The organism is Spirosoma sp. (assembly GCF_026391055.1).
Lineage (GTDB): Bacteria > Bacteroidota > Bacteroidia > Cytophagales > Spirosomataceae > Spirosoma.
In genome coordinates this window covers 1-57,671 of the sequence record NZ_JAPLET010000016.1, presented here as the reverse complement: position 1 = coordinate 57,671, position 57,671 = coordinate 1, and the positions used below count along the sequence as shown (strand labels likewise).

The window sequence follows — 57,671 nt, the reverse complement described above, 5'->3', positions numbered from 1 at the left end:
TGGATTACCTGCTGAAGCCCATCGCGTTCGGGCGGTTTATGCAGGCGGCCAACAAAGCCTACGAACGCCTGTCGGGCGATTCAAAAAAGTCGCCCTTCGTTTTCGTAAAAGACGGCTATGACTGGGTACGGATCAACCTGGAGGAGTTACAGTATGTGGAATCGGAAGGTAATTATCTGACGTTTCAGGAAACGGGTAAAAAAGCCCTCACCCGCATGACCATCACAGAAGCCATCGATCTGCTTCCCGCCGATCAGTTTATGCGCGTTCACAAGTCCTACATCATGGCCCTCGACCGCATTGAGAAAATAGAGCGGCACCAGCTCACCATCGGCAAAGCGCAGATTCCGCTGGCTGGCTCATACCGCGATGAGCTGCTGGAACGGGTAAAATAAACGTCTGAGCCAAGCGCTGGCTTGGCCCAGACATTACTTTTCATTGTCTAGATTAAAATGTAATCCCCGATTCTCACGCCGGGCCATCGCCATTTTAATGACCAGATAGGCCACTTCGATCATGTTCCGAAGTTCGCAGATGGGCACCGATACTTTCGATTGGCGGTACAGTTCTTCGTGTTCCAGGTACAGTAGTTCAAGTCGGTCCATCGCCCGTTTCAGACGTCGGTTCGAGCGGACAATACCTACGTAGTTCGACATGATCGACTCCAGTTCTTTCTTCATCTCGGTCACCAATACCAGTTCTTCGGGGTGGGTAGTTCCGGCATCGTTCCAGTCGGGGATATTATCGGGAATAGCAGCCTGGCCGAGTAACTCGACCGTTTTTTCGAACGCCCGATGGCCAAAGACAACAGCTTCCAGCAGCGAGTTGGAAGCCAGACGATTGGCACCGTGCAACCCGGTGCAGGAGCATTCACCCACAGCGTACAGGAACTGAATGTTCGTTTGGCCCCATTCATTGACCCGGATGCCTCCGCAGAGGTAATGCTGTGCTGGAACAACCGGGATATAATCTTTCCGCAGATCGAGTCCCAGATGTTCGCGGCAATAGGCCGTTATGTTCGGGAAATGCTCGATAAACTTCTCATAATCGCAGTGGGTCACGTCGAGGTACACATGCGGGTCACCGGCTTTTTTCATTTCGGAGTCGATGGCGCGGGCCACAATATCGCGCGGGGCGAGGGATAGGCGCGGGTCGTAGTTCTCCATGAACGTTTCGCCTTTTCGGGTGCGGAGTATGCCGCCAAAGCCCCGCACAGCTTCCGAAATGAGGAAGTTGGGTTTTTTGCCCGGTTCATACAGTGCCGTGGGGTGGAACTGGATAAACTCCATATCCTTGCCAATACCCTTGGCGCGGTAGGCCATCGCAATACCATCGCCGGTGGCAATATTGGGATTGGTCGTATTCTGGTAAATGTTGCCGATGCCGCCGGTAGCCAGAAGCGTTGTTTTCGCCAGAAACACCTCGACCTGACCCGTCTGGGTGTTCAGGACGTAAGCCCCAAAGCATTTATTGTCTGTGTCGTACCGATGAACGGTTTCGCCAAGCTGGTGGCGCGTGATGAGTTCAACGGCGTAGAAATGCGTAAAAATCTCAATCGACTTCAGCGAGTTCGCTTTTTCGAGCAAGGCCCGCTCGATTTCGGCCCCGGTAATGTCTTTAAAGTGCAGAATCCGGTAGTCGGAGTGGCCGCCTTCTTTGGCGAGGTCATAATCCGTACCGCCATGCTCCTTGTCGAAGCGGGTGCCGTAGCTTATCAGTTCCTGAATGCGCCCCGGCCCTTCGTTGACGACGATCTCGACAATGTGGCGGTCGCTCAGGAAATCGCCTGCCACCATGGTATCTTCAATGTGCTTCTCGAACGAGTCATCCTCCGACCACACAGCCGCAATACCGCCCTGGGCGTATTTGGTGTTGGTTTCGTCGGCCTGCACTTTGGTAATGACGCCAATGCGCACATCCTGTTGCAGGTTGTCGAAGTGCATGGCCAGCTTGGTGGCGTAACTTAGGCCCGCAATCCCGGAGCCAATAACTAAGAAATCGAATTGATGGGGCATTGATTTTTTATTTGGCAGGTCTTATGCGGAGTTGTTCGTTGCTTAATACAGAGAAGCTATTCATTAGCTCATCCCCCTGTTTCATAATTACCTCCATAACCCGTTTTGACTTTTCTGCACTATTCATTTTTAAAAGTCTGACCAACAAAATTCCACAATGATTCATGCGGAGACGGTGGACCAGTTCACCAAAATCTTTATCCTCTGTGAGCAGAATAGCATTTCTGTCTACAGCAATTTGTAATACTTGTGTATCAGGTATACTGGAAAATGATTCGGCTATTGCAATGACAGAGAACCCGTTTTCTCATAGTTGTTTGACAACAGCAAAATCGAAATTTTCGTCGGCTACAAACGAACGCTCATCCTGCATGGGCGTAGACAACCTCGTTTTTTATCGTCTCCGAAGCGAACAGCAGACAGGCATAAAGTCCTTCTTCTGTAACATGTGGGTATGATGCTACTAACTGAGGTATTGTTTCACCGTTACCAAGTTTCTCCAAAACCAAATCCACTGGAATACGTGTACCCTTGATAACAGGCTTGCCGAACATAATGGCTGGGTCTGAAGCAATATAATCTCGCCAGTTCATAATTCTCTTGGTGTTTAAGGGTTTGTCAGATAACTAGTTACTCAACTCCAGCATCCGTGCCACCGACTCGTACGCTTTCAGTCGCACATCTTCCGGTACAATAATTTCCGGCTGTTCGTAGAGCATGGCGTTATAGACCTTCTCCATGGTGTTCATCTTCATGTACGGGCACTCCGAACAGGCGCAGGTGTTGTTCTGGCTGGCCGGGGCCGGAATGATCTTCTTATGCGGTGCGGCCTCCCGCATCTTGTGCAGAATCCCCGCTTCGGTACCCACAATAAACGTTTGCTCCGGGCTGTCGACTACGTATTTCAGCAGCGCCGTTGTTGAGCCTATATAATCGGCTTCACTCAGTATATGCTCCTGACATTCGGGGTGGGCAATGAACTTGGCTTCGGGGTAGTCAGCCCGAAGTTTATGCAGCTTCTCCAGCGAAATGTCGATGTGAACGATGCAGGCGCCATCCCATAGCACCATGTCGCGCCCGGTTTTCTTCGAGACGAAACGGCCGAGGTTGGCATCCGGTGCAAAGATGATCTTTTGATCTTTCGGCAAGCTCTCGACAATCTTCAGTGCGTTGGACGAGGTAACTATAATATCGGACAAGGCCTTAATTTCGGCCGAGCAGTTGATGTACGAGAGTACGATGTGGTCGGGGTATTGGGCTTTAAAAGCCGCAAATTTATCCGCAGGAGCCGAATCGGCGAGGGAGCAACCCGCGTTAAGGTCAGGGATAACGACTTTTTTCTCGGGTGATAAAACCTTGGCCGTTTCACCCATGAAATGGACGCCACAGAAGACGATCATATCAGCGGGGGTAGCGGCTGCCTGTTGGGAGAGGCCGAGGCTGTCGCCAATGTAGTCGGCAATATCCTGAATGGCTCCGTCTACATAATAGTGGGCCAGGATAACGGCATTTTTCTCTTTCTTGAGCCGGTTAATTTCGGCCACTAAATCTATGTCTTCCGCAACGGGTTTGTTGACGTACCCAACGCGCTGAACTTCTTCCAGGAGTGCTTCCATTAGTAAGATTAAAAGCGATTTTATAGTAAACACTGAATCAGGGTAAAATGTCACGCTTCAGTAACAACACCCTTATACGACGGTGACTCTTAACGATTGCTGTACCATAAACAGATGATGTCAGCAACGGGGCGAATTTCAGTAAATCAACCGGGCTTTCAAACATCCGCCCTCATTTGATTAGTTTTGGTATAAAGCAGACCTGTTCATGACCGACGATTTTCTTACGCTGCGGATCACGCGTATTCATTCAGAAGCATCAGACACCAAAAGCTACTTTCTGGAATCGGTCGATGGGCGGTCCGTTCCGCACCGGGCCGGACAGTTTCTGACATTAATTCTTATTCACAATGGGCATGAAGTCCGGCGGTCGTATTCACTTAGTTCGGCGGCCGATGAGCCACTTCGCCTGACCATCAAACGGGTAGAAAACGGCGAAATATCCCGGTATCTGCTTAATACGCTACAGGTTGGCGATGAACTGAAAAGTCTGCACCCCGCCGGGCGATTTACAGTTGATCAACAGACCGTGGGCGATTTAGTGCTTCTGGGTGCAGGGAGTGGTATAACGCCGTTGTTCGCCATTATAAAGGAGGTTTTGTGGACGGAACCGAGCCGCTGGGTCACCCTGCTATACAGTAGTCCCCGTGAGTCGAATATTATTTTTCGAACCGAGTTGGACGAGTTACAGACGCAATACCCCAATCGATTCCGGTTGATTTATTTGCTCAGCAACCCGTCTGACGACTGGAATGGCCTTCGCGGGCGGCTCAACAACGTCATGCTCGAACGATTGCTGCCCGACCTGGTCGGTACATCGGACCCACAGACGCTCCGGTTCTACATTTGTGGGCCGGGCGATTATATGCGGACGGTGCAGTTCACTATTATCTTTAGCGGGTTTCGATCCGACCAGATTCGGCGGGAAGATTTCGTCATTAAACCAGTTGTGTTGACGCCCCCGCCTGCTCTGGCGCAGGACCGAACGGTTTTGCTGCGTATCCGGCAACGAGAGGGAGAGCTTCGTGAAGTTGAGATCCAGGTTCCGGCCTATAAATCTGTTTTACAGGCAGCTCTTGATGAGGGAATTAAGTTGCCCTACAGTTGCCGGGGCGGACGCTGCTCCACCTGTGTAGCCCGTTGTACGTCGGGCAGCATCCACATGACTATCAATGATGTGTTGACCGAGCGCGACTTGAGCGAAGGCTGGGTGCTCACCTGCACCGGCTACCCGGAAAGTGATGGGGTGGTAATAGAAGTGTAGCGCGGGTAGAAACCCGCGCTACGTTATACTTTCGTTTTCAAAAATTCGATAACTACATTCAGTCCTTTCTGGTAATGGTTGTTATTGGGAATGACAATGTCGGCTTCGGCGCGGTAAGGCTTGATAAACTGCCGGTAGGTGGGTTTTACGTGGTATTTCCAGCGGTACATCACATCATCGAGGTCGTAGCCGCGCTCTTCGGCGTCGCGTTTAACCCGGCGTTCGAGTTTGATGCTGTTCTTGGCGTCGATGAATATTTTTAGATCCATCTGGTCGGCTAGTTCACGGAAGTGGAATACGAATATACCCTCGACCACGATGATGGGGGCCGGATGGAACGTCAACATTTTTGGGACGATGTTCGGGTTGTTGAACGTGTATTCCTTTTGTATGACGGTTTCACCATTACGCAGCTGACCGATGTGCTCGGCGTAGAGATGATGGTTGATCGTTTCGGGCAGATCGAAATTATGTATTCCCTGATCGTCGACCGGAATCATGTCGCGGCTCAGGTAGTAATTATCCTGTGAAATCAGGCAGATCTGGTCCTCTGTGAACGCACTGAGAACCCCTTTTAAAAAAGACGTTTTTCCCGAAGCACTGCCGCCGGTGATACCAACGATAAACGGTTTTTTGGTCATGGTTGTACCTGGAGTCGGTAACAAAGTAACTGGTAAATGATGAAGTGGCAATAAAAAAAGCGGTCCACCTGGTGTAAGTGAATCGCTTTTATGTCAAAAAGAGTAAATCCTCTAGGCAACTATGGCTTCGGCAAGTACAAGTACTCTATTCTGAAGTACTTCGACTACACCACCATCGACGGTAAAAGTTTGCTGACCTGAGGCCGTCTGCACAACAACCTGACCTTTGTCCAGCGTGCTCACCAGCGGAGCATGGTTATTCAGAACCTGAAATTGACCTTCGCTGCCCGGAAATGTAACAGCCGTAGCCTCGCCGGAGAAGACTTTACGATCGGGAGTAATGATATCTAGTGTCATGATAATGTACAATGAATAATGGCTAATGTATAATGAATCGATTGGTAGTATTATTCATTGTACATTATTCATTTTTTTATAAGGCTCCTTTTACAAAATTAAGTACGCTGCCGATCTGACTTTTGGCCGCGGGTTCGGCGGCTTTGGCTATCAGGCCACCCTGATTCAGCTTGCCAATGGTGGCCATAGCGGTTGATATCAGCGACTGACCGGTAGTAGCACTGCTACCACCCAACACCGACAAGGCACCCCCAATGTTTGATAAACCGCCGGTTAGCTGACTGCCTTTACCGATCAGAGATCCTGCTGTCAGAATGCCTTCAAGCTGATTGCCGCCAGAAGCCAGTTTAGCCAGACTAACGGCTTTAACTAACACACCACTTCCTAACGCACCGGTTGGAATGAGCGGGAGTAAAGCTTTTAATTTGCCAGCCTGAGCCATCAGCTTGTCTTTAAACGAAGTTGGTTGCTGCTGCGCTTCTGCTTCCAGTGCCGAAATCCCGGTCTGGAGTTCCTGCGTAGTAGTTGCTTTATCGCCCTTCCCAAGGGCAGCTACAGCATTGTCTAAATGAGCCGTGGCTGCATTGGCATTTTCCTGAACCATCGTTGCCGACGAACCAGGCGTAACGGCCGAATCCTTAATCGCTCCACCAACTGTTGGTGACGTTACGGGGGCAGTTGGCACCGTAATCTGGGCCGGGGCAATCGTTGCTGCTGTGAGACCAACGGACAAAAGGGTTAATCCCACCCTCAATCGAATCGTTTTCATAAAACAAGTGTGTTTGAATTATTTCACTAATTTGACTGGAGGAAGGATTGTACTCCGTGTACATTTACAGTAAGTTCCTTTAATGCAAACGTACACGGAGACAGGCAATTACTGGCCAGACTCTTTCAGCAGGCGCTCACCTTTAGCAACGGCATCTTCGATGGTGCCAACCAGGTTGAAAGCAGCTTCGGGCAGGTGGTCATACTTACCGTCGATGATTTCGTTGAAACCTTTGATGGTATCTTCGATCGGAACGAGTACCCCTTTCAGGCCGGTGAACTGCTCAGCTACGAAGAACGGCTGCGACAGGAAGCGTTGTACACGACGGGCACGGCTTACGATCAGTTTATCTTCTTCTGATAATTCTTCCAGACCCAGAATAGCGATGATATCCTGCAATTCTTTGTAGCGTTGCAGAATCTCTTTCACGCGCTGAGCCGTGTTGTAATGTTCGTCGCCAAGAATCTCGGCCGACAGAATCCGCGACGTAGAGTCGAGCGGGTCAACGGCAGGGTAGATACCTAACTCAGAGATTTTACGGCTCAATACGGTCGTAGCATCCAAGTGAGCAAAGGTTGTAGCCGGAGCCGGGTCGGTCAAGTCATCGGCAGGTACGTAAACGGCCTGTACCGAGGTGATTGAACCCCGTTTAGTCGACGTAATCCGCTCCTGCATGACACCCATTTCGGTAGCCAGCGTAGGCTGGTAACCCACGGCCGATGGCATACGACCCAGCAGAGCCGATACCTCCGAACCCGCCTGGGTGAACCGGAAAATGTTGTCAACGAAGAACAAGATGTCACGGCCTTCGCCTTCACCATCGCCATCGCGGAAGTGCTCGGCAATGGTCAGACCCGACAGGGCTACGCGGGCACGTGCTCCCGGTGGCTCGTTCATCTGGCCGAAAACGAAGGTAGCCTGGCTATTTGTCATTTCCTGAAGATCGACTTTCGTCAGATCCCAGCCACCTTCTTCCATTGAATGTTTAAAGGCATCGCCGTAGCGGATGATGCCGGCTTCGATCATTTCACGCAGCAGGTCATTTCCTTCACGGGTACGCTCACCAACACCTGCAAATACGGAGAGACCAGCGTACGCTTTAGCGATGTTGTTGATCAATTCCTGAATCAATACAGTTTTACCAACACCGGCACCACCGAAGAGACCAATTTTACCACCTTTGGCGTAAGGCTCCAGCAGGTCGATCACTTTAATACCGGTAAACAGTACTTCGGTCGATGTCGCCAGGTCTTCGAACTTAGGCGCCGAGCGGTGGATGGGCAGGCCAACACCGGTTGTGGTTGGTTGTGGAATACCGTCAATGGCTTCGCCAACAACGTTAAAAAGCCGACCCCGGATGCCTTCGCCCGTAGGCATCGTAATCTGATGGCCCAGGTCAATAACATCTATACCGCGGTATAGACCATCTGTTGAGTCCATCGCGATAGTCCGGACACGGTCTTCGCCTAGGTGTTGCTGAACTTCCAGAATGACCTGTTGTCCGTTGGCTTTAGTTACTTTGAGGGCGTCCAGGATGGCGGGAATTCGCGAGCCTTCGCCCTCGAAACTCACGTCCACGACCGGCCCGATTATTTGCGTAATCTTACCCGTATTGACTGCCGTTGCCGTAATCATTTGTATAGGATATACTGTTAATTAAAAGTTGCCCATTGTTTGGGACTGCAAAAGTAGGAGAAAAACCGCGTAAGGTCAAGGAAGAGTCCAGTCATTTTCTAGTTGATTAAGCTGGGAATGCATTTGGCAATAAGGTTTTTACGATAAAAACTGAACAAAAGCGGTCTGGAGCAGATTTGTACAAAAACAAGTCGGTAGCCGTTGGCGGTCAGTTAGTAGTCAAGCATAATCAGGCAATAGTTGACCTAAAACGGCTCGCAATCGACGGATACCTTTCGACTCAACGATTCTTTTTCATGCTTCAACAACGCTCAAGTGGTTTACTGCTTCATATTACTTCGTTACCCTCGGCGCATGGCGTCGGCGATTTAGGCCCCGAAGCGTACCGGTTCGCCGATTTCCTGGAAGCTTCCGGGCAAACCTACTGGCAGATTTTACCACTCACACCCGTTGATCCCGGTTCCGGATTCTCCCCGTACAGTAGTCCATCAGCCTTTGCCGGCAATATATTGATGATTAGTCTGGAGAAATTGGCCGACGAAAATTTATTAAGTGGCGACGATCTGGCGGTATTTAACGAACAACCTATTCAGAATGTACGTGTTTCCGAACCTTCGTCTGACGATGACAGGGATATGGAACCGGCGCTGAGCTTGTCGGTACCTTCTACGCTCCACGCGGCCTGGATTAAGAAACAACCCCTGTTGACCCAGGCGGCTAAAACATTTTTGCAGGATGCTACACCAGCCCAGCGTAGCGACTATGACCGCTTTTGCGCCTGGCAGGCTGATTGGCTAAATGATTACGCGCTCTTTACGGCTTTGCAGGAGTCAACGAAGGAACCTGTGTGGGTACGCTGGCCTACCGAAGTTGTGCGTCGTGAGCCGGACGCTCTGGCCCGGCAGGCCACCTTGTTACAGGATGAGATTGAGGTTATTAAGGTACTTCAGTATTTCTTTTTGCGGCAATGGAATGAACTGGCCGCTTATTGTTACACCCGGAAGATTCACCTGATTGGCGATATCCCGATTTACGTTCAGTTCAACAGCGCTGATGTATGGGCAAACCCGGAGCTGTTTAAGCTGGACGAAAATTTTCAGCCGTTATTTGTTGCCGGTGCCCCGCCGGATTATTTCAGTGAGGATGGACAGCGCTGGGGTAATCCCATTTATGATTGGGCTGAGCACGAACGCACTGGCTTTACCTGGTGGATGCGTCGGCTGCGGCATCAGATGTCGCTTTATAGCCTGACCCGACTCGACCATTTTCTGGGCTTCGCCGTGTATTGGGAAATCCCGGCCAGCGAACCAACGGCCAAAGTAGGTGAGTGGGTCAAAGCACCCATCGAGTCATTCATGCATGCCATGCACCGGCAGTTCGTTCAGCTCCCCATTATTGCTGAAGATCTCGGGGCGAAGGCCGCCGATATTCAGCCTTATCTCCGGCATTACGGTATACCGGGTATGCGGGTTGTTCAGTTTGGCTTTGGTGCCGATATGCCTACCTCGACGTATGCGGTACATAATCATGCAGAAAACTTTGTCGTCTATTCCGGCACGCATGACAACAACACAACCTTAGGCTGGTATCGGGAGCTTGACAAGCTTCATCGCCAGCGGATGAATGATTATCTGGGTATTAAAGTAACCGAGAAGAATGTAGTCGACCAAGTGTGCCGGCTTACGATGCAGTCAGTGGCTCGTTTGGCCATTATGCCCATTCAGGATGTGTTGAACCTCGATGAAACTCACCGGATGAACACGCCCGGCCTGGGCGGTCGAAGCTGGCAATGGCGGCTGCAACCCGATCAACTCACCGATGAGGTGGCGGCTAAACTGTTGCGGCTTACAAAGATGACCGGCAGAGGGTAGAAGACATGCCTTGATGTAAGCGGTTTGTCTACCAATAAAACGAGTTTGGCACTATAAATGCTGGGTTACTTATTGATGTTTTCTGACACTTAATTAATGTGTGTTAGAAAACATTGATTATGTATGGACTATTCTGTCCGCTCACTATTCTATGCTGTGCCTATGTTTCGGACTTTATCTACCTCACTATTAGGGCTGACCGGTTTTATTCTGCTGGTTTCAGCCTGTAAAACGTCTATTGATAGCCAGCCTGTAACAACGGGTAAGTCTATTGAGTCATTCGCCTTCACCAATGTAACGCCGACGGCTATAGGTGTTATCGACTCCGTTATTTATAGTATCAGAGCGACCGTACCGGCCGGGTCGGACTTAACCAAATTGGTACCCGGTATTACGCTGTCGCCTGGCGCAATTGTAGCACCAGCTTCGGCAGTAGCCCAAGATTTTAGCAAGCCAGTATCGTACACCGTTACAGGCATGGATGGGTTAATTCGCTCTTATACTGTTACAGCTAGTGTGGCCAGTACTATCGTCAATGGCGGCTCGCTGGTATACATTGGTAATGCAGTGGGCAACTTCTTTGCTATTGATGGGGGGACGGGCGCCATAAAGTGGCGGACGTCAACCGGCTCGTCTATCTCGTCGAGTGCCTATGTAGCGGCAGGCATGGCGTTTGTAGGTAGTGAAAACGGCAATGTTCACGCTTTTGACGCGCTGACAGGTGCTCAGAAATGGAAGATTAGTACGGGAAACAGCATTCTGTCGAGCCCGGTGGTTTCAGGTACTACGGTGTTTGTGGGTGGTGAAGACCAGAATCTGTATGCAATCAATCTGTTGACGGGTGTTCAACGCTGGAAATTCAGCACGGCGGGCGGGGTTACATCCAGCCCGGTTGTGGCCAATGGGCTGGTTTATGCAGGTAGCAAAGATCAGACGTTATATGCCCTCGATGCAGCTACGGGTTCGCAGCGGTGGAAATTCAGCGCAGGAGATAAAATTACATCCAGTCCGGCCGTGGTGGGGGGAGTCGTTTATATCGGTACCAACGATTACAACCTGTACGCTATTGATGCCGCTTCAGGAGCCCTCAAATGGAAATTCAGCACGGGTGGTCCTGTGACATCCAGCCCCACCGTTGCTAATGGAATCGTATACATCGGCAGTGATGATTACACCTTTTATGCGCTCGATGTAGCTACGGGTAAGCAACGCTGGAAATTTAGCGCGAGTGGCCGTATAAGCGCCAGCGCGACCGTTGCCGATGGGGCTGTTTATGTTGGTGTTGAAGACAAGACTTTTTATTCGCTGGATGCCGCCACCGGGATGTTGCGCTGGAAATTCGGTACAGGCGGTATCATCAGTTCAAGTGCTATCGTCTACAATGGGTTTGTTTATTTCGGTGGTCAGGATGCCAGTCTTTATTGCCTCAGTACTACATCGGGGGCTATGCGGTGGCGTGTTCCGCTAGATGCCAAAATTCTGGCAAGCCCCTGCCTGGCTACTACAAATCTGGTTCCTGTTGTGTCGGGTATCAGTGGCGGACAGCAGTAAGTGATTACCCAGTACGACTTGTAGGAGGTGACCGTAGGCACTAACCCGCCTTTAACTACGTTTCTCTTTCATGTCATCCTTATTTTTCTGGAAAGATTGGAGCCGGGGGTATCGGCTTGCCTATCTGATTTGCTTTATTGCCTTCATTGTCAGTATTGTTCTCTTTGCAGTTGCTTGGATAAGGGGGTTAAGCAACGTTGTTCGGTGGGATGTGCTGAGCGAACTCAACGAGCTTCCTATCATACAACATACGTTCTCCGATGGCCTGCTCGACTACTCCGTTAAAGGGAAAGCCTATGCGGTTTCCGAGCAGTTTATTGCGGGAGCAATGCAAACACACCCCGGCCTAGCTACGGCTTTTTTGAGTGCTATCTGTCTGGCATTCGTCCTGCTGCTGAGCGCCATAACCCGGTTCGACCGAATTCGCTACCTGGTCAGCATGGGGATTCTTATTCTCGGGCTGGCCTTTTTTCGCTGGGAAATGCTTGGTCTGCCGGGCCTTGGCGGTAATTATTTGTTTCTGCTGCTGACGTTCGTCTTTGGCTCGGTCAGTTATTACTTCCACGCTTTTCGGGCCGATCAGCTTATTCCTGTTCGGCTGGTTACCTTCGGGCTGTTAATGGCTGCCGTTGCGCTGGCAATTGGGGCTTTGTCGCCGGTTAAGTTCCCGGCTTTGGTGGTCGTGAGCTACGGAATGCCGGTACTGCTGGTGTTCAGTATTGGCTTTATCTTCTTTATTGCTACCGAAATCATTGCCGGGTTGGTCTGGCTTACATCGGCGGGACGTTCAGAAGGTGACGTGCCGGTTGGGCAACGGCGGGTGCTGGGGCTGAATAACTTTCTGTTTATTAGTGCGCTGTACCTTGTCAATCTGATTCTTATCTGGTTGAAAAATACGAAGTCCATTGATTGGGATGTGCTGGCGATCAGTCCCTTTATTCTATACCTGATTTCGGTAGTCCTTGGCGTCTGGGGTTTCCGTCGGTTGGTTCAGCAGCAGGATTCGATCTCCTTTCGCGATGCCGGGGCTTATCTCTACGCCGGTCTGGCCCTGATCACAACCCTCACGATCACCTACGCGTTTGCGACGGCCAACGACCCGCTGGTCGAGATGTTTGAAGATGTAATCGTGTATACCCACCTGGCGATGGGGGTGGTTTTTATCGCGTATATCCTGATCAATTTTCTGCCGATCTACACAGAAAATTTGCCCGTTTATCGAATACTGTACAAACCTAAACGGCTGGAATTAAGTCTGTTTCGAGTGGCGGGTGTTTTCGGTATTGCTGTTTTGCTGGCGTCGGGTGGCCTTATTACCTTCCGGCAGGGGGTAGCGGGCTATTACAATGGGCTGGGCGATGTGTATACCGCTACCGGCGAACCACAGTCGGCCAATGCGTTTTACCAACTTGCCTTGGAGCAGGAATTCCAAAACCATAAATCGAACTATGCGCTGGCCTCGCTGGCGGTAGCGCAGAACAACCAGACGGCAGCCGCTTTCTTTTATCAGCAGGCTTTGTTGAAGCAACCTCAACCGCAGGACTATGCTGGATTGAGCCAGACCTATTTGCAGACGAACTTGTTCTTCGAAGCCGTTAAAACCTTGCAGCGGGGGATTCGGGCGTTTCCGAAAAATGGTGAGTTGCAGAATAATCTGGGATACCTCTACGCACGAACCAGCGTGGCTGACTCGGCTTATTATTACCTGAAATCAGCCACGGGTCTTGCGGCTAAGAGCGAAGTGCCGGAAGCCAACCTTCTGTCATTTTACGTGCGAAATCCGAAGGTGCTGGCGGCCGATTCGAGCCTGATAAAGACTAGCCGGGATTTGTCGTACGAGTCCTATCAGTCGAATGTTCTTGCACTCCGCTTACTCACACAGGCCGACACCACGCAACCCCAGAAACCGAACTGGCTGGCTACTGAGCAGGTAGAAGCGGGGTTAAGTGTTGGTCGTTTTGCCAGTTTGTACAACTACACCTTAGCCACAAAACGTGCCGATACGTCGTTGACGAGTTTGCTTCTGCGCTTATCGGCTGACCCCGTCAATCAGGATTTTACGGACGATTTACTGCTTGCCCGCGCTGTGGCCGAATATACTAATCATAATCACCCGGCAGCCTTTAGCCTGATGAGTCAGCTGGCAGAGGGCGATGACAAAAATGGCCCTGCTTACCGCTCTCTGACCGGATTATGGCTTATGGAGCAGGGGCTGTACCGAAAAGCGGCCGAAACATTCGGGTACAATACCGATACGACCTCTATTTATTTCCATGCAATGGCGTTGACTAAAGCCAACGACCCAGCCCTGGCGCAGCCGCTCTGGGAAGCAGTCGCTAAAAGCGACCCGGCCGTAGCGGCTCTCAAGGAAGTATTATATCAGGAACGGAAACCGCAGACTGATCTGGAAAAAGCGTTTTACGCTACCTACCGGACCGACGATCCCAACCGGGGTGCTTACTGGGAAACCGTTCAGGAACCAAGCCTCAAAACCGTGGCGGGAGTAGCTCTTACGAACGATTTCCTCGATCAGCTACAGTGGCGTAATGCACAGCTGGTGCTGTCGGGTTTGCCGAATTCTAAGCAAGTCAGTCCTGTGGCAACTTCCCTGCGAAATGTAGTCGCCATTCGTTTATCGGCCTTCCGGCGAAGTGTTGGATCGGCAGAAACGATGGCCAGGGAATTTATTTTACCCCACTATCAGGCTGAACGGGATTACTGGCTGGGACAGACCTACGAACGTACCCGCCGGATCGCACAGGCCCGGCAAGCATACCGGCAGGCACTGGCACTGGCTCCCCTCAATGCCCGTATCGTTACGGCAGCTGCCCAGCTCGACCAGCAGCAGAAAAAGTTTCAGCCCGCTTATGAGTTGGTGTTGACGGCACTGCCCTTTAACGAAGATAATGCTGATCTGCTCAAAACCTACGTCATGCTCTGTCTGGAACTAAGCCTGCCCGACTATGCTGAAAATGGACTGGCCAAGCTGCAGTCGGCAACAACGCTCGCCGACTATCAGGCATTTGTATTAACTTATCAGGGAAAATTAGCGTCAATCGAAAAGAACAAGGAGAAGTTTCTGCAATAAAGTAGTTTTGTTTGTTCTCATCCGATACACTATGAGCCATAAATTAAGTTGGATCAAGGAAGCATTCAGCCGTCATGTGCAAATTATGCAGGATGGTCAACTCGTTGGCGAAATGGTGCGGGACATTTTCGGTAAGGATGTGACCGCTTCGCTGAATGGCATTCAGCTGCGCTTCGACGTGAATGGCTTTTTATTTCATTCCGTTAATGTTCATCGCGTTGATGCTGATAATCAGATTATTGGCCATATTGAGCTTAAGTTCGGCAAACGGGCTGAACTCAATTTAACATCGGGTGAAACGTACCTGTGGAAGCGCCATAATATGCTGATGCGGGAGTGGGACATGATTCTCGAAAACCCTGATGGCTCGCCCGAACGGGAAATTGTCAGTTACGATCTGACCCGTAGATTTTTTGAGGATGCCGGTGATATTACGGTGAGTGAAGACGGGCATACGCCCAATCTTGACGTCGTCATTTTAACGGGTCTGTTTATCCGTAATTACTTCCAGCGTCGACGTCGAACTGCGGCAGCTGCCAGCTGATAAGCCAACAAATTATGAATATTATTGAAACCCAAAGTATTGCCAAACGCTATGTGATGGGCACTGAGGTCGTAGAGGCTCTCAAGTCAATCACGATCAGCATTCATAAGGGAGAGTACGTTGCATTTATGGGTCCATCAGGTTCTGGTAAATCGACGCTCATGAACATTGTTGGCTGCCTCGACTCGCCCACGTCCGGGAAGTATATTCTAAACAGTCAGGACGTTAGCAGCATGGGGGAAAACGAACTGGCAGAAGTTCGGAACAAAGAGATTGGGTTCGTCTTCCAGACGTTCAACCTGCTCCCCCGGCAAACATCGCTCGAAAACGTGGCGTTACCGCTCATTTACGCCGGTTACAGCAAAGCCGATCGCACCGAAAAAGCGATGATGGCCCTCAAAAACGTTGGTCTGGAAAATCGGGCCGGGCACCGGCCCAACGAGTTATCGGGTGGACAACGGCAACGGGTGGCCGTAGCGCGGGCATTGGTCAACGACCCAAGCATTCTGCTGGCCGATGAGCCAACGGGTAACCTCGATACCAAAACCTCCTACGAAATCATGGACCTCTTCGACCAGATTCATAGCAAGGGAAATACCGTGATTATGGTTACGCACGAAGAAGATATTGCCGAGTACGCACACCGTATTATCCGGCTCCGCGACGGGTTGATTGAAACGGATCGTGCTAACACGAACATCCGCAAGGCCAAAGCCCTGATGCAGTCATTGGGCTAAGTGATAACAATTTATTTTTGCAACGTCTTTACCTGGAGACAATGGTGTCGGGTCTGAGGATCTGCGGAAGCTCTTTTCGATCGAAACAGTGGGTAAAGGGCAATTGTATTAAAATACGAACAGCAGTTTTTATATGGATTCTTCTATCAAAGAAAATTCTCTTTACATAATGTGAGTTATACAACAGCCTTAATTAAAGTACAATCTCTGACTGTTCTGATCAATGCCAGGGATTGTACTTTCCGAATTTGATGGAGTATCTCTATTTATAATTCAGTCGTGTCTTTGACAGCTTCAAATGAATTATCACCCGTGCTATAGGTTCTGGTAGATGGGTTTTTCTTTTTCAACGTACGACGAACTTCTTCCATACTGATCGTATCCGCCAAACTTTCTCCTTTTCCAAGCACATGGAGCACAGAATTGCCAGGGGGGCGAAGTGAATCTATCTGGGTAAATGACGGCTTTTCATTGAGGGTATTACTGGAGACTGTAGAAACAGATCGATGACAATTCAGTAATAGGAAATTCAAGCCAGTTACTATTAATAAGAGCTTCATTTTTATGAGATCTTTAGTAATTAATTGTAAGTGATTTATCGTGAAAATACAATTCTACCATTCAAGGAAAGTTTGTACAAAACTTTGACCTGTTTTATAACTAACTTTATGTTAGGTGATTTTTAAGGTGATGGCACAGATAAACAAATCTTCGTTTATAAATAAAATGAAATTTAGAGTAAACTATCAGTTGTCAAGAGGATTATTTATTTCAGCTTTGTTGTTTTCTGTATGCTTATTTTCTCCTTATTTTAATAGAGATGCTTATCATGGAAATCCTTTCCAAGCAACAATTGGTCTGTGTATGTTTTTCGGATGGTTCCCTCTACTGCTTTTGGCCTTATCGTTCTTTTCAACGAGACAGTATGCTATCTACGATGATCAGCTAACAACACATTATATGTTTGGTTTACTTCCACGCTCGTACGATTTAAGCCAATTAAACAGAATTGAAATTATAGATAAGAATATGCCAAATAGCATAGGAAATCTTCTTATTGTAGTGACTTTTAGCTCGAGATTTTATCGACTCAGGTGGATTAAAATTCACTTCGATAACAAAATCTTAAAAATTAATGGGAATACCATACATTCTAGTGACTATTCATTCTTCCTCAAAAGGTTGAAACATATTCAGAACTAATTCTACACCATGTTAAGAGTACTTGACGCAAAGGCATATGAGCATCTTTTCACACATATTAACAATGCGTATTTTGTTATATAAGTGGCATTATGTTAATTGACTTATAAAAGTACAATCAATTGCCAGGAAATTTCATATTATTTCTGCCGCAGACTAATAATGTTCTTGCAAGCAGTAATATCATTAAAACATATAATTTAGCTACTTGGAATTCTATCTTAATAGGGTAGCACTAAAAGAAGCTCACCCAGCCGACGATTTTGCGGTTCCGGGTGAGCTTCTTTTAATTAGAGTTATTAGGCTTTTTTTAAATTGATCTTCCGGCCGGTTTCGGCGGCCCGGTAGATGGCTTGCAACAGCGTCACATCGCGTAGCCCTTCGGCACCGGTTACGTGGTCGGGGAGTTGTTTGCCGTCGAGGAGGTCTTTGCAAACACCGTCCATGTGGGCGGCCTGGTGGTTCACAACGGGCATCTCAATGGGGCCTTTGCTGGTACGGCCTTTCAGCGGACCGTATCCGAATGCCGGAGAAAGTTCAAACCAGCCTTTTTCGCAGGAAGCGTAAAGTCGTTCAACACCCGCTGCATAGCTTGTTGTCGAGTTGGAAACGGCACCCCCTGGAAATTCAAACTGCCAGAACATCGTCTCTTCAACATCTTTAAATTTTACAGGATCTGTTTTTGGAGCAAACTGTGCCGATACCGTAATGGGTTCTTCTCCGGTTATATACCGAGTCCCCTGAATGGCATAAATACCTACGTCCATCAGGGGGCCGCCCCCGGCCATACTTTTTTTCAATCGCCATTGAGTAGGGTCGCCACTCCGGAACCCGTCGCTGCTTTCAATGAATTTAACGGCGCCAAATACCTTTTCCTGCCCCAGTCTCATCACTTCTTTGGTGAATGGCTCGTAGTGCAGCCGGTAACCGATGGCCAGTTGTTTGTTCGCCTTTTTACAGGCATCGATCATGGCCTGGCACTCCTTCGGGTAAATGGCCATGGGCTTCTCGCAGATGACGTGTTTACCAGCCTGGGCAGCTTTAATCACGTATTCGGCGTGCATCGAGTTGGGCAGCACGACGTAAATCACGTCGATGTCCTTGTTGTCGGCAATGCGGTCGAAGTTCTTGTAGTCGTAAACGTTCTCCTTCGGGATGTTGTATTTCTGCATCCACTCGGTGGCTTTGGCCGGGGTACCCGTTACGATACCCGCCAGTCGGCAGTATTGGGTTTGCTGCAGGGCGGGAGCCAGTTGGTTTTTGCTGTAGCTTCCCAACCCAACGAGCGCGATGCCTAACTTACGGCCCGGCTGCGAGGAGCGTATCGAATCTAGATTAGTTACCAGCGAATGAATACCTGTATGTTCATTCTGATATGTCAGGGTTTCGCCGAAACCGGCAAGGGGTAAGGATAAAGCCGAGGCACCCGCGCCGAGGTTACGTAAAAAGGTGCGACGGGAATTGTAGTCTTGATTTTTCATGAGCAGCCGTTTTGAGAGACTTCATAAAGCTACAGAAAAGTACCAGGCTTTAGAGTCCATAAAAAAAGCACTAAAGATGCATTTTCTACCAACATCGGCGCCTATGTTCTTTGAATGATAGCTGGTCTGGGCGAGTTCAATTTATAAAGCTCCAAGGCTTACTTATGGGTGTGTGCAGGTCTGGCTTCATTTACCACCTGCAACTGACGGACCTCACCCTGCTGCCAGGCGTTTGCTCCCGGCAGAATAGCAGGTGCCGGAATATCAGCCCGATTTTCCCTGTTTTTAGCGGTTGATACGTCAAAGCGTTTATCCCGATCGACTACCATGCTGGTGTCGACCTGGCCGTCTTTGGTGAATCCCATCATAATCATCGGGTGGCCAACAGGCAGGGTCAACTCACGGTCGGTGTGCCAGGTATGGAATGTCTTGCCATAGGTAGACACCAATTTCTCCATTAGTTCATGTTCGGCGATCTGTGGAATACCGGGAGCAATCAACTGACCTGATTTAACCTCGTGAACGTGGCTATGCCAAAGTTTCCTTTCTTCGGCGGGCAGGGTTTTGAATAGCTTTTCGGAGACGATATACTCGACGCCCATAATTTTGGCATTCGCTCCATTACCGTCGTAAATGATGCACTGGGTGAGGTCTTCGTTGATGTCGGAACAGTAATGGTGGGCTTCCATCTGGCCATCCATGTGTCCGTTGTAAAAATGGAAGCCATCCAGATACATATTCAGCTTGTTTAAAGGGGCCTTGTTTTGAAGAACATCCGCGCCTGCTTCAAGCGTTTTTGTTTTGGCCGTCTTTTCCGCCCCCGGCGACTGAACATTGGAGGAGGTATTTTTGCCGCCACAACTCAGCATACCCAGTAGTGTAAGGGCTATAAAGATTGACTGCGAGCTGAATGAGGTCATAAATAAGCTGTATGATTAAGCCTACTCAACGGCTTTTATTTACCATTGTTCAAGAGCACGAGTATATGTAAGGATTTGGCCGTGATAGCAAACAGGCAACTTTATTCAGCCGTCTGACAAAAAAACGGGCCAACACTGCTTCAGTGTCGGCCCGTTTAACTTTAGCTGTTGATGATTAGAAAATATACTTGTTCTCGGCAATCATGGCATCGGCAATCTGGCGACGGGCGTCTTTCAGGTTCATCGGTTCAATTTTGGTAAACCGTTTCAGACCCATCAGCATACCCCGCAGTTCATCACCTTCGGCAAATGAGGTGATGGCTGCCCGCCCTGCGTTGTTCACTTTCTCGACCGATTCGTGCAGATACACCAGTGCCATTTGTTTCTGAAGCGTAACCGCGTCTTCGCCCTGGATACCGATCAGTTTCTCAACGCGCAGTAGTACCGATTCCGCAACGTAGATCTCAATCGCCATATCGGCTACGTTCATCAGGATTTCCTGCTCGTTGGAGAGGTTCATCATGAACTTCTGAACGGCGGCACCCGCTACCATCAAGGCTGCTTTTTTCAGGTTACGGATGACTTTCTTCTCAGCAATGAACACGCCTTCTTCTTCCTCCGAATTGAAATCGGGGATCGACATGATTTCTTTGGCAACGGCCATAGCCGGTCCCATCAAGTCGAGTTCGCCCTTCATGGCCCGCTTCAGCAGCATGTCCACAACAAGCATCCGATTGATTTCGTTGGTGCCTTCAAAAATCCGGTTGATGCGGGCATCACGGTATGAACGGTCCATCGGAGCATCGGCCGAATAGCCCATGCCGCCGTACACCTGAACACCTTCGTCCACCACGTAATCCAGCACTTCGGAACCATGCACTTTCATAATGGCGCACTCGATCGAAAACTGTTCCAGCGCTTTCAGTTTAGCGGAGGCATCATCCATACCCTGTCCTTTAAGGTCTTCGATCAGGTCGTCGATGTTCTGACCGGCGCGATACGACGCCGTTTCAGATGCATATACTTTCAGCGCCATTTCGGCCAGTTTGTGCTTGATGGCACCAAATTGCGAGATAGCTGTTTTGAACTGCTTACGTTCGTTGGAATAACGAATAGCGTGATTAATCACTTCTTTCGAGCCGCCAACGGCTGCAATACCCAGTTTAATCCGGCCAATATTCAGAATGTTTACCGCGATTTTAAAGCCGTTCTCCCGTGCAGACAACAGATTTTCAACGGGCACTTTGCAATCGTTGAAGAAAATCTGGCGGGTGTCGGAGCCTTTAATGCCCATTTTGTGCTCCGGCTCATTCATTGTGATGCCTTCGTAGCCACGCTCAACAATAAACGCCGATAGATTCTTGTCCTCGTCAATTTTGGCGAATACGATGTATACATCGGCAAAACCACCGTTAGTAATCCACATTTTCTGACCATTCAGAATATAGTGTCTACCATCTTCAGTCAGCTTTGCTTTTGTTTTGCCGGAGTTTGCATCTGAACCCGAATCCGGCTCGGTGAGGCAATAGGCCGCTTTCCACTCGCCCGATGCCAGTTTAGGCAGGTAGTTAGCTTTTTGCTCTTCGTTACCATAGTATACGATAGGCAATGTACCGATCCCTGTGTGGGCCGAAAGTGCCACCGAGAATGAATGCCCGGCGCCGGTTACTTCGGCAACCAGCATAGATGTATTGAAGTTTGTTCCAAAGCCGCCGTATTCCTCAGGAACCGAAGTACCCAAAATACCTAACTCACCGGCTTTGTCCATCAGCGATGAGATCAGCTCCGGCGATTTGGCGTTATCAATTTCATTCAGACGCGGCCAGATTTCACGTTCGAGGAACTCGCGGCAGGTAGCCGCAATCATTTGCTGCTCTTCGGTAAATTCTTCAGGAATAAAAACCTGTGCTGCCTGCGTTTCTTTGATCAGAAATTCGCCACCCTTTAAGGAAGCTTTTGGTTCTGTCGCAATCATGTTGAAAAAAGAGTTTATTATGCTTGCATACTAATTCGTTAACAAATAAAGTCAATTCAAAAGTAGTATGCAAGCATACTAATAATATTTTTTGTTTAACTTTTTCCTTGTCAAGTCTAACATTGCCTGACTAACCGGTCTGGTTCGATAACAATAGCCACAGCGAGGTTTGCCGTGAAAAAAAAGGTATCTAACAGCCTTAAATTTAGTTATTTGCCTTTTGTTGGCTGACTATAAAATGACGCTGATCGCAATCGTCTATAAAACAATCTCTTTCCAGTACTTTATGAAAAAATCATTACTTGTTTGTCTGATTCTGGTGTCGTCTGTAGCCAGGGCTCAAGTGCCGTTACTGAGTTTGAAGATCAATCCGCAACGGATTCAGACTCGTTTGCTAGAGTTGTCTAAAATTGGCGAATTGCCTAATGGCGGAGTAGGACGAGTAGCGTATAGCAAAGCCGATCTGGAAGGGCGGGCTTACTTTATCGCCCTGATGAAAAAAGCCGGGCTTGACGTAACCATAGACTACGCGGGCAATATCATCGGTCGTCGAAAAGGCAAAAATTCTGCCCTAAAACCTATTGCTTTTGGCTCACACATTGATAGCGTACCCAATGGCGGTAATTACGACGGGCCTGTCGGGTCGATTAGCGGGCTGGAGTTGATCGAGACGCTCAACGAAAACAAGGTCGTTACGGAGCACCCGCTGGAGCTGATCATTTTTGCGAATGAAGAAGGAGGTACCGTTGGCAGTGGTGCCATGATTGGTAAAATCACTCCTACTGCCCTTAAGTCCATTAGCCAAAGCGGGCTAACCATTGCCGACGGTATCCGGACAATTGGTGGCAATCCGGACAGCCTGAGCAAAGTGGTCAGAAAGAAAGGCGATTTGACCGCCTTCATCGAACTGCACATCGAACAAGGCGGTATTCTGATGACTGAAAACCAGCAGATCGGTGTTGTTGAGGGTATTGTCGGGATTGAACACTGGGATGCCACGATTGAGGGCACACCCAACCATGCCGGTACTACACCCATGAATATCCGTCGCGATGCACTGTTGGCAGCCTCCAAGCTCGTTATTGCGCTGAATGAGGTTGTTACGAGTCATGAGGGCCGACAAGTGGGCACGGTTGGCAAAATGGCGGTTGAGCCGGGTGCGTACAACGTTATTCCGGGTAAAGTGGTGCTGGGTGTAGAAATCCGGGATTTGTCATACGATAAAATCTGGTCGCTGTTTCGCGAATTTGAGAGTAGGGCCAGCCAAATTGCCAAAGCCTCTGAAACGACCATTACCTTCACGCAGTCGGGTGTGCCCGTTATTCCTGCGCTAACGGCTAAAACAATCCAGGATAAGATCATCGTTGCTGCTAAATCGCTGGGACTTTCTTACCGGTACATGCAGAGTGGAGCCGGGCATGATTCGCAGGAAATAGCGCAAATCGCTCCAGTAGGCATGGTTTTCATTCCTAGTGTAGGCGGCATCAGCCATTCGCCCAAAGAATTTTCGAAAGGGGTCGATATTGGCAACGGTGCTACAGTGTTATTGCAGACGCTGCTGGCCATCGACCGGGAAAAATGAGAAATTCAGATACAGGCTACTGCCAATCAGGGCATTTTGTAGGCGTTAGGATAAGGTAATGAACGACCAGTTGAGTCAGTATATCAATGTCATGTCTTTCATTGGTTGATACGCTCCTGTTAATGCGAAGTTCCCTGTTGGTGCAATGCAGAGAGCTGGGTTCCGAACCTGATTAATCGGCTCGGAACCCAGCTCTTTTATATTTTTTCAGTGCGTATTAGTTCAGCCGCTCAAAGATGCCCGCTACGCCCTGCCCGCCACCAACGCAGGCCGACACCATGCCATATTTCTGATCACGACGACGCATTTCGTTTAATAATTGTACCGACAACCGCGCTCCCGTTGAACCCAGCGCGTGGCCCAACGCAATAGCTCCTCCGTTCGGATTGATCTTACTGGGATCTAGATCCAGTTCCTGAATAACGGCAAGCGACTGAGCGGCAAAGGCTTCATTCAGCTCAATAAGGTCGATATCGTCCTGTTGGAGGCCCGCTTTTTTAAGGGCGATAGGAATTGCGGCTACAGGTCCAATACCCATAATTTTAGGCTCTACACCAGCTGTTGCATACGATACCATGCGGGCAACGGGTTGTAAATTCAACTCGTTGACCAGCCGTTCCGACATCACCACCACAAAAGCGGCTCCGTCGGATGTCTGCGATGAGTTACCGGCCGTAACGGAGCCACCTGCGGCAAAAACAGGCTTCAGTTTTGCCAGACCTTCAGCACTAGTGTCTTTCCGGGGACCTTCATCCTGCGACACGGTCCACTCGCGCGTCTTTTTCTTGTTGCTCTCCGGGTCAAAATATGTTTCACTCACCTTGATAGGTACAATTTCATCCGTGAATTTGCCGTCTTTCTGCGCGGCCAGTGCCTTCACATGGGAAGCGTAGGCAAACTCGTCCTGTGCGTCGCGGCTAATGTTGAATTGCTGGGCAACCTGTTCGGCCGTAAGCCCCATTCCGATATAGTAGTCGGGGTGCGCTTTGGCAATTTCGTAATTCAAAGCTGTTTTCCAGCCCATTACGGGTACCATAGACATTGACTCCGTGCCACCGGCAATAATGCAGTCGGCCAGTCCGGCATGGATCTTTGCCGAAGCAATGGCAATAGCTTCCAGACCTGACCCGCAATAGCGGTTGATGGTCATGCCGGGAACGCTGTTGGGTAAAGAAAGTAAGGCTATATAACGGGCAATCTGCATACCCTGTTCGGCTTCGGGTACGGCATTCCCTACGATGAGGTCTTCCACACGAGCCGGGTCCAGTGCAGGAACCTGACTTAATAAATGCTTGATAACTTCGGCCGCCATATCATCGGGGCGGGTAAAGCGGAGACCGCCACGTGGTGCTTTGCCCACTGCTGTACGATATCCGGCGACAATGTATGCGTCCATAAAAATGCGATGTTGATTTACTGGTTAAGCAGGAAATTCAAGACAATAACTGAATTTTCAAACGAAAAATTACAGCGATTCGTCAAATTATTATGCAAGCATACTATTTTCTTTTGACAAGTGCAATTCAATACGTCTTCTTGAAGTGCTAAGCGTGTTGGTGGCCAAATCATAGTTACTGGTGAGGATAATTGAGTGCTGAATACCTTTCTATCTACGCGCCATTGATGGCTCGTTTTATTAATACCTAAGCCATGAAACAGAAAAGTACTGCCTTCTCTCTATTACTATCCAGCCTGCTGCTCATTACGGCTACTGGCTGGATAGCCTTACCTCCCGCTGGTTTGACGTGGAATGTCGGAACACCGGCACCTAAAGTGCAGCGGTATTTATACGTTGTAACGCCCGGTGTTCGTAATTATCTGGGTTATGGTGGGCACGGAATTCAGGTGTTCGATATTGATAATAATCATCGGTTTGTGAAGTTTATAAAAACCGGTGGCTTTAGTAAAGATGGTAAACCCTCTAATGTAAAAGGCGTTGATGTAAGTCTGGCAACGAATTGCCTTTATATCAGCACGCTGGAAGCGCTCCAATGTATTGATCTTACTACCGAAAAGATCTTATGGGAAAAGCAGTATGAAGGGGGCGTTGATCGTATTTCAATCTCGCCAGATGGGCAGACCATTTACATGCCTTCGCTGGAGAAAGAATTCTGGACGGTGGTGGATGCTAAAACCGGAACTGTCATCAAGAAAATTGTTACAAACTCCGGTGCTCATAACACCATTTATGGGCCCGACGGTAATTACGTTTATCTGGCAGGCCTCAAATCGACCATGCTCAATGTGGCCGATGCGAAAACGCACACGGTTATTAAAAAAGTTGGTCCGTTTGGCGCCGACATTCGGCCGTTTACGATTAACGGTGCTCAGACGCTGGTGTATGTGAATGTCAATGGTTTGCTTGGTTTTGAAGTTGGTAATCTGGTAAGTGGGAAGTTTCTGCACCGAGTGGTTGTAGAAGGGTTCAACATCGGCGAAGTGAAGCGGCATGGCTGCCCGAGCCACGGCATTGGTATGACTCCCGATGAAAAGGAAATCTGGCTATGCGACGGGGCTAACAATCGCCTTCATGTGTTCGATAATACCGTTATGCCGCCGGTACAAAAAACATCTATTTTGCTAAAAGATATGCCCGGCTGGATCACGTTTAGTCTGGATGGTAAATACGCCTATCCATCAACCGGCGATGTAATTGATGTGAAGACCCGGAAGATCATCGCCAGTCTGGAGGATCAGCAGCATAATGACGTTCAGAGCGAAAAAATGGTCGAGATTCATTTCGCTGGGAACCGTGCCGTAGCCGCAGGCGATCAGTTTGGGCTAGGGCAAGTGAAGCACTCAGCAAAGAATTGAGCATAAAAAAGCCGCTCATTTTTTCGTATGAGCGGCTTTTTAAATCAAAAAGACCAATTAAATGTAATACATCCTGGTCAGAAATGACGGTCACCTGCTTCGCGTTTACCGAGCATTACGGCACCAACCATAGCGACCAGGAAAAGGACCGATGCAAGTTCAAAAGGCAAAATGTAATCGCTGTAAAGCAACTGTCCCAAGTTTTCAACTAACCCTGTTTTCGCGCTAAAGGAGGTAGCGCTGACAGTAGGTACCTGTGCACTTTTGGCCCGGAAAATTGTGATAAGCATGATCATCAATAAGCCGCCAACAACCACCGACGCCATTTTGGTCAGGTTTGTTTTCGATTCTTCATCTTCTTTTCGAAGGTTCAGAAACATGATGGTGAACAGAAACAAGACCATGATGGCACCTGCGTAAACAATAATGTTGACAGCCGCCAGAAACTGAGCGTTCAGCAGCACGTAATGGCCCGATAAACAGAAGAACGTAGCAATTAAGGCCAGCACGCTGTAGATAGGATTACGCGCGGTAACAACGCCAATGGCACTAAACAAGGTAAGCACCGTCAGGAAAAGAAACAGATAGCCGGTTGGCGTCAGAGTCTTGAAAAAACTTAGAAATTCAGTCATTGTATAACTTTGTCGAATGAGCAACAATAGAAAAATGTCGGCTAGGTGGCGGCCCGTGTCAGGCTGGGCTCCGTTGGCGTAGCCTGCACTTCAGAATTAGCTACCCGGATATATCGGTCGTTCATGTTCTCGACCAGCCGATCTTTCCCGTAAATAACTTCGTCGCGCTCCTGGAAAACAGGAACCATCAGGTCGTGACGAAGATAAACGGCCTGTTTAGGGCAAGCCTCCTCGCACAGACCGCAGAAGATACAACGCAGCATGTTGATTTCGTAAACAGCGGCATACTTCTCTTCTCTATAGAGGTTTTCTTCTCCCTTTTTTCGCTCTGCCGCTACCATAGAGATAGCTTCTGCCGGGCAGGCCACGGCGCATAAGCCACAAGCGGTGCAACGCTCACGGCCCTGCTCATCCCGCTTCAGAATGTGATGCCCGCGATAAATAGGGCCAAGGTATTTTTTTACCTCAGGGTACTGAATCGTCGGCTTCTTCCGGAAAAAGTGGCTGATCGTGATGGCTAACCCGCCAACAATAGCGGGCAGGTACATCTTTTCGGCCAGCGTCATTTCCTTATTGCTGACTTGTTTAGATCGATTCGTTAGTTGCATTCTTTTCAGTATTCGGTTTATGATTTTCGGTTTCTGACTTCTCAGACTGTCTTTAGCTAATTCAAAGCCAAAAAACGAATACCCGTTAACTTAAACTTGCTGCGGAATAGCCTCCCGCTTCGGTGCCCGTGCACCCGAAACAATAACCATCAGAACCATAACAATAACAATGGCCCAGGTGGCATATTTAAAATTGTATAACAGGCCAGCGCCGGTTATCACAACGTTCAGAATTGACAATGGGATGAGGGTCTTCCAGCCCAGATTCATCAATTGGTCGTAACGGAAACGGGGAAGTGTCCACCGAACCCACATGAAGAAAAAGATGAAGAAGAAAATCTTGCCGAAGAACACGACAAAGCCAATGGCTGTCGCGATGTTGTGCCCGGTTATAGCACCCATTGACCGTTCGAGCGCGCTGCCTACTTCATTCATGAACGGGTAATGGAATCCGCCAAAATACAGCGCCGATACGAATGCCGACGACACAAACATGTTGATGTACTCCGCAAACAGGTAGAAACCCAGTTTCATTGAACTATACTCGGTGTGGTAGCCACCAACCAGCTCTGTTTCGCACTCCGGTAAGTCGAAGGGGGTACGATTACACTCCGCAAAGGCGCAGGTCAGGAAAATAACAAAGCCTAAAGGCTGCGTGAAAATATTCCACTCGAAAAAGCTGGCCTGCTGATCGACGATGGCCCGTACGGATAACGATCCGGTCATCATAAGAATGGCAATCATCGACAGTCCAAGCGCAATTTCGTAACTAATGTTCTGCGATGCCGCCCGGATAGCGCCCAGGAGTGAGAACTTATTGTTCGACGCCCATCCGCCAACCATGATGCCATACACACCCAGAGAAACAACACCAAAGATGTACAACACTCCAATGTTGATTTCAATACCCTGAACGGGAATCGAGTAGTTATCGAACCGGATACTGTCGCCAAATGGGATAACGGCACTCGACATCAGAGCCGTGAGCATGGCCAGACAAGGGCCCAGAATAAACAGCCATTTGCTTGCCTGAGATGGAATAAAATCTTCTTTGAAGAACATTTTACCGGCATCAGCAATGGGTTGTAGAAGCCCCCAGGGGCCTGCCCGATTTGGTCCCAGGCGATCTTGCAGGAAAGCCGCCACTTTCCGCTCGGCGTACGTGGAGTAAGTCGCAATCAGGAGCGTTATCCCGAAAATAACGAGGATAATGATCCCTTTAACGAGTAATACGGTTAAGTCCATTTTAATAGAGTTTTTTAGCGTTATATCGGGTTAGTAAGCCCGTGGCCATCTTAAGGTTCTGGATCTAGTGCGGCTGGTAACACGTGGGCAAATCGCTCGGCTGGTAACTGTTGAATGGACAGTTGCGATGTATCGCGCTTATCGTCGATAGGTTTGTAATCGGCAGCCGCCAGGCGCTCACCAAAACTGGGCTTAATTGTGTCGGCCCGGTATTTGTTCGCAGAAATGACTGAGCTGCGGGAGATTTTCGTTGGTTCTTCGATGGTCCAGTCGCTGGTCTTTTTCGTTTCAAAGCGGCAGGTATTACAAATGAACTCGGTTACCTCGTTCCATTCGTTTTTCCGGGCCGTTACTCGAATCACCTCATCGCCCCGGTACCAAAGTGTTACCTTGCCTGAACAGGTAGGGCAGTTGCGGTGGGCATCGACAGGCTTGGTGAACCAAACCCGGTTTTTAAACCGATACGTTTTATCCGTGAGTGCCCCAACCGGACACACATCAATGACGTTACCAGAAAAGTCATTGTCGATGGCCTTCTCAATATATGTGCTAATTTCCGACGCATCGCCCCGATTCATAACACCATGTACACGCTTGTTCGTAATCTGATCGGCGGTATACACACACCGGTAGCATAGAATACAGCGCGTCATGTGCAACTGAATATTCGGCCCGATATCCCGTTTCTCAAATGTCCGACGATCTTCCTCGTACCGGGTAGTTGCTTTACCATGATCGAAGGCAAAGTTTTGAAGATCGCACTCACCGGCCTGGTCGCAAACAGGGCAATCGAGTGGGTGGTTGAGCAGCAGAAATTCAACGACACCATTACGAGCATCAATGACTTGCGGGCTGGTTTCGTTTTCGACGATCATGCCATCCTGCACAGCCGTTAGACATGAAGCGACCAGCTTTGGCATCGGCCGCGGGTCTTTTGCTGATCCGGCCGCAACGCGTACCAGACAGGCCCGGCATTTACCCCCGCTTCCTTTCAGAGGTTGGTAATAGCACATGGCCGGAGGAGCTACTGCCGGACCTATTTTGCGGGCAGCCTGCAAAATAGTTGTTCCCGGTTCTACTTCTACTTCAATTCCGTCAATAGTGACTTTTAAGAGTTGAGGCTTTATTTCCTGTTCAGCCATGATGTTTAGCTAAGTTGATTAACAACGATTTTCGGCGGGATACTATATGTGCTTGTAAATATGGTATCCGCTAATTTCCTTTTCCAGCTTATACTCCTGCGGATTGAACGAATAGTCAAAGGCATAGAAGTACAACGGCTGATTGTTGGGCATGATGACAAACTTCACCCCGCCCTGTTTTACTAACGAGTCAAATTGACTAAAATCATACGCTTTATTGTCATACAAAAAACGCATAATATCGTCGGTATACGCTAACTGATGGCGAAACAGCATTTGCTGAAGCAACCATCCCTCATACCCATGGCCAAACGAGACAACGATGTTATCTCGTTCCGATAACTGCGGCTCAACAAATTTTTTGACTAGTAACTCATCCCGATACATGAGCGCATAATGGTTATAGTCTGCGTTCAGGTGTTTCTCTATCTGTTTACCCGCAAAAAATAGCATTGTTAGGCTCACTAACGAAGGAAACAAGTACCTACCCAACCGACTCGTTTGTACCATCTGTTTTTCACCACAAAAATACCAAAATATTACCAGCAAGCCTGTATAGGCAAATTCGTGATAATAGCCTACTGCTGCACCATGTTTAAATGCTGTTACCGTAGCAAATCCAAAAAACATAAACGTTGCCAGCGCAAGAAACCGTTGCCGGTTATCTGAAGCTGTAAACAGCCATTTCAGGCTAATTAGAAACGACACAGCAATTAATAGACTGGCTGCCGGAATCAAGTGTTGATACGTGTAATCATAGAACCAGGCTGGCGAAAGTGGTAATGTCAGACTGATAAACAGATTCTGGAAAAACACCTGATAGTTTCCTTCATCCAGTAATAAGGTTAACCCTACGAACGCAATGGCCATCAATCCCACTGTGCGGATCAGGACACGCCAGTGTCCAAAGAGAATTAAATAGGCGAGCAGAACGGCTATGTGTATCATAGCACTCTGCTTTATAAAAAAGGCAACAATTGCCAGTAAGGCAGCTACCTGAAAGTAACGGTTCCATACATTCGTCTGACTTAGTCCGCGCACGGTACAATACAGATAGATTGTCGTACATAAAAAAAGCAAACTATCGGCTCGTGAGTTAGTCAAATGCCAATGTTGGAGAATGCCAAACACAACGCAGCAAAACAGGATTGTGTGCATCGGGGTCAGTCGCAGAAGTTTATGGCTCGTTAAAAACGCTACTCCCATAGACAGTAAGACTAATGCAAATGACACCACACGGCTCACTAATTGAATTCTGTATATATCTGCCGGGTCCCAGCCTATGAGCCTGTAAATACCTCCAACGAAATGAAAGTAGATAGGCGCATACTGTGTAACCCAGAAAGGGGGTTCTTCCGGATTATAGTACAACGGCCTCCCATCGGCTATTAACTGAATACAGTACGTGGTACTACGTTCAGAGCCAGATATATCAGGTACGTAACTAATTGTTAGCTTTATCTTTACGAACAGGATTACTGCTACGCAGACCAAGCAAAAGATTAAACTTAAAAACAAAGCCCTCTTTTTGATGGTATTGTAACAAATTAGTACCAGGCGCTGCATGGAGGCTATTTTACGTGATTATGTGCTTTTCATGTTTATGGTTTATCATAACTAGTTGAATGTGAGGTATTTATTGGTGTTGGATTTTGTCTGTTTGCGTAAAAGCCTATGGGCTAGTTCACACTAACGCCATATCGCCCCGGTAAACAGCACCGGGCTGTGTGGCTTCGGCAGGATTGTCAATATGCCATTGGAACTCATCCCGGAAATGACGAATGGCACTGGCAACGGGCCACGCAGCAGCATCTCCAAGCGGACAAATTGTATTGCCTTCGATCTTTCTGGCTACATCGACCAGCAGGTCAATATCTTGCTGATGCCCATGCCCGTGTTCGATCCGGTGCAGGACTTTTTCCATCCAGCCGGTTCCTTCGCGGCAGGGACTGCACTGCCCACAGGACTCGTGGTGGTAGAAACGGGAGAAATTCCACGTATTTCGTACAATACATGAGGTCTCGTCGAATACAATAAAACCTCCCGAGCCCAGCATAGTACCCGTTGCAAAGCCACCGTCAGATAACGACTCATAGCTCATCAGGCGTTTTTCGCCGTTGGCTAACGTTAGCGCCAGATTAGCTGGCAGAATCGGGACGGATGAGCCACCGGCAACGAGTGCTTTGAATTTGTGCCCCGGTCGAATGCCGCCACACCATTCATCGGCATAAATGAAATCCTCTACCGGAACACCGAGTTCTATTTCATAAACGCCGGGTTTATTGATATGACCCGATGCCGAAATTAATTTCGTACCAGTACTGCGGCCAATGCCTACACCCGCATACGCATCTCCACCGTTGTTGACAATCCAAGGTGTCGTAGCGATGGATTCAACGTTGTTGACTACAGTTGGGGATTGGTAAAGGCCTTTTACGGCTGGGAAAGGCGGTTTATTCCGTGGGTTACCACGCTTACCTTCCAATGATTCGAGCAAGGCCGTTTCTTCACCGCAGATGTAAGCACCACCGCCGGGCTGAACAACAAGCTCCAGATCGTAGCCGCTGCCCAAGATATTTTTCCCTAAGAAACCTTTTGCCGTTGCTTCGGCAATTGCTTTCTCAAGGATATGAATAACGTACATTAACTCGCCCCGTACGTAAATGAATGATTTATTGGCACCTAGGGCAAACGATGAAATAATCATTCCCTCAATCAGTAAGTGAGGAATGTTCTTCATCAGGTAATGGTCTTTAAAGGTACCCGGTTCCGACTCATCGGCATTGCAGACAAGGTAACGGGGAACACCTTCCGGTTTTGCCAGGAAGCTCCACTTCATGCCCATCGGGAATCCTGCACCGCCCCGGCCGCGAACGCCTGCTTTCTTTACCTCTTCAACAATGGCTTCGGGCGTCATTGTCTTTATCGCCTTTTCTACGGCTGTGTAGCCGCCCTGCTTCCGGTATACATCGAACGTTTCAATGCCGGGAACGTTGATATGCTCAGTTAATATTTTGGTAGCCATGTGTGCGGTTATTTCGACAGTTCATCAATGATCTCATCCACACGTTCGTTGGTGAGGTGCATGTAATATTTTTCCCGAATCTGAAACACCGGGCCCATACCGCAAGCTGCCAGACACTCCACTTCCTTGAGTGTAAACTGACCATCTACGGTTGTCTGGCCAGTATCAATGCCAAGCCGTTGCTTAAGGTGAGCATACACATCCTCTCCGCCCATCAGGCAGCAGGGGCCCGTCCGACAGTATTCGATAACGTGCTTACCAACCGGGTTAAGGTGGTACATGGTATAGAATGACGCTACTTCGTATACTTCGATGGGTTGAATGTCGAGCATCCGGGCAACATAATCCATACCCTCAGGGCTGGTCCAGCCTTCCTGTTCCTGCAATAAATGCAACAAGGGTAACAAAGCTGATTTTTGCTTGCCTTCCGGATACCGGGCTATAATCTCCTGCGCTTTGGTGAGCCGTTCCGGGGTAAATGTTACAGTATTGTTGGTTTCAGTTGTCATAGTAAATGGCAAATTTATGCATCCAGCTCGCCGGCAATGACGTTCATGCTACTCATGATAACAATGGCATCAGACAGCGTTAAGCCCTTGCACATTTCGGGGTAAGCCTGATAGTAGATAAAGCACGGACGTCGGAAGTGCAGCCGGTAGGGAGTACGTCCACCGTCACTGATCAGGTAGAAACCCAGCTCACCATTACCGCCTTCAACCGCGTGATAGACTTCGCCAACGGGAGCTTCTATTTCACCCATCACAATTTTGAAGTGATAAATGAGAGCTTCCATGTTTTTGTATACTTCCTGTTTTGGGGGCAGGTAGTACTGAGGAGCATCGGCAAAGTAAGAACCTTCGGGCAGGTTGTTTATAGCTTGCTGAATGATGCGCAGGCTCTGCTTCATTTCCTCGTTCCGAACCATGAAGCGGTCGTAGGTGTCGCCACTCTGACCAACTGGAATATCGAACTCAAAGTCCTCGTACGATGAGTATGGGTTCATCACCCGAACATCATAGTCAACCCCCGCAGCCCTGAGGTTAGGGCCGGTGAAGCCATAGCTCAATGCCCGCTCCGCCGAGATGCCACCCACGTTCACCACACGGTCCATGAAAATACGGTTGCGGTTGAAGAGGTTTTCGAACTCGTTCAACACTTTTGGAAAGCGAACGAGCAGTTCTTTTATCTTACGAATAGCAGTAGGAGAGAGGTCGCGCTCCATACCGCCAATCCGACCCATGTTAGTAGTGAGCCGGGCTCCGCAAACTTCTTCGTAAATTTCGTAGATATGTTCCCGCTCCTGATAGATGTACAGGAACCCCGTAAAAGCACCCGTATCAACGCCCAGAATACCGTTACAGATGAGGTGATCGGCCAGACGGGCCAGTTCCATCATGATAACCCGGATGTACTGTGCCCGTTTGGGAACTTCTACACCCAGCAATTTCTCTACTGTCATGTGCCAGCCCATGTTATTGATGGGCGACGAACAGTAGTTCATGCGATCGGTGAGGGTTGTGATCTGGTAAAATGGCCTACGCTCGGCAATCTTCTCAAATGCCCGGTGAATGTAGCCAATGGTCTGCTCGCCCGACACGATTTTCTCACCATCCATTTGCAGGACGTTCTGAAAAATTCCGTGCGTAGCCGGGTGAGTGGGACCGAGGTTCAGGGTTGTCAGTTCATTGACATATTGAACCGGACCCTGCTCGGCAGGTAAGTTTTTATTCGCAATATCGAGTTCTTCGGAAACCATATTTAAAGAGCGAAAGCGCGAAAGCGCGAACGAGTGATAAACAGCCGGTAGTACCGCTCTTTCACTCGTTCGCTTTTCGCTGGTTTTTATCGTCCAAACAGTGCATCAATTTTGTCTTCCCGGGTGGCATCTTCCAGTGGATATTCCTTGCGCATCGGGTGGTAGTCCATTTCTTCCATGTTCAGAATCCGGCGCAGGTCGGGGTGGCCATCGAAGAGAATACCGAACAGGTCGAAGGTTTCGCGTTCCATCCAGTTGGCACTGGCAAAGAGCGGAATTAACGTCGGGATGTGCAGATCATCCGTGGTCAGATATACTTTGATCCGTATCCGAAAGTTCTTGGTCAGGCTGTGCAGGTGATACACAACGCAGAACTCTTTACCAGCCGAATCGGGATAATGAATCGCCGTAATGTCGGTAAGAAAGCCTATTTGTAGCGTTGGATGTTCTTTCAAAAACTTGACCAGCGAAACAATCTGGTCCCGGCTGGTCGAACAGGTCAGGAGGTCATATGGATCATCGAAATCCGTGACCGTTTCACCAAACTGATTTAGTATAATCTGCGCAACTTCTTCGTTGGTCAGCATTGTCAATGTATAAAGGAGTGAATGGACAAGTTCGTGAAAAGATGCCGTAGCCTTGGGCCGGTTATCCGTTCACGAACTTGTTCTTTATTGAATGTTGTATGAATTCAGCAGCTTCGTATACTCATCTGTATTACGACGGCGCAGTGATTCATTTTTGGCTAATTCCTGTACCTGCATAACCCCTTCCAGAATTTGCTCGGGGCGGGGTGGGCAGCCGGGAACATAGACATCGACCGGAATAATGCGGTCAATTCCCTGTAGTACGCTATAAGTATCGAAAATACCACCGCTCGATGCGCAGGCACCAATAGCAATAACCCAACGAGGTTCGGCCATCTGCAGGTAAACCTGTTTCACAATAGGCCCCATCTTTTTGGCAATGGTACCGGCTACAAGCAGCATATCCGCCTGACGGGGTGAAAAGCTGGGCCGTTCCGAGCCGAAACGTGCCAGGTCATAGTGTGATGCCATGGTCGACATAAACTCAATACCACAGCAGGACGTTGCGAAAGGCAATGGCCAGAGCGAATTAGCCCGGGCAAGTCCAATTATTTTATCGAATGACGTAGCCGAAAAGCCCGGCCCATCATAACTCGCGGGGGCTTCAGCCAGCTTGATATCAGTTGCCATAAAACGTTGTGTTGATTACCTTAACAACGAATAAATATGTTCGAAAATTCATTTAAAAGCTTATTCCCACTTTAGAACACCCTTGCGAATGACGTAGTAGAAACCGGCCAGCAACAAGCCCATAAACAGCACCATTTCAATGAAGCCGGTCATACCAAGTCCTTTGAAATTTACAGCCCAAGGGTACAAAAAGATAACCTCTACATCAAACAGTACGAAGAGGATGGCAATCAGGAAATATTTAATGGAAATAGGCGTCCGTGCGTCGCCCTGAACGGGTATACCACACTCAAAAGGATCGTCCTTTTTCTGGCTGTTTCGTTTCGGGCCAATAGAGTGGGTAACGATCATTGTTGTTACAATGAATCCAAGCGCCAGACCTAATTGAATAAGTACCGGTATGTAATCAGCCGGTAGGTAAGTTGCGTTCATATAATTAGTTGACAGTACCTATGCAAAGGTAGCGATAAAACCAATAGGCCCATTTATTTAGGTCTATACGTTCTGGCTAATAGCTCTCAAATTTAAACTACAAGCGTTGGTTTACCAATCTATGGGCTGCCGTGGGAGGGTAGTAAACAGCAACAGCCCCTTCTACAGAAGGGGCTGTTGCTGACAAGGGGTATAAGTAAGACCTATCGGTTTATAATAATACGTCTGGAGACATCAAAACCGGCTGAACGTACCCGCACTAAATAAACGCCTTGCGACAGGCCTGTCAAGTCAATTGCCTTTCGTTCGTTAAACGAAGGAACTTGGGATGAAAACAGCTTCTGCCCACCCAGCGAAAAGACGTCGACGCTGGCATTAACCAAATCCTCAATGGTTTCTATGGTGACCATACCATTGGATGATGGATTCGGGTATATACTTACACCTCCATTAGATCGGTCGAATGTAAAGGCTTTGGGCGTACTAAAGTCAGAAAAGCACGTTAAGGCAGACCCGCTATTAAGGGTGAACGTTGTTTTAGTACGTGCCGAGTAGTTCTCTGAAACGATTACCTTCACCACCGCACCGGTTTGGGGTATCACCTCACCCGCAGCACGTCGCCAGTCGAATAAGTCAGACTGGCCTCCTGTTGGTTTTGGTAATACGGCTTGCAGGCTGTAAGCACCAATCTGCTCAATGGTGGGCGTTGGTACCTTAGGGCGAACCGTTAAATTGACCGTTGCGGGTTGTGCGGATTTACAGCCATAAACGTTCATGGCCTGAAGGGTATATGAACCCGATGTGTTTAATTTGATGGCCTTGGCAACGGACGTTATGGTACTATAACTCCATACTCCTGTGCTGTTAGCTGATGTATTAGCCAGCAATGACAGTGTTGAGTCTGCACAAACCTGCTGTTGCAAATCGACTACTTTACCAGGTTGACTAGCCAGCGAAATGGTTGGTGTTGCCGGTTGGATCGGCCCTTGTAGGTCAAGTGATGGCGATAGGAATGTGTTCCCGTTCGCATCCTTTAAAGTAGCCCGGTAAACCCCTGGTTGTGTAACGGTAATGCTCTGGGTGGCCTGTCCTGAACTCCATGAATACGATTTAAATAAACTGGGTAGGCTCAAGGTCACACTATTTGCCGATGGTGAACACGCTACTGAGATGGTTGGCTGAGGTAACGGAGGCAGTGGACGTGAGCTTGAAAAGAAGATCGCGTTGAGGCTCTCAAACCAGGCTTGCCCCAGATCATTAAGGCCTTTATCGCCCGGGTTGTTCGTGGCTCTATTACCAAAGTGAACAGCATCAAAGCGCGGAATTTGAATATTATCGGTAAAAGGGCCGGCAAAAACGTTATTGTTGTACGTGTTGATTACGTCATTCTGAGCTTGGATAACGTTTTCACTTACGGTGCCGTTGCTATATGAAGATCTGGCTAGTACCCAGGCCGGATATCTGTCAGTGTCCGCACGGGTTTTATTGACCAAAAACTGCATGTTATCGGCATAGTCTTTTCGTGACGATTTTAACGGGAAGTTATCATACTCTCCCTGTTGCCATAACACGGCTCTCAAGCCTTGAAGTGAGCAGTAATATCGTAGGGCAATAACCAGATTCGAGTAAGGCATGCCTGCCGGAAAATTCTCATCAGGTGTTCCAAGGGCAAACAAGTTCTTCGTGACCAGACCAAGTGAACTTTCGCGCCAGTTCTGAAGGCTGGTTCCCTCCCAGGCCGTATTGATAAACAAGACAGGCACATTGTACTGTTTTACCAGCAAATCGCCCAGATATCCCCAGCACCATGCACTCTTTCCCCGCGGCCCGATCAGTGAGGTGGCGGTTAATTGCTGAAAAGAAGGAGCCGGGGGGTCGCTCAATGAGTTAGCTGTAGTATTATCGTAAGCAACGCAGTTTACCCGATCATCTACGGCGCCTAGCGCTCCGTAATTCTGGAAACCCTGCGCATTCGACTGGCCTGTTATAATGAATACCTCGCCGATACCAACCTTACGGACAACATCACTTGCGGTGGCAACACCGCCGACGAACGCCTGTACTTCAAGTCTGTACCAACCTCCTCTGGCTCGTATTGACCCCTGAAAAATTCCGCCCTGTGGATTCCGCTGAATGGTAACCCAGTTTGTGTTGAGGCCCTGCCCAGCAACTTCTACCTGCAGGCGAGCCTGAATACTGTCGACGGGTTGATATAAACTTCCCGATAAGTAGATAGTACTGGTGTTATCATTTTCGCGTTGAAAAATTGCCCGGCTTTCAGGATAGGTAATTTTTAAGACCTGATTCGTTGTCTGTGCTGACAGGCGTGTACCAGTAGCTAGCAAGCTAATGACAAGTAAATGCTTTAATAAGTAACAATTCTTCATTTTTTGTCTTTCAATAACTTCATTTTTTTCAGTTACCTAGTGTGGAGACAGTCTTGAAACGAGATGAGTAGTCCGATCGGTTTATTGCCCCGGACGCATGTAGCTGAGAGTCAATGTGGTTTCCCGGTAAAATACAAATTTAACGCTAATATCTATGATTAAACGGTCTATGCAGAATTATATTACAATCCGAGTATAATTCGCTTTGAAACGTCAAAATCGGCCGATTGTACGCGTAAAATGTAAGAGCCTGACATCAAACTGGTTAAAACCAATTGTTTTCGCTCATCCAGGGAGGGAACTGGTGCGGTAAAGACTACTTGACCACTGAGCGTATAAATGGTGATAACGGCATTTGTCAGGTTGTCAAGTGTTTCTATTGTGATAATTTTAGCCGGATTGGGATTTGGGTAAACACTTAATCCTTTATTGCTCACATCAACCGTAAAAACGAATGGGGCCGATGGTAACGAGAAGCAGGTTAGTGCCTGCGAGTAAACGATTGACGCTCGCGCCGTATAGGAACCAGATTGATTCGCTTTAATAATGGCCGTCTGTGCCGCCAGCGAATCAGTTCCCACCCGCCAGCGGAATACGGTGCCATTCGTTGAGCTTATTGCCTGAAGGGTGTAGGTGCCAATGACGTTAATGGTAGGAGAAGGGGGAAGTGGCCTTAGTTCAACCGTTATGGCTCCTGCCTGGGCCGAAACACAGCCATTAACATCCCGAACTTTGGCGGTGTAATTGCCCGCTGAACCGGTCACAATGCGCTGGGTAGAATCGCCGGTGCTCCAAAAAACGGTGTAAGGGCCATCAACTCGTAAGGTGGCTCTATCTCCTTCACAAATAATAGGAGAAGGAGCCGCGAGTATGGTTGGGGTTGCAGGCAGAGGGTTTACTTTTACGGCTATCACCGGTGAAAAAGGCGATAAACAGCCATTTTGGTCAAGTGCCTGAACGGTAAAGTTTCCAGACGTATTTACAGTAATGCTGTTGCTGCGCTGGCCACTCGACCATACAATCGTGTTGTTACTGCTTGCATTTAACGTAACACGATTGCCTTCGCAAAACGTTGTTGCACCGCCAACTGTAACAGATGGGGTTTGTGGCAGAGGATTTACCCGAATCGTCAGCACATCTGACTGCTCAGATGTACATCCGAACTGGTTGCTGGTTTTAACCGCAAAATTACCGGACTGGCTAAGGGTGATGGTCTGGGTTGTCTGACCACTCGTCCACTGATAGGCAACATTCTGAGGAGCAGTTAAGGTAATTGTTCTGTCTGCGCAGAAGGTGGTTGGGCCATTTGTGGCGATGGTAGGTTTAGCGGGTACGGGGTTCGCAGTAACTGCAATTGTATTTGACCGCGCTGATGTACAACCATTCTGATCCGTTACCGTCAGGAAGTAAGAACCCGAGTTACCAACGTTCACCACCTTATTCTTTTGGCCATCGCTCCAGTTGTACTGGATGTTGTCAGCATTGGCACGAAGCGTCGTGTTATCCCCCTGGCAGAATACCGTTGGTTTGTCGTTAGTAATTGTAGGCGTGTCGGGTAATGGATTTACCGATACGTTCAACACATTCGATGTAAATTCACAGCCGCTCACATCCCGATAGCGAACGTAGTATGCACCGGCCGAAACAGTCGAGAAGTTGCGTGACGTTGCTACTGTTGTGTTATTCTGCTGGTTCAGCCACGTTACATTGTCATAATTCGTTGTAAGTGCCAGGCTACTGCCTATACAGACGGAAGGGGGCCTATTGTCAAGTGTTGCCGCTATTGGCGCATCGGATACCCGCACCTGGTTGGTGAAAAGCGTATTCCCTCGCGAATCTTTGACCTTGGCCCGGTACACACCCGCTCCCTTCGTTATACTATTGCCTGATTCTCCCGACTCCCATTGAACACTCGCGTAGCTACCATTTACGGTAAGAGAAAGATTATTATTAGAAGCACAAGCGATAGAGATTGTTGGCGAGGCAACTGGTGATATAGGTGTGGAACGCTGAAAGAAGGAATCGTTCAAACTTGCATTCCAGGCGTTTGCCAACTCAACAAGGCCATTATAATCGAAGTGAACACCCTCCGGGTCATTGCGCGGTGGCCGTTGACGCGGTATTTGGACCACATCTGTATTAGGTCCCGCAAATACGTTGGAGGTTGTACTGATCACCTGGTTTTGGGCCTCAATAATAGCTGGGTCAACTCCACCGGTAAAGTCGCCGTAACTCACACGGGCCACTACCCAAGACGTGTTACTGTTGTATTCCTGCCGAGACTGGTTGATAACGTACTGAAGATCGCTAACGTACTGATCTTTCGGTGTGTTGTAAAGGTTATCGGATTCACCCTGTTGCCAAAGTACAGCGCGCATGCCGAGCGAATTAGCGTAAAACTGAAGAGCAAGTTTTAAGTTAATGTACGGCTGACGGGCCGGGTAGGCACCGCCAGGGCCATAGGCAACCCCACCTTCGGGCGCACTATCGCGCCAGTTACGTACAAATGTTCCTGTAAAAGCTGCATTAAAAAACAGAATAGGAACACGCAACCTTTTTGCCAGAATATCGCCTAACTGCCCCCAGGCCCAGCTTCCCATTCCTCTGGGCGCTATGGTGAAACCCGATGAATTATCGAGTTGGGTAAACACGGGCGTGGGCGGTTCGTTCGGGAAGCCCTGGTCTGGGTACCGGTAATTAACGCAGTTTACCAAGTCATTGAGTGGATTGGGTGCATCCTGATGAACACCCTGTGCATTGGATTGCCCGGCTACGACAAATACTTCACCAATGCCAACGCGCTCCACAACTGTCGAATTGCCTACTTGCTGGTCGCCGTTCATACCCCGTACTTCGAGATTGTACCAGCCACCTGTGCCTGTTATATCACCGCTGAACACCCCTCCCGATGGATTATTTTGGAGTGTCGCCCAATCGGTTGAGGAACCGATACCATCTCGTGCCTGCAAACGGGCTTCAATACGCCCAACTGTTGCTGTATAATACCCGGTTATACGAATAGTTGCCTGGTTTGAGTTATTTCGCTGCAAAACCGCCCGTGTCGTCGGAAAAGACACCTGAACCTGAGCTAGAGCAAAAACGGGAAGCAATAAAATAAATGCCGCACCAATGGCTACGGAAAAGTATCTCATACGTGTGAATACGCAACAACCCAGGCAGGTTACTTGCAGATAAATTGATGTGGGTACTACTCAGACCGGCTCACTATTTGTCAGGTTTTGCCAGATTATATCTTTTAATTCATCCAGACCTTGTTGACTAACGGCCGAAATATAGGCTACGGGTATCTTTTTGGGTAAATCGCCCTGTAGTTTCTGCCGGGTTTCATCATCAACAAGATCCATTTTCGTAATAGCCAGCATCCGGGTCTTATCCATAAGTTCTGGATTAAACTCGCGTAACTCATTCAGCAGGGTATTATACTCCTGGCGAATGTTCTCGCTAGTGGCCGGAATCAGGAACAGTAGAATGGAGTTACGTTCAATGTGTCGTAAAAAACGTAATCCAAGTCCTTTCCCCTGCGAAGCCCCTTCAATGATGCCCGGAATATCGGCCATCACAAACGATTTGTAATCTCTATAAGCTACGACCCCTAAATTAGGGACAAGGGTTGTAAAAGGGTAATCTGCAATTTCAGGCCGGGCAGCCGACAACACTGATAAGAGTGTTGATTTACCCGCATTAGGAAAGCCAACCAGCCCCACGTCGGCTAATAATTTCAATTCGAGAACTACCCATTCTTCAAGACCTGGTTCGCCAGGCTGAGCATATTCGGGCGCTTGCTGGGTCGCTGACTTGAAATGGTCGTTGCCCATACCACCGCGTCCGCCAGCAAACAGAATAATCTCCTGTCCGTCTTCGGTAATTTCAGCTAATTGTTGGCTCGTCTCAGGGTCTCTTGCTATGGTACCAAGTGGTACATCCAGAATAACATCTTCGCCCTGAGCACCACTTCGCCGACCACCTTCGCCCGCCACACCGTTGCCCGCTTTAACATGCTTGCGGTATTTTAAATGCAAAAGCGTCCAGAGTTGGGCGTTTCCCCGGAGAATAATATGCCCTCCGCGTCCTCCATCGCCCCCGTCTGGTCCACCTTTAGGCGTATGCTTTTCCCGACGGAAGTGAACCGATCCTGCACCGCCCGCTCCGGAGCGGCAATTTATTTTTACGTAATCAATAAAGTTTGAGGAAGCCATAGCAAATAGTTACCGCTCGACTGCCTCATCAATTTGATGACAGATTTCTTTGAAAATCGTGTCTATCTCACCAATGCCGTCAATCGCAGCGAATTTCCCCTGTTGACTATAATAGTCAGCAACAGGAGCGGTCTTATCATTATATTCTTTTACGCGTCGCCGGATCAATTCCTCGTTCTGGTCATCAGGCCGACCGGAGGTTTGACCACGAAGTAGCAAACGTCGTGTTAGTTCTTCGCTATCCACAACGAGTGCGATCATAATCGTGATCTTCGTATTATGTGTACCTAATAGCTGATCTAAAGCAACAGCTTGCGGGACCGTTCTTGGAAAGCCATCAAAAATAAACCCACCTGTCAAACTAGCATCGCTTTGTGTAGCAGGCGTCTGGTTTTCATGAAGCTTACTTTCAATCATACCAATGACAACTTCATCTGGCACTAATATGCCCTGATCCATAAGTTGCTTTGCCCGCAAACCTAATTCGGTACCGGCAGCAATCTGAGAGCGCAGTAAATCGCCGGTAGATAAGTGAACCAGGTTATATTTTTTAATCAAATATTCGCTTTGGGTTCCTTTTCCGGCACCCGGCGGGCCAAACAGTACAAGGTTAAGCATACGGATTTGTAAGGTAGTGTCAGTATAGGTCTGTCAAAAAATTGCGCCCGCAAAGTTACAACTCCCAATTAGAATATTAACTGTTTCATTACTAGTCACCATATTTATTATTATTAAAATAAAAAAGCGTAGGTATCAAACCTACGCTTTTAGTACTATCACTTAATAACTCTGGTTATTTATCGGCCACTTTCTTTTTAGCCGGAGCTGCCTTGGGAGCTGCTTTCGCCGGAGCTGCTTTAGGCCCTTCCAGTGCTTTTTTCACACTTTCATCATTCGGGTCAAGCGCCAGTACTTTATCAAAGTACTCCTTGGCTTTAGCGTCATCTTTCTTCAGCAAAGCAAAACCCGCCAGCGCTTTATAAGCAGTTATCAGATAACGTTTGTAATCTGTCTTATCAGCTTCATCTGGAGTTGTAGCCTGCTCAATAAATTTCTCGTAGAGTGGTCCTGCTAACTCGGCTGCTTTCTCCTGTTCTTTAGGATAGGCGTAGTAATTGGCACCTGCACGGTAGTAATAAGCCAATGGGTATTTTTTGCCATCGGCTTCAATACGTGATGCCATCTGCGCAAAGGCCGAATCTGCCGCCAGGTAATACTGTTGTTTTACCTGACGAATCTGGGCTGTATCCATCGGTGTAGCAGAGCTATCCCGGCCTACACGTGGTGCGTACTGATAGTTAGAGAGACCCAACCATAAGAAGTCATTATTCTGGGGCTTCTTATCCGTCGCAATCGTCTTTTTGTAATACGAAGCTGCCTTATCATAGCGCTTTGTTTTGTAGTAACGCTCACCAATTTCACGATACAGGTTCTCCGTTGTGTCCATTGGTGCCGCTTTTTCCAGATTGACAATGCTTAACGAATCGCTCTCCGGTGTTCCTATCTGCGCATAAGCACGACCCAGATATTTATAATCGTCGGCCATTACTTTTTGAGGAGCTGTAGAAATAAATCGGTTCAACGACTCAACGGATTCGTTATTCTTACCTAAAGCAGAATAAGCCCAACCATACATCCGGTCAATAATCGGGTTGTTGATTTTGCCTTTCAGCTGATCTAGGTAAGCGATAGCACCCTGATAATCCTGAGCCAGGAATTTATAACGGGCTACGTCCAGGAGCATTTCCGGATCGGTTGTACCACTTTTCTGAACATACAACTCATAGTTCGAAGCAGCAGCCTTATATGCCCGCGAGTTAGCTAATGCATCGGCATAGGCACGATACGTGGGCGCAAACTCAGCATCATTCTGGATAGCCAGTTTAAAGAAGTCCTGCGCTTTCTGATAGTTTTTACCACGCAGATACAAACGGCCAATTTTGTAATTGGCTTCGGCAAGATTGGGGTTAATTGCCAGGGCGTTTTCGTACTTCGTGATCGCGTTACCGCCATCATTTTTCAGAAAATACGCATCGCCCATCAGCATTTCAATCTCGGCGTTTTCGTTTTTCTTATCTTTCTCATCGGCCACAGTAAGCAGGCTGAGGGCAGCTGCCGGATCATTCTGCTTCGGCTGATCAGACAACGTGTACATTTCAGCGCCACGAATCAGCACATCCTGATTCTTGCTTTTCGTTTGAGCAACGGCGTTGTCGATCAAACCTTTAGCGGTAGCGCCATCACCTTTGGCCATAGCCACACCTGCCAGGCCAATGTTATTCAAGTAATTTTTAGCATCAGCAGCAGCGCCTTTTTCGAAGGTTGCTTTTGCCTTATCTAGCTGTCCGCTTCTCAGATAATAATAGCCCAGATAAAACTGATTATCAGCCGTCGGCGAGCTGGTGGCCAACTGCGTTAGCGTTTGGCCCGCCTTATTATATCGCTCAGCTTCTACATCCTTCAAGGCCGATTGGACGTCCTGTGCAACTAAAGGAGTCGTTAGTGTAGCCCCCATAAACAGGATGGTCATCAGCGATTGCTTCTGGTTGTTCATCATGTAATTCAAGTTGGAAATTAGGGTAATTGGTTAATGCTTATAAAACAATCGACAAAACTAAAAAATTGCGGTCAAACCAAAAAAACTTACTTATTTAGTCAGATTTATGATTCGATCATATGGAATTCTGGGCCAAAGCCCCAATTTACGAATGATTAGCGAACCTGCATCTCTGGCTATATAATTTATCAATCCACCACCTAGACCCGGATGCGTTTCACGGCTTAGTATATATACAGGACGCCGTAAAGGGTAACGCTGCATACCTAAATCTTCCTGAAAGGGTTGATAATAATCATCACGCTTTACCGGGTTTACTTTATCAGATACCCCCATCACACGCAAATCCTTAGCTAATTCGACCGATAAAGGTTCGTCACTATCACTGATCCAGTTAACGCCGATAAAGCCAAGGGCTGATGGATTCTTCCGGACAAATTCAATGACTTCCCGATTTGAGCGCGTTGTGAATATTCGCAATCCTTTTACGTCTTTGACATTAAAAGTTTTTAATACAAACGCTAGATTGCTTGAATTGTTATTATCAAAAACCAGAGTGATCGGGCTACTCTGATTACCTCCTTTAAGTTGTCCCCACTGATCTACCTGCCCACTGAAAATGCGTTGCAATTCAGCCATTGTGATCAGGCTGTCTGTGTTCGCTTTATTGACAATTAGTGCTACGCCATCCGTTGCAATCTTTTCAGTAGCCCCTTTTATTTTTCGTTGATTGAGTATAGCCCGTTCGTTAGGGTTTAGTACACGGGTTGTGAAGACCAGTCGTGCACTATCCTGAAGCATCATGTTAATCGCTTCCTGTTCTGGCGTGAAGACAACCTTAAAGTGAGCGTCTGGGTAGATGCCGGAGTAAGCAGAGGTCAATTGTGTTACCAACGGCTGAAATGATTCATCGGCAGCAATAACAATATCCCCGCGTGATGGATTATCCAACGGTGGTTTCCCGTTGTCACAACCCAGGAGTCCAGCCAGTAATCCGGCGGCTGCTATAAAAACAAAAAAATGCTTACTCATCTTGCTGAAAACGCTGGTAGGCCCTATACGCTCGAAACGCTCCATAAACTATCAACAATGCTCCCATCGAATAGCGTAGTAATCCGGGCTCAGGAAGCATCCCAAAAGACTGAGAGGAGGCTATCAGTCCGATGCCTCCTCCCAAGTATGCCAGCGAAGCTAGTACTGATATGTACAGTGTTAGCTTGGCTGGACCTCGATTCTGTCCGCGCATAGGTATTACTCCAGCGTGAAGTTGATCGGTAGGTTGTACTTAACCCGAACCGGCCGACCTGATTGCTTACCCGGGCGCCATTTCGGCATACCTTTCACTACGCGTTGTGCTTCTTCGTCTGTTCCGAAGCCCAGACCCTTTAGCACCTGAACGTCCTGAATACTTCCATCGGTATTAACGACGAAGCTTACGAATACACGTCCTGAAACGTTTGCGCGTTGAGCTGCGGCTGGGTAGCGCAGGTTTTTGCTTAGGTACTGACCAAGAGCGGCCATACCACCACTAAACTCTGGCTGTTGTTCTACCACCGTAAAGATTTCTTCTTCTTTTGGGGCAGCTTCAACGGCAACTTCCACTTTCGTTGGGGCGGCTGATGCTTCCGGAGCAGCAATTACTTCTTCAGCGTTCGGATCCCCTTCCTGCGTTTTTTCAGCAGCAACGGCTTCCTTCAGTTCCTCCACGGCTGGTGGTGGCGTTTCTTCCGGTACTTCCTCATCCGGCTTTACTTCCGGTGGAAGGAATTTCACCGTGTTCACCTTCGGCAATTCGACCGGTGGTGGTGGCGGTGGTGGCGGTTCATTCGGGTCGATGGGCGGTGGTGGGAGTTTCATCAAGTCCACCTCCGTCATAGACACTTCTTTGGCTTCCGGCGTCAACGCAGTTATGATCGTTGGCGTCAGTACACCCAATGTAAACAGAACAGCACCAATAATTAGAGCTCTGGTTACAGTCTTAGGGTATGACTTCCGCAGGTCATAGGCACCATACGCTTGGTTCCGGTTGGCAAACACGATATCATCGAGTGTTGCCTGGGGGTTTACTTCTGCCATGGTGTTATACGTCTAATTTTGCTTTGTCTTTAAGGAGCTTTACTTCATCCGGAGTCAGTGCGTCCACAAGGGCATACCGCTTCAGTTTCGTAATCGCCATTTCATCCAGTACGTCAACCATGTTTTTGTAGGTCGATAGTTTTGTTGGTTTAATAACTACAACAAACTTTTCGCCACCTACTTTCTTCACGTTCTCCTGGAGAGCCTGACGAAATTCGTAGCCGTAACCGACGGTCTTTACTTCTGGGTCTTCGCCCGCAGCCTTACCAAAAATGTAGTAAGCTTTGTTGTCTTTACCCAAAAAGACGGTCATTACGTTGGAAGCCTTAATAGGCTCCGTTTCTTCTTTTAGTGTTTTATCCGGCACGTTGAGCGTCATCGAAGATGGTTTGCTCAGTGTGGTGGCCAAAATGAAGAAGGTAATCAGGAGAAATCCGAGGTCTACCATGGGGGTCATATCCACCCGGGTCGACGCTTTCTTTGACCGTACCTTACCACCATCATGTTTACCACCACCACCGCCGGTATTAATTTCTGCCATGTTTTCTTAACAGATTCGCGTGGTGAAAATCAACTATAGATGCAATCGCTACGCGCTTAATCAGCTTTCCAACCGGCTGGGGGAGCTTCCGTTCCCGTAATCAGGTTGAATTTGTTGATGTTTTGCGCTTGTAGCGTAGCCAGTACATTCTTGAATTCGGGGAACTTAGCGAGATTATCGCCTTTCAACGCAATTCGAAGATTGTTGTTGGCCTTCCGGGCATTGTAAACCCATTCCTTCAACTCATTGGTTGGACCTGCTCCGGTAGAATCCGTTGGAATCCCGGCCTGATTCACCTTAGCCTGCTGCTCTTTAGGGAGATTCAGGTAAGATTTCAACTGGTTGATGGGCAAACCAAAGTTCGACATCAGGGAAAACTCCTTCTTTTCGTTGGGCGAGAAGGAAAGTCCTTTAGCAGCAGCAATGTTATCCAGCATGGCAATGCGGTTCTGCGCATTATCAATACCGAAATAGACCTTGCCGTCTCTACCAAGACCAATAGTCATGATATCGCTATCAGGGACTTTGATACCCGAGATGGACGATGGCGTTTCGATGGCGGCAGCATCCTGCGACCGGAACTGGGCCGTCAGGATAAAGAACGTCAACAGGAGGAAAGCCACGTCGCACATCGCGGTCATGTCCACTGAGGAACTGGCGCGTTTTATTTTAACTGCTGGCATAAGTAATTAAACTATTAATAATGGGCTGCGAAGTTCTGCTGAATGCTCAGACCGATTTCGTCAATGTTGTAAGTCAATACGTCAATACGGCTCGTGAAGTAGCTATACATGATCGTAGCAATAGCGGCTGTACCGATACCAAGAGCCGTGTTTACAAGGGCCTCAGAGATACCCGTCGAAAGAGCACCTGTGTCAGGCTGTCCCGTAGCACCCATGGCTGCGAAGGCGCGAATCATACCAAGTACCGTACCGAGCAGGGCGATCAGCGTCGAAACCGAAGCCAGGGTAGCAATGATGGTCAGGTTTTTTTCCAGCATTGGCAGTTCAAGCGTCGTTGCTTCTTCTACTTCTTTCTGCAGAGCTACCAGCTTCTGCTCTTTGTCTAACTGCGTGTCGGTAGCTAATTGCTGATACTTGATTAGGGCTGTTTTCACAACGTTGCCAATCGAACCTTTCTGACGGTCGCACTCCTGAATAGCAGCAGCTACTTCATTGCGGTCAAGCTGGCCTTTGATTTTCCGTACGAAATCATCGATAGAACCTGAACCGTTGGCACGGCCGATCGTGATGAAACGCTCAATTGAGAATACCAGTACCGTTAGAAAACAGGTAAACAGAATTGGTACGATGAAGCCTCCCTTGTAGACCGTACCGAAGTAGTCGCCTGGAAGTGGTTCTTTCGTATTGTCGCCTTCCTGGAAGTGGCTACCATCACCGAAGACGAACATGTACGTCAGGATACCGATCAGCAACAATACCGGAATTACGAATGCGGGGTTTAGACCACCTGACTTCTTTTTTGGTGCCGGTGCTTTGGCGGGTGCTGGAGAAGGAGTTTGTGTTTTCATTGGAACTGGACTGTAGGGTTAAAAATTAAAAGTTGGTTTACCCGGTAAAAAAAGTGAAAAATTTAGACTCTTTCGGTTTGTGCATCCAAATTTTTAAAGGAAACGCCTTCAAACCTCCACAAAAATATGAGTTTTCCAGCAATAACCGCACAATTCAACAAGTCTAATCTATCATCTTTATTGTAATCCGACGGCAATTAGTTGGATAAAAACCACTTACTGGCTTTTTTTACTTTGGGCCGGTACGGATATAAAACCTTGTAGTTCAACTCTCACAAACGAAATCTCCTTCGCTTCAAGGGGTTAGCAGGAGGGCTAGGGCGGGGTGTAGTTCATAAAATAATTATTAAGATTATTAATATGCGTTTTAGGGACTAGCCCATGCTGCTTTTAGGATAGATGCTGCAAATGCACCAATTCCATATATTTTTCAGAAAATATTTTTGATAGCTGATTAGCAGGGCCAGGCATCGTTTGCCAGAGAAGTGACAGATCGTCACTTCTCTGGCAACTCTAATCGAAAAGAAGATTGGTAATTGATGAGGCTATTGGTTTCAGGAAAGCAGCCGTCCTGATAAAATGATACTAGCTATACAATGGCCCTAGCTGGTAGCCCCCTTGCCAAACCAGACGGTAGGTACCGTAATCGTTTCAAACCAATAGTGGCGTAATTGCTGTACATAAGCCTGCCAGGCTGAATAGACAGACGGCTTCCGTGTAAACAATGAGGCCCCCATAGAAAAAGCTTTTTCTACATTCTCTGTTTCGTCGTAATACGATAGCATCACTACGGGTAACAGTCGTGCCTGTGGATGATTGCGCAGATAAGAGAGAAAAGCAAAACCGTCGGGTCCTGTTTGTAAATCGATGTCTAACAATATCAATTTAGGGCCTTTTCCTTCAAGACTTTCAACATAGGCCTCTGCTTCAGCATAACTAGTTCTGACTTGAATAAGGGCTTCAGGAAAGTTATGCCGGGCTGAACGCGTAAGCACATCGGCAACAAGCGGGTCATCATCAACCAATAAAATCGAAAATGGAGATGAAGTGGTCAATTGAGTAATTTGGTTAATGAATTAACTGGATACTGGTTTTTAAGCACAAAAATAACGAATTCGATAGACAAAGGTTTTTTGGGCTCGTTCGGTTCAGTATACTAACTGTGTTTGTAGAACGAATAAATAGTCTGTTAACTTATGAGAAGAATGTACGATGTAACGTGAAAAAGGTAGCCCGTTTCAGGGCTACCTTTCTACATAGGTACTTAGGTTGGTAAATCTGTTAGTAATGTATATGGCAATAGCACCAATCCATGTGACCTTAATCAGGCCAGATCGAATCGATCGAGATTCATCACTTTGGTCCATGCCGATACAAAATCCTGTACAAACTGCTCCTGTGCATCTTCGCAGGCGTACACTTCAGCGAGTGCCCGGAGTTCTGAATTAGAACCGAAAATAAGATCGACTCGGGTACCGGTCCATTTCAATTCGCCTGTTGCGCGGTCACGACCTTCAAACACGTCCTGGTGTTGCGAGGCTGCCTTCCAGGTTGTACCCAAATCAAGCAGGTTAACGAAAAAGTCGTTGGTAAGGGCCTCCGGGCGCTTTGTGAATACGCCGTGCTTGGAAAAACCGTAGTTCGTGTTCAGAACCCGCATGCCGCCAATCAGAACGGTCATTTCGGGGGCGTTCAGCGTTAGTAGTTGTGCTTTATCAATCAGCATTTCTTCTGCTGATACGGTATATTTTGTCTTGGAGTAGTTGCGGAAGCCGTCTGCTTCCGGTTCCAGAACGGCAAATGACTCCACATCGGTCTGCTCCTGCGATGCATCGGCGCGGCCGGGCGTGAACGGTACTGTTACCTCATGACCAGCTTTTTTAGCCGCTTGCTCGATGGCTACCGAGCCCCCCAGAATGATCAGGTCAGCGAGGGAAACTCGTTTGTTACCTAACTGAGCGCTGTTAAATTCACTTTGAATTCCCTCCAGCTTTTCGAGTACCGTCGACAGCAGTCCCGGATGGTTCACATCCCAATCCTTCTGCGGTGCCAGGCGAATGCGCGCACCGTTTGCTCCCCCGCGTTTGTCGGAACCACGGAAGGTCGATGCAGACGCCCAGGCAGTAGATACCAGTTGGGACACCGACAGACCCGAAGCCAGTATTGCTGCTTTTAACGTAACAATGTCCTGACTGTCAATTGGTTCATAAGTAACTGTGGGAACTGGATCTTGCCAGATCAGTTCTTCGGCAGGTACTTCCGGACCGAGATAGCGGGCAATCGGGCCCATATCGCGGTGGGTCAGCTTAAACCAGGCACGGGCAAATGCGTCGGCAAATTGATCTGGATTTTCGTGAAAACGTCTTGAGATAGGCTCATAAATAGGGTCCATCCGTAGGGCGAGGTCAGTCGTAAACATCATGGGTGCATGGCGCTTGGCTGGGTCGTGTGCATCGGGCACGGTACCAGCGCCTGCGCCATCTTTCGGTCTCCACTGATGCGCACCCGCCGGGCTCTTGGTCAACTCCCAGTCGAACCCAAACAGGTTGTCGAAGTAGTTGTTATCCCACTGGGTTGGCGTTGTAGTCCAGGCTCCCTCTAAACCGCTGGTAATAGTGTCACCGGCGTTTCCGGTTCCGAAGGTGTTTTTCCAACCCAAGCTTTGCTCTTCAATGCCAGCGCCGGCAGGCTCTGCCCCTACATACTGGCCTGGATCGGCCGCTCCGTGGGTTTTACCAAAGGTGTGGCCACCGGCAATAAGGGCAACTGTTTCTTCATCATTCATGGCCATGCGGCCAAAGGTTTCCCGAATGTCGCGGGCAGATGCCAGCGGGTCCGGTCTGCTGTTTGGCCCTTCAGGGTTTACGTAAATAAGCCCCATCTGCACCGCAGCCAGCGGATTCTCCAGTTCGCGGTCACCAGAATAGCGTTTGTCGCCCAGCCACTCAGTTTCAGCTCCCCAGTAGATATCTTCTTCTGGTTCCCAAACATCCTCCCGTCCACCGGCAAAACCGAATGTTTTGAAGCCCATCGACTCAAGAGCGCAGTTACCGGCAAGAATCATTAGATCAGCCCATGAAATCTTTCTGCCGTATTTTTTCTTAACAGGCCACAGCAGTAAACGTGCCTTGTCGAGGTTCGCGTTGTCGGGCCAACTGTTTAGGGGAGCAAAGCGTTGGGTTCCCGAACCCGCTCCACCACGACCATCGGCAATTCGGTAAGTACCCGCGCTGTGCCAGGCCATCCGGATAAAGAAAGGTCCATAGTGACCATAATCAGCTGGCCACCAGTCCTGAGACGTAGTCATCAGATCGAAAATATCGTTCTTCACCGCGTCCAGATCCAGCGACTTGAAAGCCTCAGCGTAGTTAAATGTCTTATCCATAGGGTTGGATAATGGGGAGTGCTGGCGGAGAACGTTCAACTTAAGCTGATTAGGCCACCAATCCCGATTTCTCGTGCCGGAACCAGCACTTTGTTTGGCTGTTGCACCCGTGAACGGACATTTGCTCTCGCCATTAACATTGTAACTTTTGGTATCTGAAGATGCGCTTGGATATATATGATCTCCCATGTTTAATAGATTTAGATTTTTGTGGAGCCAAATTTACACGAATCATCAAATAGTTTTTATTAATTGTTTTTATATACTAATAGATAAAATTTATAAGTGATTCCTGCTAGGGATCGAAACGGTTTTGAAAAGGTTAAGAGTTATACGATTTCAGGGATAGAAAGCAGTGTTAATACTTGCTGAGGGGTGAACAAATCCAATGAACAGCGATTAGTACAAGAGCATTATCAATGATGCATTGACCATTAATCTGTTCGTTATGAAATCATCCTTTATTTACACTTCACTTCTAGTGCTTTCCATCGGTTGGCTGATGGCCTGCGAAGATCACCGCGACAGTCCAAACGCATCTTTCCCGGAACGTATTGATTTTGTCGCCGAAGGGCAATACCCGGAAGGGATTGCGTACTCTTCGCAGTTGGCAAAATTTCTGGTCACATCAATTCCACTCGGTAAAATTGGTACGGTTGATATCGGTGGGCACTACGAAGATTTGCTGACAGATCCTGGATTTATTGCTGGCATCGGTATGAAAGTAGCCGATGGCCGTGTATTTGTTTGCAATAGCGATCAGGGACGGTCAGTCAGGAGTACGCCTGCAACAACCCGCCAAACGGCTGAATTGCTGGTTTTTAACCTGAGTACGCGCCAGCTAGAGCGCCGGACAGATCTGGCGGCACTGATTCCTGCGGCCGAGCCAAATTTTGCTAACGATATAGCGATTGCTCCGGACGGGACTGCATACGTAACCGATTCGTTTTCTCCCGTAATTTATCGCGTGAGCGCAACGGGTGCTGCCAGCATTCTGGTAAGAGATGATGTGCGATTCGCCAGCCCGACTTTCGGCCTAAATGGCATTGCCTATCATCCGGACGGGTACCTGATTGTTGCCAACACAGGACAGGGAAAGCTCTATAAGGTGGACCTCAAAAACGGCAATGCCATTTCTGAAGTAAGTGGTACAGGATCATTACCCGGCGATGGACTGACTTTTCTTAATAATGACTTATACGTTGTAACGGGTGGTAGTCGGGTAGCCCAGGTGCGCAGTGCCGATAATTGGCAAACGGCTTCTATTCAAAAATACGATGCCACCGGGTATACTGGCGCAACAACCAGCGTAGCTGTCAACAATCAAATTTATACACTTAACGCCCGGATTGGTGAGGTTGGTAATGCGCGGGACTTCAGCATTCAGCGGTTTCGGTAAGGTAGTAGTAAAGAGAAGCTGTAGGCGGGTTTCGGGTATGCTCTTCGTATACGGGCTAGACACGATACCAATAAAATAAGCATAAAAAAAGGCCAGCTCTATGAGTTGGCCTTTTGATTGTCGGGAAGGCGGGATTCGAACCCACGACCTCTTGCACCCCATGCAAGCACGCTACCGGACTGCGCTACATCCCGAATTGGTTTGCAAAAGTAATGGATAATGGTCAATGTACAATGCATAATGATGTAAATTCTGTGGTATCATTATACATTGTACATTAGCTATTATCCATCATTTATTAATTCTTACTACTGCCCTGCACAGCCGGAGGCTGGCTAGCTCGTTTCTGTTGTTGCATAGGGTTCGGACCCTGAGGGCCGAAACGCTGCTGCTGCTTGAATAACTGGAACCGCGTTGGCTGCGCCATCCGGGGAAATGCGTTGTTCTCCGTGTCAATATCGGCAATTTCCTGGAAGGGGTCCAGCGTCCACTGCTTCACTTTCTTGCTGGTGGCAATCACCTTGTTGATGGACACATCGTTGAAACGCCAGATCTCAGCTGGGAAACGGGCCACGGAATCGGTGCCATCTTCGAACTCCATGCGAATAATTACTGGCATGGGAAGCCCCCCTTTGTTTTTCAACGAGAGGGTGTAGAAGTTGGTCGCAGCGCTTGTTTCCAGCGTTTTTCGCTCATCGGGACTCAGACTTGCCAGATAATCCTGATATTTCTTCTTGTCGGCCTCTGTAACCGCATAGGGGTCGTAGCTGTTGTAGAAATCCTTCATGGTCGAATCTTTCGCGACTACCGTTTCGCCCTGCGTAGCAGCATCGCGCTGCTTACTGATGGTACCTGCACGGCGTTTGGCTTCGGCACGGGCTGCTGCTTTTGTTACCTCCGGATTGCCCGAATCGACCTGGAACCAGTTTACCTCTACCAAATCCTGATCGACCGGCTCAACGCCGTAGAACCAACCTTTCCAGAACCAGTCCAGATCAACACCCGAGGCATCTTCCAGGGTGCGGAAGAAGTCAGCTGGTTCGGGCGATTTGAAAGCCCATCGTCGGGCGTATTCTTTGAAAGCGTAATCGAAGAGGTCACGACCCATCACCGTCTCGCGCAGGATATTCAACGCAGTAGCTGGTTTGGCATAGGCATTGGCCCCCAGATTAATGACGTTATCAGACGAACTCATAATAGGTGACAGTACCGCTTTGTCCGACTTCATATAGTCAACTATTAACTGAGGCTCACCTCGGCGGGTGGGGAAGTTATAATCCCACTCTTTCTCAGCCAGATACTGGCAGAATGTATTAAGCCCTTCATCCATCCAGGTCCACTGCCGTTCGTCGGAGTTGACGATCATAGGAAAGAAGTTATGCCCTACCTCGTGGATGATTACGCCGATCATACCGGCTTTAGTCTGCTCCGAATAAGTGCCATCGGGTTCTGGCCGACCGCCGTTGAACGAAATCATCGGGTATTCCATACCGCCACCCGCTGTAGCATGGCAGGAAATAGCGACTGGATAGGGATATTTGATGGTCCGGTTGCCGTACGATTTCAGCGTATGCTCAACTACACGGGTCGAATACTGCCCCCAGAGTGGATTACCTTCTTTTGCGTAGAACGACATCGACCAGATTTTATGACCATCGCCGTACACATCGGTTTGCATGGCGTCCCAGATAAACCGGCGGCTGCTGGTGAAGGCAAAGTCACGTACGTTCTGAGCCGCATATACCCACGTCTTTTTTCCGACCTTATCGGTTGGCTTCGTTTTCAAGGCTGCTTCGGCTTCATCCTGCGTAACGATAACAACTGGGTTTTTGGACGTAGCCGCCTGCGCCATTCGCTTTTGCTGCGTAGCCGTCAACACCTGCTTGTAGTTCTGGCACTCGCCCGTAGCTCCAACAATGTGATCGCTTGGTGCCGTGATGGCTACCTTATAGTTGCCGAAGATGAGGGTAAACTCGCCCTGTCCCAGAAACTGCTTGTTCTGCCAGCCCGTTACGTCGCTGTAGGCGCAAAGGCGGGGGAACCAATGGGCTATGAAGTAATTATAGTTGCCATCTTTCGCAAAGTACTCCATACCACTCCGACCATAATACTCCGTTACGAAGTAATTCCAATCTACGTTGAACGAGTAGGTTCCGCCGGGCTTAATGGCCGCTGGCAGGTCAATTCGCATCATAGTCTGGTTGATCGTGTATTGAAGCGCTTTTCCTGTTTTGGCATCTTTCACGGCGGTGATATGATAGCCAAATTTATCGGACGCCTGCTGGCTGCTGCGCTCACGAACCGAGGTTAGATTTTGCAATTGGGCAAAGCTCATCCCACTTTCATTAACACTACCAGTGCGGGTTACACTGCCGGTCGAGCCTTTGGCGAACAGGTTCTGATCCAATTGAAGCCAGATAAACGGAAGTTCATCGCCTGAATTGTTATGATATGTAACCGTTTCGGTACCAATGATCTTCTGATTGGCATCGTCAAGTTCGACCTTAATGTCGTAATCGGCACGGTTCTGGAAATAGTCTTTGCCGGGCGCGCCGGAAGCTGTCCGGAAGGTGTTGGGCGTAGGCAGCATGGGACCTAACTGCTCAAAACGCGAGTTGGCGTTCTGCGTTGGGGCGGCCGGTGCCTGTGCCATCGAAGCGGCCGACCAGAAGGTCAGACTCGCCATTAGCAGGAGTTTTCTCATAGTTTAGTAGGGAGTTGACGCTTGTTTAATTTCGACCAGTGCCTTGTTTGGCTGGTTGCTGTTGACGTTGCTGCTGCATGGGGTTGGGAGCCGCCCCGCCACCCCGCTGCTGCTGCCTGAACAACTGGAAACGAGTTGGCTGAGCCACCGGTGGGAACGAGTTGTCCTCCGTGTTGATGTCGGCAATCTCGTAGTAGGGGTCCAGCGTCCACTGCTTCACTTTCTTGCTGGTGGGATGCCGCCCTTGTTCTTCAGCGAGAGGGTGTAGAAGTTGGTGCCCGCTTCAGCCAGTTTGCGCTCCTCGGGGGTGAGTGTGGCCAGGTAGTCCTGGTACTTTTTCTTGTCCTCCTCGGTGACGGCATAGGGGTCGTAGCGGTTGTAGAAGTCCTTCATGGTAGAGTCCTGAGCGACGACGGTCTGGTCTTTGGTGGCCGCATCGCGCTGTTTGCTGACGGTGTTGGCTCGTTTGGCCGCGGCCGCCCGGGCTTCGGCTTTGGCGATTTCGGGGTTTTGGGAGCCGGCCTGGAACCAGTCGACTTTGGTGAGGGCCTGATCGACGGGCTGGACGGAGTAGAACCAGCCTTTCCAGAAGAAGTCGAGGTCGACGCCGGAGGCATCTTCCATGGTTCGGAAGAAGTCGGCGGGTTCGGGGGACTTGAAGGCCCACCGTCGGGCGTACTCTTTGAAGGCGTAGTCGAAGAGTTCGCGTCCCATGATGGTTTCGCGCAGGATGTTCAGCGCTGTAGCCGGTTTG

Annotated in this window: 46 protein-coding genes, 1 tRNA gene and 2 pseudogenes (1 of these 49 running past the window's edge); 10 read left to right on the top strand and 39 right to left on the bottom strand. The window is 48.6% G+C overall.

Translation table 11 applies throughout. The annotated features are described in order from the left end of the window. On the top strand, positions 1–395 hold the 3' portion of the coding sequence (locus tag NT073_RS08635; RefSeq protein ID WP_297371812.1) for a LytTR family DNA-binding domain-containing protein. The gene continues 289 nt to the left of window position 1, outside the view; 395 of the gene's 684 nt are visible here — the last part of the coding sequence; its start codon lies off the left edge, out of view; the stop codon is at positions 393–395. A gap of 33 nt (positions 396–428) precedes the next feature. Here the strand turns inward: NT073_RS08635 and nadB are convergent, their stop codons facing one another. The 4 genes and pseudogenes from nadB to nadA form a co-directional block, all read right to left on the bottom strand. Then, positions 429–2,015: an L-aspartate oxidase gene (gene nadB / locus NT073_RS08630; protein WP_297371808.1), complete on the bottom strand. Its 1,587-nt coding sequence runs from the start codon at positions 2,013–2,015 to the stop codon at positions 429–431. 7 nt (positions 2,016–2,022) lie between these two features. Continuing rightward, positions 2,023–2,307 (bottom strand): annotated as a pseudogene (locus NT073_RS33345) (DUF5615 family PIN-like protein); the annotation flags it as partial. Between the two features lie 70 nt (positions 2,308–2,377). Continuing rightward, on the bottom strand, positions 2,378–2,608 hold the full coding sequence (locus NT073_RS08625; RefSeq protein WP_297371805.1) for a DUF433 domain-containing protein: 231 nt from the start codon (positions 2,606–2,608) through the stop codon (positions 2,378–2,380). 33 nt (positions 2,609–2,641) lie between these two features. Then, a complete protein-coding gene (gene nadA, locus NT073_RS08620; RefSeq protein ID WP_297371802.1) occupies positions 2,642–3,631 on the bottom strand; it encodes a quinolinate synthase NadA in 990 nt (329 codons plus the stop codon). 208 nt (positions 3,632–3,839) lie between these two features. On the opposite strand from nadA, the gene NT073_RS08615 reads away from it, so the two are divergent. Further along, a complete protein-coding gene (locus NT073_RS08615; RefSeq protein WP_297371799.1) occupies positions 3,840–4,895 on the top strand; it encodes a ferredoxin--NADP reductase in 1,056 nt (351 codons plus the stop codon). A gap of 23 nt (positions 4,896–4,918) precedes the next feature. Here NT073_RS08615 and udk read toward each other — a convergent pair whose 3' ends face one another. The 4 genes from udk to atpD all read right to left on the bottom strand — a co-directional run bounded on the left by udk (position 4,919) and on the right by atpD (position 8,297). After that, a complete protein-coding gene (udk, locus tag NT073_RS08610) occupies positions 4,919–5,536 on the bottom strand; it encodes a uridine kinase (protein WP_297371797.1) in 618 nt (205 codons plus the stop codon). A gap of 111 nt (positions 5,537–5,647) precedes the next feature. After that, complete coding sequence (atpC, locus tag NT073_RS08605) at positions 5,648–5,893, bottom strand: ATP synthase F1 subunit epsilon (protein ID WP_012929599.1); 246 nt, start codon at positions 5,891–5,893, stop codon at positions 5,648–5,650. Positions 5,894–5,969: 76 nt separating this feature from the next. Continuing rightward, positions 5,970–6,662 (bottom strand): hypothetical protein, encoded by a 693-nt coding sequence (locus tag NT073_RS08600; RefSeq protein ID WP_297371794.1) that lies wholly within the window; start codon positions 6,660–6,662, stop codon positions 5,970–5,972. A gap of 108 nt (positions 6,663–6,770) precedes the next feature. Beyond that, positions 6,771–8,297 (bottom strand): F0F1 ATP synthase subunit beta, encoded by a 1,527-nt coding sequence (atpD, locus tag NT073_RS08595; protein ID WP_297371791.1) that lies wholly within the window; start codon positions 8,295–8,297, stop codon positions 6,771–6,773. 296 nt (positions 8,298–8,593) lie between these two features. Between atpD and malQ the strand changes: the two genes are divergently transcribed. From malQ to NT073_RS08570, 5 genes are all read left to right on the top strand, one after another. Continuing rightward, positions 8,594–10,168, top strand: a complete 1,575-nt coding sequence (gene malQ / locus NT073_RS08590) for a 4-alpha-glucanotransferase (protein ID WP_297371788.1) — start codon at positions 8,594–8,596, stop codon at positions 10,166–10,168. 162 nt (positions 10,169–10,330) lie between these two features. After that, complete coding sequence (locus NT073_RS08585) at positions 10,331–11,719, top strand: PQQ-binding-like beta-propeller repeat protein (RefSeq protein ID WP_297371785.1); 1,389 nt, start codon at positions 10,331–10,333, stop codon at positions 11,717–11,719. Between the two features lie 70 nt (positions 11,720–11,789). Next, entirely contained in the window at positions 11,790–14,807 is a 3,018-nt protein-coding gene (locus tag NT073_RS08580) for a hypothetical protein (RefSeq protein WP_297371782.1), read from the top strand. A gap of 31 nt (positions 14,808–14,838) precedes the next feature. Next, positions 14,839–15,351, top strand: a complete 513-nt coding sequence (locus tag NT073_RS08575; protein ID WP_297371779.1) for a hypothetical protein — start codon at positions 14,839–14,841, stop codon at positions 15,349–15,351. A 14-nt stretch (positions 15,352–15,365) separates the two neighbouring features. Further along, positions 15,366–16,088 carry an ABC transporter ATP-binding protein gene (locus NT073_RS08570; protein WP_297371776.1) on the top strand — a complete coding sequence of 241 codons (723 nt, stop codon included), beginning with the start codon at positions 15,366–15,368 and terminating at the stop codon, positions 16,086–16,088. Positions 16,089–16,354: 266 nt separating this feature from the next. On the opposite strand, the gene NT073_RS08565 is transcribed toward NT073_RS08570, so the two are convergent. From NT073_RS08565 to NT073_RS08550, 4 genes are all read right to left on the bottom strand, one after another. Further along, a complete protein-coding gene (locus tag NT073_RS08565) occupies positions 16,355–16,648 on the bottom strand; it encodes a hypothetical protein (RefSeq protein WP_297371773.1) in 294 nt (97 codons plus the stop codon). 942 nt (positions 16,649–17,590) lie between these two features. Beyond that, a complete protein-coding gene (locus NT073_RS08560) occupies positions 17,591–18,772 on the bottom strand; it encodes a Gfo/Idh/MocA family oxidoreductase (RefSeq protein WP_297371771.1) in 1,182 nt (393 codons plus the stop codon). A gap of 158 nt (positions 18,773–18,930) precedes the next feature. Continuing rightward, a complete protein-coding gene (locus NT073_RS08555; RefSeq protein ID WP_297371768.1) occupies positions 18,931–19,692 on the bottom strand; it encodes an OBAP family protein in 762 nt (253 codons plus the stop codon). A gap of 175 nt (positions 19,693–19,867) precedes the next feature. Continuing rightward, the gene (locus NT073_RS08550) at positions 19,868–21,667 is read right to left on the bottom strand and encodes an acyl-CoA dehydrogenase family protein (RefSeq protein ID WP_297371765.1); all 1,800 of its coding nucleotides are present in this window, start codon (positions 21,665–21,667) and stop codon (positions 19,868–19,870) included. A 286-nt stretch (positions 21,668–21,953) separates the two neighbouring features. Here NT073_RS08550 and NT073_RS08545 point away from each other — a divergent pair, with 286 nt between their 5' ends. Further along, a complete protein-coding gene (locus NT073_RS08545; protein WP_297371762.1) occupies positions 21,954–23,249 on the top strand; it encodes a Zn-dependent hydrolase in 1,296 nt (431 codons plus the stop codon). Positions 23,250–23,466: 217 nt separating this feature from the next. Here the strand turns inward: NT073_RS08545 and NT073_RS08540 are convergent, their stop codons facing one another. Next, the gene (locus NT073_RS08540; RefSeq protein ID WP_297371756.1) at positions 23,467–24,645 is read right to left on the bottom strand and encodes an acetyl-CoA C-acyltransferase; all 1,179 of its coding nucleotides are present in this window, start codon (positions 24,643–24,645) and stop codon (positions 23,467–23,469) included. 254 nt (positions 24,646–24,899) lie between these two features. On the opposite strand from NT073_RS08540, the gene NT073_RS08535 reads away from it, so the two are divergent. Then, positions 24,900–26,063: a hypothetical protein gene (locus NT073_RS08535; RefSeq protein ID WP_297371752.1), complete on the top strand. Its 1,164-nt coding sequence runs from the start codon at positions 24,900–24,902 to the stop codon at positions 26,061–26,063. A 77-nt stretch (positions 26,064–26,140) separates the two neighbouring features. Here NT073_RS08535 and NT073_RS08530 read toward each other — a convergent pair whose 3' ends face one another. From NT073_RS08530 to katG, 23 genes are all read right to left on the bottom strand, one after another. Further along, on the bottom strand, positions 26,141–26,695 hold the full coding sequence (locus NT073_RS08530) for an NADH-quinone oxidoreductase subunit J (RefSeq protein WP_297371748.1): 555 nt from the start codon (positions 26,693–26,695) through the stop codon (positions 26,141–26,143). Positions 26,696–26,736: 41 nt separating this feature from the next. After that, the gene (locus tag NT073_RS08525) at positions 26,737–27,303 is read right to left on the bottom strand and encodes an NADH-quinone oxidoreductase subunit I (RefSeq protein WP_297371745.1); all 567 of its coding nucleotides are present in this window, start codon (positions 27,301–27,303) and stop codon (positions 26,737–26,739) included. Positions 27,304–27,393: 90 nt separating this feature from the next. Continuing rightward, a complete protein-coding gene (gene nuoH, locus NT073_RS08520; protein WP_297371740.1) occupies positions 27,394–28,548 on the bottom strand; it encodes an NADH-quinone oxidoreductase subunit NuoH in 1,155 nt (384 codons plus the stop codon). 50 nt (positions 28,549–28,598) lie between these two features. Next, the gene (locus tag NT073_RS08515; protein WP_297371738.1) at positions 28,599–29,690 is read right to left on the bottom strand and encodes a 2Fe-2S iron-sulfur cluster-binding protein; all 1,092 of its coding nucleotides are present in this window, start codon (positions 29,688–29,690) and stop codon (positions 28,599–28,601) included. Between the two features lie 42 nt (positions 29,691–29,732). Beyond that, positions 29,733–30,638, bottom strand: coding sequence for a hypothetical protein (locus tag NT073_RS08510; protein WP_297371735.1), 906 nt, complete (start codon positions 30,636–30,638; stop codon positions 29,733–29,735). Between the two features lie 736 nt (positions 30,639–31,374). Continuing rightward, complete coding sequence (gene nuoF, locus NT073_RS08505; protein WP_297371732.1) at positions 31,375–32,715, bottom strand: NADH-quinone oxidoreductase subunit NuoF; 1,341 nt, start codon at positions 32,713–32,715, stop codon at positions 31,375–31,377. A gap of 8 nt (positions 32,716–32,723) precedes the next feature. Further along, on the bottom strand, positions 32,724–33,224 hold the full coding sequence (locus NT073_RS08500; protein WP_012929578.1) for an NAD(P)H-dependent oxidoreductase subunit E: 501 nt from the start codon (positions 33,222–33,224) through the stop codon (positions 32,724–32,726). 14 nt (positions 33,225–33,238) lie between these two features. Then, complete coding sequence (locus NT073_RS08495) at positions 33,239–34,471, bottom strand: NADH-quinone oxidoreductase subunit D (protein WP_297371727.1); 1,233 nt, start codon at positions 34,469–34,471, stop codon at positions 33,239–33,241. Between the two features lie 86 nt (positions 34,472–34,557). Continuing rightward, positions 34,558–35,058 carry an NADH-quinone oxidoreductase subunit C gene (locus tag NT073_RS08490; RefSeq protein WP_297371724.1) on the bottom strand — a complete coding sequence of 167 codons (501 nt, stop codon included), beginning with the start codon at positions 35,056–35,058 and terminating at the stop codon, positions 34,558–34,560. An 84-nt stretch (positions 35,059–35,142) separates the two neighbouring features. Beyond that, the gene (locus NT073_RS08485) at positions 35,143–35,688 is read right to left on the bottom strand and encodes an NADH-quinone oxidoreductase subunit B (protein ID WP_012929575.1); all 546 of its coding nucleotides are present in this window, start codon (positions 35,686–35,688) and stop codon (positions 35,143–35,145) included. Between the two features lie 60 nt (positions 35,689–35,748). Further along, the gene (locus NT073_RS08480) at positions 35,749–36,120 is read right to left on the bottom strand and encodes an NADH-quinone oxidoreductase subunit A (RefSeq protein ID WP_012929574.1); all 372 of its coding nucleotides are present in this window, start codon (positions 36,118–36,120) and stop codon (positions 35,749–35,751) included. Positions 36,121–36,323: 203 nt separating this feature from the next. Next, a complete protein-coding gene (locus NT073_RS08475; RefSeq protein WP_297371719.1) occupies positions 36,324–38,507 on the bottom strand; it encodes a T9SS type A sorting domain-containing protein in 2,184 nt (727 codons plus the stop codon). 182 nt (positions 38,508–38,689) lie between these two features. Then, entirely contained in the window at positions 38,690–41,659 is a 2,970-nt protein-coding gene (locus NT073_RS08470; protein ID WP_297371717.1) for a T9SS type A sorting domain-containing protein, read from the bottom strand. A 60-nt stretch (positions 41,660–41,719) separates the two neighbouring features. Then, positions 41,720–42,724, bottom strand: a complete 1,005-nt coding sequence (gene obgE, locus NT073_RS08465; protein ID WP_297371714.1) for a GTPase ObgE — start codon at positions 42,722–42,724, stop codon at positions 41,720–41,722. 9 nt (positions 42,725–42,733) lie between these two features. Next, the gene (locus NT073_RS08460) at positions 42,734–43,342 is read right to left on the bottom strand and encodes an adenylate kinase (protein ID WP_297371711.1); all 609 of its coding nucleotides are present in this window, start codon (positions 43,340–43,342) and stop codon (positions 42,734–42,736) included. 175 nt (positions 43,343–43,517) lie between these two features. Beyond that, a complete protein-coding gene (locus tag NT073_RS08455) occupies positions 43,518–45,281 on the bottom strand; it encodes a tetratricopeptide repeat protein (protein WP_297371708.1) in 1,764 nt (587 codons plus the stop codon). 90 nt (positions 45,282–45,371) lie between these two features. Continuing rightward, entirely contained in the window at positions 45,372–46,313 is a 942-nt protein-coding gene (locus NT073_RS08450; protein WP_297371941.1) for a substrate-binding domain-containing protein, read from the bottom strand. Between the two features lie 219 nt (positions 46,314–46,532). Next, the gene (locus tag NT073_RS08445; protein ID WP_297371705.1) at positions 46,533–47,357 is read right to left on the bottom strand and encodes an energy transducer TonB; all 825 of its coding nucleotides are present in this window, start codon (positions 47,355–47,357) and stop codon (positions 46,533–46,535) included. A 4-nt stretch (positions 47,358–47,361) separates the two neighbouring features. Further along, on the bottom strand, positions 47,362–47,898 hold the full coding sequence (locus NT073_RS08440; RefSeq protein WP_297371702.1) for a biopolymer transporter ExbD: 537 nt from the start codon (positions 47,896–47,898) through the stop codon (positions 47,362–47,364). Between the two features lie 56 nt (positions 47,899–47,954). Continuing rightward, entirely contained in the window at positions 47,955–48,581 is a 627-nt protein-coding gene (locus NT073_RS08435) for a biopolymer transporter ExbD (protein WP_297371699.1), read from the bottom strand. Positions 48,582–48,595: 14 nt separating this feature from the next. Next, the gene (locus NT073_RS08430; protein ID WP_012929563.1) at positions 48,596–49,429 is read right to left on the bottom strand and encodes a MotA/TolQ/ExbB proton channel family protein; all 834 of its coding nucleotides are present in this window, start codon (positions 49,427–49,429) and stop codon (positions 48,596–48,598) included. A 602-nt stretch (positions 49,430–50,031) separates the two neighbouring features. Then, complete coding sequence (locus NT073_RS08425) at positions 50,032–50,484, bottom strand: response regulator (RefSeq protein WP_297371696.1); 453 nt, start codon at positions 50,482–50,484, stop codon at positions 50,032–50,034. A 269-nt stretch (positions 50,485–50,753) separates the two neighbouring features. Continuing rightward, positions 50,754–53,003, bottom strand: coding sequence for a catalase/peroxidase HPI (gene katG / locus NT073_RS08420; RefSeq protein ID WP_297371693.1), 2,250 nt, complete (start codon positions 53,001–53,003; stop codon positions 50,754–50,756). 259 nt (positions 53,004–53,262) lie between these two features. Between katG and NT073_RS08415 the strand changes: the two genes are divergently transcribed. Then, entirely contained in the window at positions 53,263–54,213 is a 951-nt protein-coding gene (locus NT073_RS08415) for an SMP-30/gluconolactonase/LRE family protein (RefSeq protein WP_297371690.1), read from the top strand. A gap of 120 nt (positions 54,214–54,333) precedes the next feature. Here the strand turns inward: NT073_RS08415 and NT073_RS08410 are convergent. The 3 genes and pseudogenes from NT073_RS08410 to NT073_RS08400 form a co-directional block, all read right to left on the bottom strand. Next, positions 54,334–54,407: transfer RNA gene (locus NT073_RS08410), tRNA-Pro, on the bottom strand. Positions 54,408–54,511: 104 nt separating this feature from the next. Next, positions 54,512–56,917 (bottom strand): M1 family metallopeptidase, encoded by a 2,406-nt coding sequence (locus NT073_RS08405; protein ID WP_297371686.1) that lies wholly within the window; start codon positions 56,915–56,917, stop codon positions 54,512–54,514. Between the two features lie 25 nt (positions 56,918–56,942). Next, positions 56,943–57,671: pseudogene (locus NT073_RS08400) on the bottom strand (M1 family peptidase); the annotation flags it as partial.

Bases quoted from the DNA above. Each gene is read 5' to 3' on its own strand.
- nadA (WP_297371802.1), bottom strand. From the start codon at position 3,631: ATGGAAGCACTCCTGGAAGAAGTTCAGCGCGTTGGGTACGTCAACAAA.
- NT073_RS08615 (WP_297371799.1), top strand. From the start codon at position 3,840: ATGACCGACGATTTTCTTACGCTGCGGATCACGCGTATTCATTCAGAA.
- nuoH (WP_297371740.1), bottom strand. From the start codon at position 28,548: ATGGACTTAACCGTATTACTCGTTAAAGGGATCATTATCCTCGTTATT.
- malQ (WP_297371788.1), top strand. From the start codon at position 8,594: ATGCTTCAACAACGCTCAAGTGGTTTACTGCTTCATATTACTTCGTTA.
- NT073_RS08545 (WP_297371762.1), top strand. From the start codon at position 21,954: ATGAAAAAATCATTACTTGTTTGTCTGATTCTGGTGTCGTCTGTAGCC.
- atpD (WP_297371791.1), bottom strand. From the start codon at position 8,297: ATGATTACGGCAACGGCAGTCAATACGGGTAAGATTACGCAAATAATC.
- NT073_RS08530 (WP_297371748.1), bottom strand. From the start codon at position 26,695: ATGACTGAATTTCTAAGTTTTTTCAAGACTCTGACGCCAACCGGCTAT.
- NT073_RS08525 (WP_297371745.1), bottom strand. From the start codon at position 27,303: ATGCAACTAACGAATCGATCTAAACAAGTCAGCAATAAGGAAATGACG.
- NT073_RS08490 (WP_297371724.1), bottom strand. From the start codon at position 35,058: ATGCTGACCAACGAAGAAGTTGCGCAGATTATACTAAATCAGTTTGGT.
- atpC (WP_012929599.1), bottom strand. From the start codon at position 5,893: ATGACACTAGATATCATTACTCCCGATCGTAAAGTCTTCTCCGGCGAG.
- NT073_RS08510 (WP_297371735.1), bottom strand. From the start codon at position 30,638: ATGATACACATAGCCGTTCTGCTCGCCTATTTAATTCTCTTTGGACAC.
- NT073_RS08540 (WP_297371756.1), bottom strand. From the start codon at position 24,645: ATGGACGCATACATTGTCGCCGGATATCGTACAGCAGTGGGCAAAGCA.
- udk (WP_297371797.1), bottom strand. From the start codon at position 5,536: ATGACCAAAAAACCGTTTATCGTTGGTATCACCGGCGGCAGTGCTTCG.
- NT073_RS08480 (WP_012929574.1), bottom strand. From the start codon at position 36,120: ATGAACGCAACTTACCTACCGGCTGATTACATACCGGTACTTATTCAA.
- NT073_RS08625 (WP_297371805.1), bottom strand. From the start codon at position 2,608: ATGAACTGGCGAGATTATATTGCTTCAGACCCAGCCATTATGTTCGGC.
- NT073_RS08575 (WP_297371779.1), top strand. From the start codon at position 14,839: ATGAGCCATAAATTAAGTTGGATCAAGGAAGCATTCAGCCGTCATGTG.
- NT073_RS08475 (WP_297371719.1), bottom strand. From the start codon at position 38,507: ATGAAGAATTGTTACTTATTAAAGCATTTACTTGTCATTAGCTTGCTA.
- NT073_RS08495 (WP_297371727.1), bottom strand. From the start codon at position 34,471: ATGGTTTCCGAAGAACTCGATATTGCGAATAAAAACTTACCTGCCGAG.
- NT073_RS08535 (WP_297371752.1), top strand. From the start codon at position 24,900: ATGAAACAGAAAAGTACTGCCTTCTCTCTATTACTATCCAGCCTGCTG.
- obgE (WP_297371714.1), bottom strand. From the start codon at position 42,724: ATGGCTTCCTCAAACTTTATTGATTACGTAAAAATAAATTGCCGCTCC.
- NT073_RS08455 (WP_297371708.1), bottom strand. From the start codon at position 45,281: ATGATGAACAACCAGAAGCAATCGCTGATGACCATCCTGTTTATGGGG.
- NT073_RS08570 (WP_297371776.1), top strand. From the start codon at position 15,366: ATGAATATTATTGAAACCCAAAGTATTGCCAAACGCTATGTGATGGGC.
- NT073_RS08450 (WP_297371941.1), bottom strand. From the start codon at position 46,313: ATGAGTAAGCATTTTTTTGTTTTTATAGCAGCCGCCGGATTACTGGCT.
- NT073_RS08580 (WP_297371782.1), top strand. From the start codon at position 11,790: ATGTCATCCTTATTTTTCTGGAAAGATTGGAGCCGGGGGTATCGGCTT.
- NT073_RS08515 (WP_297371738.1), bottom strand. From the start codon at position 29,690: ATGGCTGAACAGGAAATAAAGCCTCAACTCTTAAAAGTCACTATTGAC.
- nadB (WP_297371808.1), bottom strand. From the start codon at position 2,015: ATGCCCCATCAATTCGATTTCTTAGTTATTGGCTCCGGGATTGCGGGC.
- katG (WP_297371693.1), bottom strand. From the start codon at position 53,003: ATGGGAGATCATATATATCCAAGCGCATCTTCAGATACCAAAAGTTAC.
- NT073_RS08405 (WP_297371686.1), bottom strand. From the start codon at position 56,917: ATGAGAAAACTCCTGCTAATGGCGAGTCTGACCTTCTGGTCGGCCGCT.
- NT073_RS08600 (WP_297371794.1), bottom strand. From the start codon at position 6,662: ATGAAAACGATTCGATTGAGGGTGGGATTAACCCTTTTGTCCGTTGGT.
- NT073_RS08500 (WP_012929578.1), bottom strand. From the start codon at position 33,224: ATGACAACTGAAACCAACAATACTGTAACATTTACCCCGGAACGGCTC.
- nuoF (WP_297371732.1), bottom strand. From the start codon at position 32,715: ATGGCTACCAAAATATTAACTGAGCATATCAACGTTCCCGGCATTGAA.
- NT073_RS08440 (WP_297371702.1), bottom strand. From the start codon at position 47,898: ATGGCAGAAATTAATACCGGCGGTGGTGGTGGTAAACATGATGGTGGT.
- NT073_RS08470 (WP_297371717.1), bottom strand. From the start codon at position 41,659: ATGAGATACTTTTCCGTAGCCATTGGTGCGGCATTTATTTTATTGCTT.
- NT073_RS08555 (WP_297371768.1), bottom strand. From the start codon at position 19,692: ATGACCTCATTCAGCTCGCAGTCAATCTTTATAGCCCTTACACTACTG.
- NT073_RS08550 (WP_297371765.1), bottom strand. From the start codon at position 21,667: ATGATTGCGACAGAACCAAAAGCTTCCTTAAAGGGTGGCGAATTTCTG.
- NT073_RS08585 (WP_297371785.1), top strand. From the start codon at position 10,331: ATGTTTCGGACTTTATCTACCTCACTATTAGGGCTGACCGGTTTTATT.
- NT073_RS08485 (WP_012929575.1), bottom strand. From the start codon at position 35,688: ATGGCAACTGATATCAAGCTGGCTGAAGCCCCCGCGAGTTATGATGGG.
- NT073_RS08445 (WP_297371705.1), bottom strand. From the start codon at position 47,357: ATGGCAGAAGTAAACCCCCAGGCAACACTCGATGATATCGTGTTTGCC.
- NT073_RS08435 (WP_297371699.1), bottom strand. From the start codon at position 48,581: ATGCCAGCAGTTAAAATAAAACGCGCCAGTTCCTCAGTGGACATGACC.
- NT073_RS08430 (WP_012929563.1), bottom strand. From the start codon at position 49,429: ATGAAAACACAAACTCCTTCTCCAGCACCCGCCAAAGCACCGGCACCA.
- NT073_RS08560 (WP_297371771.1), bottom strand. From the start codon at position 18,772: ATGAAAAATCAAGACTACAATTCCCGTCGCACCTTTTTACGTAACCTC.
- NT073_RS08415 (WP_297371690.1), top strand. From the start codon at position 53,263: ATGAAATCATCCTTTATTTACACTTCACTTCTAGTGCTTTCCATCGGT.
- NT073_RS08565 (WP_297371773.1), bottom strand. From the start codon at position 16,648: ATGAAGCTCTTATTAATAGTAACTGGCTTGAATTTCCTATTACTGAAT.
- NT073_RS08460 (WP_297371711.1), bottom strand. From the start codon at position 43,342: ATGCTTAACCTTGTACTGTTTGGCCCGCCGGGTGCCGGAAAAGGAACC.